Source organism: Halorubrum ejinorense (assembly GCF_039522565.1).
Classification (GTDB): Archaea; Halobacteriota; Halobacteria; order Halobacteriales; family Haloferacaceae; genus Halorubrum; species Halorubrum ejinorense.
Genome location: NZ_BAAADQ010000007.1, coordinates 1 through 55763 on the forward strand (window position 1 = coordinate 1; position 55763 = coordinate 55763).

The 55763-nt window shown below is 68.9% G+C and carries 53 protein-coding genes and 1 tRNA gene; 26 read left to right on the top strand and 28 right to left on the bottom strand.

Annotated elements, in window-relative coordinates; translation table 11 throughout:
* The first annotated feature begins 344 nt into the window (after positions 1–344).
* Both ABDZ89_RS08020 and ABDZ89_RS08025 read left to right on the top strand, forming a co-directional pair.
* A complete protein-coding gene (locus tag ABDZ89_RS08020; protein WP_343778100.1) occupies positions 345–944 on the top strand; it encodes an RAD55 family ATPase in 600 nt (199 codons plus the stop codon).
* A 72-nt stretch (positions 945–1016) separates the two neighbouring features.
* The gene (locus tag ABDZ89_RS08025; protein ID WP_343778102.1) at positions 1017–1439 is read left to right on the top strand and encodes a CoA-binding protein; all 423 of its coding nucleotides are present in this window, start codon (positions 1017–1019) and stop codon (positions 1437–1439) included.
* Positions 1440–1461: 22 nt separating this feature from the next.
* On the opposite strand, the gene ABDZ89_RS08030 is transcribed toward ABDZ89_RS08025, so the two are convergent.
* The gene (locus ABDZ89_RS08030; RefSeq protein WP_343778104.1) at positions 1462–2442 is read right to left on the bottom strand and encodes a PLP-dependent cysteine synthase family protein; all 981 of its coding nucleotides are present in this window, start codon (positions 2440–2442) and stop codon (positions 1462–1464) included.
* A gap of 233 nt (positions 2443–2675) precedes the next feature.
* Between ABDZ89_RS08030 and thrS the strand changes: the two genes are divergently transcribed.
* On the top strand, positions 2676–4649 hold the full coding sequence (gene thrS / locus ABDZ89_RS08035; protein ID WP_343778106.1) for a threonine--tRNA ligase: 1974 nt from the start codon (positions 2676–2678) through the stop codon (positions 4647–4649).
* Between the two features lie 30 nt (positions 4650–4679).
* On the opposite strand, the gene ABDZ89_RS08040 is transcribed toward thrS, so the two are convergent.
* Positions 4680–6209, bottom strand: coding sequence for an ATP-binding protein (locus ABDZ89_RS08040; protein ID WP_343778108.1), 1530 nt, complete (start codon positions 6207–6209; stop codon positions 4680–4682).
* Positions 6210–6359: 150 nt separating this feature from the next.
* Here ABDZ89_RS08040 and ABDZ89_RS08045 point away from each other — a divergent pair, with 150 nt between their 5' ends.
* From ABDZ89_RS08045 to ABDZ89_RS08055, 3 genes are all read left to right on the top strand, one after another.
* The gene (locus ABDZ89_RS08045; protein WP_343778110.1) at positions 6360–7526 is read left to right on the top strand and encodes a pyridoxal-phosphate-dependent aminotransferase family protein; all 1167 of its coding nucleotides are present in this window, start codon (positions 6360–6362) and stop codon (positions 7524–7526) included.
* 91 nt (positions 7527–7617) lie between these two features.
* Positions 7618–8727, top strand: a complete 1110-nt coding sequence (locus ABDZ89_RS08050) for a guanosine monophosphate reductase (RefSeq protein WP_343778112.1) — start codon at positions 7618–7620, stop codon at positions 8725–8727.
* 190 nt (positions 8728–8917) lie between these two features.
* Positions 8918–9637, top strand: a complete 720-nt coding sequence (locus ABDZ89_RS08055; RefSeq protein WP_343778114.1) for a class I SAM-dependent methyltransferase — start codon at positions 8918–8920, stop codon at positions 9635–9637.
* Positions 9638–9665: 28 nt separating this feature from the next.
* On the opposite strand, the gene ABDZ89_RS08060 is transcribed toward ABDZ89_RS08055, so the two are convergent.
* The 3 genes from ABDZ89_RS08060 to ABDZ89_RS08070 all read right to left on the bottom strand — a co-directional run bounded on the left by ABDZ89_RS08060 (position 9666) and on the right by ABDZ89_RS08070 (position 12100).
* On the bottom strand, positions 9666–10949 hold the full coding sequence (locus tag ABDZ89_RS08060) for an MFS transporter (protein WP_343778116.1): 1284 nt from the start codon (positions 10947–10949) through the stop codon (positions 9666–9668).
* A gap of 109 nt (positions 10950–11058) precedes the next feature.
* The gene (locus tag ABDZ89_RS08065; RefSeq protein WP_343778117.1) at positions 11059–11793 is read right to left on the bottom strand and encodes an SDR family oxidoreductase; all 735 of its coding nucleotides are present in this window, start codon (positions 11791–11793) and stop codon (positions 11059–11061) included.
* Positions 11794–11869: 76 nt separating this feature from the next.
* Positions 11870–12100: a DUF7860 family protein gene (locus ABDZ89_RS08070; RefSeq protein WP_343778119.1), complete on the bottom strand. Its 231-nt coding sequence runs from the start codon at positions 12098–12100 to the stop codon at positions 11870–11872.
* 147 nt (positions 12101–12247) lie between these two features.
* Between ABDZ89_RS08070 and ABDZ89_RS08075 the strand changes: the two genes are divergently transcribed.
* The 3 genes from ABDZ89_RS08075 (at position 12248) to ABDZ89_RS08085 (ending at position 15168) form a co-directional block, all read left to right on the top strand.
* Entirely contained in the window at positions 12248–12688 is a 441-nt protein-coding gene (locus ABDZ89_RS08075) for a hypothetical protein (protein WP_343778121.1), read from the top strand.
* A 92-nt stretch (positions 12689–12780) separates the two neighbouring features.
* Complete coding sequence (locus ABDZ89_RS08080; protein WP_343778124.1) at positions 12781–13836, top strand: M42 family metallopeptidase; 1056 nt, start codon at positions 12781–12783, stop codon at positions 13834–13836.
* Between the two features lie 111 nt (positions 13837–13947).
* A complete protein-coding gene (locus ABDZ89_RS08085; protein ID WP_371153039.1) occupies positions 13948–15168 on the top strand; it encodes an MFS transporter in 1221 nt (406 codons plus the stop codon).
* A gap of 281 nt (positions 15169–15449) precedes the next feature.
* Here ABDZ89_RS08085 and ABDZ89_RS08090 read toward each other — a convergent pair whose 3' ends face one another.
* Positions 15450–15869 carry a DUF7539 family protein gene (locus ABDZ89_RS08090; RefSeq protein WP_343778126.1) on the bottom strand — a complete coding sequence of 140 codons (420 nt, stop codon included), beginning with the start codon at positions 15867–15869 and terminating at the stop codon, positions 15450–15452.
* 234 nt (positions 15870–16103) lie between these two features.
* Positions 16104–16177: transfer RNA gene (locus ABDZ89_RS08095), tRNA-Lys, on the bottom strand.
* A gap of 212 nt (positions 16178–16389) precedes the next feature.
* Between ABDZ89_RS08095 and ABDZ89_RS08100 the strand changes: the two genes are divergently transcribed.
* Together ABDZ89_RS08100 and ABDZ89_RS08105 are read left to right on the top strand one after the other, a co-directional pair.
* Entirely contained in the window at positions 16390–17856 is a 1467-nt protein-coding gene (locus tag ABDZ89_RS08100) for a DHH family phosphoesterase (RefSeq protein WP_343778127.1), read from the top strand.
* Positions 17857–17941: 85 nt separating this feature from the next.
* Positions 17942–18181 carry a DUF8145 family protein gene (locus ABDZ89_RS08105; protein ID WP_343778129.1) on the top strand — a complete coding sequence of 80 codons (240 nt, stop codon included), beginning with the start codon at positions 17942–17944 and terminating at the stop codon, positions 18179–18181.
* Between the two features lie 26 nt (positions 18182–18207).
* Here the strand turns inward: ABDZ89_RS08105 and ABDZ89_RS08110 are convergent, their stop codons facing one another.
* Positions 18208–19182, bottom strand: coding sequence for a nucleotidyltransferase family protein (locus tag ABDZ89_RS08110; protein WP_343778131.1), 975 nt, complete (start codon positions 19180–19182; stop codon positions 18208–18210).
* A 157-nt stretch (positions 19183–19339) separates the two neighbouring features.
* Between ABDZ89_RS08110 and ABDZ89_RS08115 the strand changes: the two genes are divergently transcribed.
* Complete coding sequence (locus ABDZ89_RS08115; RefSeq protein WP_343778132.1) at positions 19340–19630, top strand: transcriptional regulator; 291 nt, start codon at positions 19340–19342, stop codon at positions 19628–19630.
* 25 nt (positions 19631–19655) lie between these two features.
* Here ABDZ89_RS08115 and ABDZ89_RS08120 read toward each other — a convergent pair whose 3' ends face one another.
* The 3 genes from ABDZ89_RS08120 to hpt form a co-directional block, all read right to left on the bottom strand.
* A complete protein-coding gene (locus ABDZ89_RS08120; protein ID WP_343778134.1) occupies positions 19656–20333 on the bottom strand; it encodes a type 1 glutamine amidotransferase domain-containing protein in 678 nt (225 codons plus the stop codon).
* 126 nt (positions 20334–20459) lie between these two features.
* Complete coding sequence (locus ABDZ89_RS08125; RefSeq protein WP_343778135.1) at positions 20460–22364, bottom strand: ABC transporter ATP-binding protein; 1905 nt, start codon at positions 22362–22364, stop codon at positions 20460–20462.
* Between the two features lie 123 nt (positions 22365–22487).
* Positions 22488–23057 carry a hypoxanthine/guanine phosphoribosyltransferase gene (gene hpt / locus ABDZ89_RS08130; protein WP_343778137.1) on the bottom strand — a complete coding sequence of 190 codons (570 nt, stop codon included), beginning with the start codon at positions 23055–23057 and terminating at the stop codon, positions 22488–22490.
* 360 nt (positions 23058–23417) lie between these two features.
* Here hpt and ABDZ89_RS08135 point away from each other — a divergent pair, with 360 nt between their 5' ends.
* Positions 23418–24014 (top strand): DUF8215 family protein, encoded by a 597-nt coding sequence (locus ABDZ89_RS08135; protein ID WP_343778139.1) that lies wholly within the window; start codon positions 23418–23420, stop codon positions 24012–24014.
* 19 nt (positions 24015–24033) lie between these two features.
* Here ABDZ89_RS08135 and ABDZ89_RS08140 read toward each other — a convergent pair whose 3' ends face one another.
* Together ABDZ89_RS08140 and ABDZ89_RS08145 are read right to left on the bottom strand one after the other, a co-directional pair.
* Positions 24034–24810, bottom strand: a complete 777-nt coding sequence (locus tag ABDZ89_RS08140) for an enoyl-CoA hydratase/isomerase family protein (RefSeq protein ID WP_343778141.1) — start codon at positions 24808–24810, stop codon at positions 24034–24036.
* 70 nt (positions 24811–24880) lie between these two features.
* Positions 24881–25102, bottom strand: a complete 222-nt coding sequence (locus tag ABDZ89_RS08145) for a hypothetical protein (protein WP_343778143.1) — start codon at positions 25100–25102, stop codon at positions 24881–24883.
* 113 nt (positions 25103–25215) lie between these two features.
* Between ABDZ89_RS08145 and aroC the strand changes: the two genes are divergently transcribed.
* Entirely contained in the window at positions 25216–26403 is a 1188-nt protein-coding gene (gene aroC / locus ABDZ89_RS08150) for a chorismate synthase (protein WP_343778144.1), read from the top strand.
* A gap of 42 nt (positions 26404–26445) precedes the next feature.
* Here aroC and ABDZ89_RS08155 read toward each other — a convergent pair whose 3' ends face one another.
* Positions 26446–27447 carry a DUF7544 domain-containing protein gene (locus ABDZ89_RS08155; protein ID WP_343778146.1) on the bottom strand — a complete coding sequence of 334 codons (1002 nt, stop codon included), beginning with the start codon at positions 27445–27447 and terminating at the stop codon, positions 26446–26448.
* 260 nt (positions 27448–27707) lie between these two features.
* The gene (locus ABDZ89_RS08160) at positions 27708–28268 is read right to left on the bottom strand and encodes a TIGR04206 family protein (RefSeq protein WP_343778147.1); all 561 of its coding nucleotides are present in this window, start codon (positions 28266–28268) and stop codon (positions 27708–27710) included.
* A 110-nt stretch (positions 28269–28378) separates the two neighbouring features.
* On the opposite strand from ABDZ89_RS08160, the gene ABDZ89_RS08165 reads away from it, so the two are divergent.
* Complete coding sequence (locus ABDZ89_RS08165) at positions 28379–29146, top strand: hypothetical protein (protein ID WP_343778149.1); 768 nt, start codon at positions 28379–28381, stop codon at positions 29144–29146.
* 45 nt (positions 29147–29191) lie between these two features.
* Positions 29192–29335, top strand: coding sequence for a hypothetical protein (locus ABDZ89_RS08170; RefSeq protein WP_343778151.1), 144 nt, complete (start codon positions 29192–29194; stop codon positions 29333–29335).
* A 149-nt stretch (positions 29336–29484) separates the two neighbouring features.
* On the opposite strand, the gene ABDZ89_RS08175 is transcribed toward ABDZ89_RS08170, so the two are convergent.
* A complete protein-coding gene (locus ABDZ89_RS08175) occupies positions 29485–30393 on the bottom strand; it encodes a glycosyltransferase family 2 protein (protein WP_343778152.1) in 909 nt (302 codons plus the stop codon).
* Positions 30394–30591: 198 nt separating this feature from the next.
* Positions 30592–31938, bottom strand: coding sequence for an alkaline phosphatase family protein (locus ABDZ89_RS08180; protein WP_343778154.1), 1347 nt, complete (start codon positions 31936–31938; stop codon positions 30592–30594).
* A 172-nt stretch (positions 31939–32110) separates the two neighbouring features.
* Here ABDZ89_RS08180 and ABDZ89_RS08185 point away from each other — a divergent pair, with 172 nt between their 5' ends.
* On the top strand, positions 32111–33082 hold the full coding sequence (locus tag ABDZ89_RS08185; protein ID WP_343778156.1) for a phosphoadenosine phosphosulfate reductase family protein: 972 nt from the start codon (positions 32111–32113) through the stop codon (positions 33080–33082).
* A gap of 91 nt (positions 33083–33173) precedes the next feature.
* Here ABDZ89_RS08185 and ABDZ89_RS08190 read toward each other — a convergent pair whose 3' ends face one another.
* Positions 33174–34442: a saccharopine dehydrogenase family protein gene (locus ABDZ89_RS08190; protein WP_343778158.1), complete on the bottom strand. Its 1269-nt coding sequence runs from the start codon at positions 34440–34442 to the stop codon at positions 33174–33176.
* 87 nt (positions 34443–34529) lie between these two features.
* Here ABDZ89_RS08190 and ABDZ89_RS08195 point away from each other — a divergent pair, with 87 nt between their 5' ends.
* On the top strand, positions 34530–34793 hold the full coding sequence (locus ABDZ89_RS08195) for a hypothetical protein (protein ID WP_343778160.1): 264 nt from the start codon (positions 34530–34532) through the stop codon (positions 34791–34793).
* Positions 34786–34995 carry a hypothetical protein gene (locus ABDZ89_RS08200; RefSeq protein ID WP_343778161.1) on the top strand — a complete coding sequence of 70 codons (210 nt, stop codon included), beginning with the start codon at positions 34786–34788 and terminating at the stop codon, positions 34993–34995. Before ABDZ89_RS08195 ends, ABDZ89_RS08200 begins: the two co-directional genes overlap by 8 nt.
* On the opposite strand, the gene ABDZ89_RS08205 is transcribed toward ABDZ89_RS08200, so the two are convergent.
* Positions 34992–35927: an NAD-dependent epimerase/dehydratase family protein gene (locus tag ABDZ89_RS08205; RefSeq protein WP_343778162.1), complete on the bottom strand. Its 936-nt coding sequence runs from the start codon at positions 35925–35927 to the stop codon at positions 34992–34994. The two genes, ABDZ89_RS08200 and ABDZ89_RS08205, sit on opposite strands and share 4 nt — an antisense overlap.
* A gap of 114 nt (positions 35928–36041) precedes the next feature.
* Between ABDZ89_RS08205 and ABDZ89_RS08210 the strand changes: the two genes are divergently transcribed.
* Positions 36042–36404 (top strand): hypothetical protein, encoded by a 363-nt coding sequence (locus ABDZ89_RS08210; protein ID WP_343778164.1) that lies wholly within the window; start codon positions 36042–36044, stop codon positions 36402–36404.
* Positions 36405–36465: 61 nt separating this feature from the next.
* On the opposite strand, the gene ABDZ89_RS08215 is transcribed toward ABDZ89_RS08210, so the two are convergent.
* Positions 36466–37110 (bottom strand): ribonuclease HI family protein, encoded by a 645-nt coding sequence (locus ABDZ89_RS08215; RefSeq protein WP_343778166.1) that lies wholly within the window; start codon positions 37108–37110, stop codon positions 36466–36468.
* A gap of 200 nt (positions 37111–37310) precedes the next feature.
* Here ABDZ89_RS08215 and glmM point away from each other — a divergent pair, with 200 nt between their 5' ends.
* Positions 37311–38648: a phosphoglucosamine mutase gene (glmM, locus tag ABDZ89_RS08220; RefSeq protein WP_343778168.1), complete on the top strand. Its 1338-nt coding sequence runs from the start codon at positions 37311–37313 to the stop codon at positions 38646–38648.
* Positions 38649–38729: 81 nt separating this feature from the next.
* Positions 38730–39938: a bifunctional sugar-1-phosphate nucleotidylyltransferase/acetyltransferase gene (gene glmU, locus ABDZ89_RS08225; RefSeq protein ID WP_343778170.1), complete on the top strand. Its 1209-nt coding sequence runs from the start codon at positions 38730–38732 to the stop codon at positions 39936–39938.
* A gap of 23 nt (positions 39939–39961) precedes the next feature.
* Here glmU and ABDZ89_RS08230 read toward each other — a convergent pair whose 3' ends face one another.
* Positions 39962–42178 (bottom strand): hypothetical protein, encoded by a 2217-nt coding sequence (locus ABDZ89_RS08230; RefSeq protein ID WP_343778259.1) that lies wholly within the window; start codon positions 42176–42178, stop codon positions 39962–39964.
* A 151-nt stretch (positions 42179–42329) separates the two neighbouring features.
* Between ABDZ89_RS08230 and ABDZ89_RS08235 the strand changes: the two genes are divergently transcribed.
* Entirely contained in the window at positions 42330–43493 is a 1164-nt protein-coding gene (locus ABDZ89_RS08235) for a sensor histidine kinase (protein WP_343778172.1), read from the top strand.
* 11 nt (positions 43494–43504) lie between these two features.
* On the opposite strand, the gene ABDZ89_RS08240 is transcribed toward ABDZ89_RS08235, so the two are convergent.
* From ABDZ89_RS08240 to ABDZ89_RS08250, 3 genes are all read right to left on the bottom strand, one after another.
* Positions 43505–45520 carry a glycosyltransferase family 2 protein gene (locus ABDZ89_RS08240; RefSeq protein WP_343778174.1) on the bottom strand — a complete coding sequence of 672 codons (2016 nt, stop codon included), beginning with the start codon at positions 45518–45520 and terminating at the stop codon, positions 43505–43507.
* Positions 45517–46611: a HEAT repeat domain-containing protein gene (locus ABDZ89_RS08245; RefSeq protein ID WP_371153041.1), complete on the bottom strand. Its 1095-nt coding sequence runs from the start codon at positions 46609–46611 to the stop codon at positions 45517–45519. The genes ABDZ89_RS08240 and ABDZ89_RS08245 overlap by 4 nt, the downstream gene beginning before the upstream one ends.
* Before the next feature lie 176 nt (positions 46612–46787).
* On the bottom strand, positions 46788–47165 hold the full coding sequence (locus tag ABDZ89_RS08250; RefSeq protein ID WP_343778178.1) for a response regulator transcription factor: 378 nt from the start codon (positions 47163–47165) through the stop codon (positions 46788–46790).
* 92 nt (positions 47166–47257) lie between these two features.
* On the opposite strand from ABDZ89_RS08250, the gene ABDZ89_RS08255 reads away from it, so the two are divergent.
* Together ABDZ89_RS08255 and glmS are read left to right on the top strand one after the other, a co-directional pair.
* Entirely contained in the window at positions 47258–48433 is a 1176-nt protein-coding gene (locus ABDZ89_RS08255) for a sugar phosphate nucleotidyltransferase (RefSeq protein ID WP_343778180.1), read from the top strand.
* A gap of 2 nt (positions 48434–48435) precedes the next feature.
* Positions 48436–50328: a glutamine--fructose-6-phosphate transaminase (isomerizing) gene (glmS, locus tag ABDZ89_RS08260; protein ID WP_343778182.1), complete on the top strand. Its 1893-nt coding sequence runs from the start codon at positions 48436–48438 to the stop codon at positions 50326–50328.
* A 19-nt stretch (positions 50329–50347) separates the two neighbouring features.
* Here glmS and aglM read toward each other — a convergent pair whose 3' ends face one another.
* A complete protein-coding gene (gene aglM / locus ABDZ89_RS08265) occupies positions 50348–51658 on the bottom strand; it encodes a UDP-glucose 6-dehydrogenase AglM (protein ID WP_343778184.1) in 1311 nt (436 codons plus the stop codon).
* Between the two features lie 391 nt (positions 51659–52049).
* Here aglM and ABDZ89_RS08270 point away from each other — a divergent pair, with 391 nt between their 5' ends.
* On the top strand, positions 52050–52355 hold the full coding sequence (locus ABDZ89_RS08270) for a serine O-acetyltransferase (RefSeq protein ID WP_343778260.1): 306 nt from the start codon (positions 52050–52052) through the stop codon (positions 52353–52355).
* On the opposite strand, the gene ABDZ89_RS08275 is transcribed toward ABDZ89_RS08270, so the two are convergent.
* The 3 genes from ABDZ89_RS08275 to aglG all read right to left on the bottom strand — a co-directional run bounded on the left by ABDZ89_RS08275 (position 52356) and on the right by aglG (position 55657).
* Positions 52356–53315, bottom strand: coding sequence for a glycosyltransferase family protein (locus ABDZ89_RS08275; protein ID WP_343778186.1), 960 nt, complete (start codon positions 53313–53315; stop codon positions 52356–52358).
* 110 nt (positions 53316–53425) lie between these two features.
* Positions 53426–54694: a nucleotide sugar dehydrogenase gene (locus ABDZ89_RS08280; protein ID WP_343778188.1), complete on the bottom strand. Its 1269-nt coding sequence runs from the start codon at positions 54692–54694 to the stop codon at positions 53426–53428.
* 15 nt (positions 54695–54709) lie between these two features.
* Positions 54710–55657 (bottom strand): glucosyl-dolichyl phosphate glucuronosyltransferase, encoded by a 948-nt coding sequence (gene aglG, locus ABDZ89_RS08285; protein WP_343778190.1) that lies wholly within the window; start codon positions 55655–55657, stop codon positions 54710–54712.
* Positions 55658–55763: the final 106 nt, after the last annotated feature.

Consider the following 55763-nt stretch of genomic DNA (forward strand, 5'->3'; position numbering starts at 1 on the left):
TAAGCGCCCGTACTCTCACTGTTCGCCGTGAGCGTGTTAAGTCCCGCGATCCGAAATCGACGTCGCGCGGTCGCCCGATCCGCGTCGCCTCGACGGGTCCTCGGTCGATTCGCGAACGTGACACGTCAGCCGTCTCGGGAGCGATCGGCACCGATCGAGAGAGCGGACACCGCGACCTGTGGGAACTTCACACGGACTGAGAGGGGGACCGCGGGCTGACAGGGGCCGATCAAAAAGAATATTATTCGGAGCGGGCATGTTTCGGTAGTAGATGTGTCCTGGTCGTACGGCCTCGCCGCCGAACGAGTGGCCCGCGCCGACGTCGTCGCCCTCGAGGTGCGTCCATGTATGAGTTGACGCCGCACTTCGACGCCGAGGTCGATCCCGGGACCAACATCCTGTTGACCGGCCCGCCGCTCAGCGGAAAGCGGTCGATAATGATGGACATCCTCGCCGCCGGGACCGAACGCGACGAGGGCGCCATCGTCGTCACCACCAAGGACGGCGCCGACCGAGTCCTTCGCGACTACGAGAAGCGAGTCGCCTACGAGGGCAAGCCCGTCGCGGTCGTGGACTGCGTCACCCGCCAGCAGGGCGGCGACACGCGCGAGTCCGACCGGATCAAGTACGCCTCCTCGCCGGTCGATATGACCGGTATCGGGATCAAGCTCTCGGAGTTCCTCCAGGCGTTCGGCGACCGCGGCATCGAACGGAACCGCGTGATGGTCCACTCGCTGTCGACGCTGCTGATGTACTCCGACCTCCAGACCGTGTTCCGCTTCCTCCACGTGTTCACCGGCCGGGTCCAGAGCGTCAACGGGCTCGGCCTGTTCAGCATCGACTCGACGGCCCACGAAGACCAGGCGATGAACACGATCAAACAGCTGTTCGACGGGATCATCACCGTCCCCGAGGACGGCGAACCCGAGATCCGGCTCGCCTGACGAGTCCCCCGGCCGCCGGCCGGCGCACGACCGGGGGATCGACTTAATCGGATCGCGACCGAACGGACGGGCATGCCTATCACTGACGACGCCGGACTCGACCGTCTGCTCGACGCGGAGACGATCGCCGTCGTCGGCTGCTCGACGACGCCCGGAAAGGCCGCTCACGACGTGCCAGCGTACCTCCAGCGACGGGGATACCGGGTTATCCCGGTGAACCCGTACGCCGACGAGGTGCTGGGCGAGCCCGCGTACGACGCCGTCGGCGACGTCGAAGAGGCGATCGACCTGGTCGACGTGTTCCGGCCGAGCGACGAGGTGCCGGACATCGTCGAGGCCGTCCGCGAGCGCCACGCGGCGCGCGGCGACGCCGGAGCGGTGTGGCTCCAGCTCGGGATCAGCCACGACGAGGCGGCCGCGAGCGCCGAGGCCGACGGGATCGACGTGGTCCAAGACCGGTGTCTCAAGGTCGAGCACGGACGGCTGCGCGGGTAGCTGGGAGGGAAACCGGTCTGAGCTACCCTTCCCACTCCTCGAAGCTGCGGTAGACGCCCTTCGAGAGGTAGCGCTCGGAGGAGTCACAGAACACGGTGACGACGGCGTCGTGCGGGGCGTCGATCTCGCCGTCGCGGATGTGGCGGGCGACGCGCTTGGCGGCGAGCGAGTTCGCGGCCGCCGACGAGGCGACCAGCTGCCCCTCCTCGGCCGCGAGCCGCCCCATCTCCTCGTGGACCTCGCGGTCGGGTATCGCCTGGACCTCGTCGACGAGCGCGGGGTCGAACAGCTCGTTCGTGTCGATGTCGTGAGTGCCGATCCCCTCGGTCTTGTACTCCTCGTGTTCGACCTCCTCGCCGAAGAACTCCCGGTACGCGGAGCCGGCGGGTTCGACCGCGGTGACGTGCGTCTCCGCGTCTCGCTCGCGGAAGTAGCGGGCCATGCCCATCAGCGTCCCGGCGGTGCCGCAGCCGGCGACGACCGCGCCGACCGCGCCGTCGAGCGCCTCGTCGATCTCGGGGGCGGTCGTCTCGTAGTGCGCCTCGGCGTTGAGGGGGTTCGAGAACTGCTGGGGGACGACGGCGTCGTCGAGCTCGTCGGCGATCTCGTGGGCGCGCTCGATGGCGAGCTCCATCCCGTCCTTGCTCGGGGTGTTCACGACCTCGGCGCCGAGCGCGCGCATGAGCTGCTGTTTCTCCACCGAGAAGCGCTCGGGAACGACGAAGATAGCGTCCAGTCCGAGCTGTCCCGCCGCGACCGCGATCCCGATGCCGGTGTTGCCCGCGGTCGGCTCGATCACGGTGCCGCCCTCGCTCACGTCGCCGCGCTCCAGCATCCGTTCGAGCATGTACTTCCCGATGCGGTCCTTGATGCTCGCGCCGGGGTTGAACGACTCCAGCTTGGCGTACACCGGCACGCCGTCCGGGGAATCGTGGACGCGGACGAGCGGCGTCTCCCCGACCGTCTCCAACACCGACGAGAGGGGCTCCGCGTGAGTGGTCATAGCCCGGCAAAGGTTGCCGCCTGATTTGTGTGTTGTCATCGCTCCGTCCGGCTCCGGAACTCCCCGGCAGCGGCGTGGCTTGCCGGGATCGGGTCGCCCTGACCGCCGTGGCCCGCTCTCGATGACCGCCACAGCCTGCTCGGCGACCGTCACGGCATGCTTCCAGCGACCGCCGCGACAGGGCCCCGAAGCCGGTCGGGCGTGTGATCCGACGCCGCGGATCGAACACACTTATGACCGTCGTCCGGCTGCGACACTGTATGAGCGAGACCGATGCGGAGGCCGAGGTGACGGTCGTCCTGCCGGACGGATCAGAGCTGAGCGTTCCGGCAGGGTCGACAGTCGAAGACGTCGCCTTCGAGATCGGCCCCGGGCTCGGTCGCGACACCGTCGCGGGGAAGATCGACGGCGAACTCGTCGAGAAACACGCCGCGGTCCACGACGGCGCGCGGATCGAGATCGTCACCGATCAGTCGGACGAGTACCTCACGGTGTTGCGCCACTCCGCGGCGCACGTGTTCGCGCAGGCCCTTCAGCGGCTCCACCCCGAGGCGACGCTGACGATCGGTCCGCCGACCGACGACGGCTTCTACTACGACGTGACCGACGTCGACGTCGACGAGGACGATCTGGCCGCCATCGAAGAGGAGATGGACGCGATCATCGCGGCCGACTACGACATCGAGCGCGAGGTCCGGTCGCGCGAGGAGGCGAAAGAGATCTACGCCGACAACGAGTACAAACGGCAGATCTTAGACGAGGAGGCCGACGACGAGGAAGTCACCTTCTACGTTCAAGACGGCTGGCGCGACCTCTGTCAGGGACCGCACGTCGAGTCGACCGGCGAGGTCGGCGCCGCGACGCTGCTCGAGGTGTCGGCCGCCTACTGGCGCGGCGACGAGGACAACGACACGCTCACGCGCGTCTACGGCACGGCGTTCGCCTCGGAGTCCGACCTCGAAGAACACCTCGAACTCCGCGAGGAGGCCTTAGAGCGCGACCACCGGAAGATCGGTCAGGAGATGAACCTCTTCTCGATCCCGACGGTGACCGGGCCGGGCCTCCCGCTGTACCACCCGCCGGGCAAGACCGTGCTCCGCGAGCTGTCGGACTTCGCGAACGAGCTCAACCGCGACCACGGCTACGAGGAGGTGGAGACGCCCCACGTGTTCCGGACGGAGCTGTGGAAGCAGTCCGGCCACTACGAGAACTACAAAGACGACATGTTCCTCCTCGACGTCAACGACGAGGAGTACGGCCTGAAGCCGATGAACTGCCCGGGCCACGCGACTATCTTCGACCAGCAGTCGTGGTCGTACCGCGACCTCCCGCAGCGCTACTTCGAGAACGGGAAGGTGTACCGCAAGGAGCAGCGCGGCGAGCTCTCCGGGCTCTCGCGCGTCTGGTCGTTCACCATCGACGACGGCCACCTGTTCGCTCGCCCCGACCAGATCCGGCAGGAGATCGAGTCGGTGATCGAGATGATCTTCGAGGTCGTCGAGACGCTCGACCTGGAGGTCGAGGTCGCGCTGGCGACCCGCCCCGACAAGTCCGTCGGCAGCGACGAGATCTGGGAGTCCGCCGAGGAACAGCTCCGCGACGTCCTCGACTCCGGCGGCTACGACTACGACGTCGAGCCCGGCGACGGCGCCTTCTACGGCCCGAAGATCGACTTCGGCTTCGAGGACGCCCTCGGTCGCGTCTGGGACGGCCCGACGGTCCAACTCGACTTCAACATGCCCGAGCGGTTCGATCTCACCTACACGGGCGAGGACAACGAGGACCACCAGCCCGTGATGATCCACCGCGCGCTGTACGGCAGCTACGAGCGCTTCTTCATGGTGCTCATCGAGCACTTCGACGGGAACTTCCCGCTGTGGCTCGCGCCGGAGCAGGTCCGGATCCTGCCGGTCTCCGACGAGACGCTCGGCTACGCCCACCGCGTGAAGAACGCCTTAGAAGAGGAGGGGTTCCGCGTCGAGGTCGAGGACCGCGACTGGACGGTCGGCCGGAAGATCCGCGCCGGCCACGACGACCGGCTCCCCTACATGGTGATCGTCGGCGACGACGAGCAGGAGGCCGGCACCGTCTCCGTGCGCGACCGCTTCGAGAACCAGCGCGGCGACGTCGACCTCGACGACTTCGTCGGCCACCTCGTCGCGGAGCGCGACGAGAAGCGGACGGAGCCGGACTTCGTCGACGAGTAGCCGGTCCGAACGGTCCCCTGTTGGCCGCGTTCAGTCGTCGACGAACTCCACGCCCTCGATCTCGAAGCGGGCCCCGCCCTCCGTCCCCTCGCACACCGCCACCGTCCACTCATGAGCAGATGCTATCTCGTCGACGATGCGCAGGCCGAACCCGGTCCCCTTGTCGCTGGTCGTGAAGCCCGACTCGAACACCTGATCGCGCTCCGAGGCAGGGATTCCGGGTCCGTCGTCCTCCAGGAAGAACCCGTTCCCGTCGGCGAGGGCCCCGACGCGAACCGTCACGTCGGCTCCCCCGTGGTCGACCGCGTTTCGGAACAGATTTTCGAGGAGTTGGCGGAGCCGCGACCTGTCGGCGCGGATCACGGCGCGGTCGACGGTGACGGTGAGGTCGGCGTCCCTCGTCTCGGCGGTCCCCCACGCCTCGCGGCTCAGGTCGGCGAGAGTGACCGCGGTCAGGTCCTCGACCTGCGCGCCGTCCCGGGCCAGCGTCAACAGGTCGTCGATGAGCGTCGCCATCCGCGACAGCGAGTCCTCGGCGGCTTCGAGGTGGTCGTCGTCGTCGCCGTCGACCGCGACGAGGTCGACGTGGCCCATCGCGGTGTTCAGCGGGTTCCGGAGGTCGTGGCTGACGACGCTCGCGAACTCGTCCAGCCGGTCGCGCTCGCGTTGGACCTGCGATTCCGCCCGCTCGCGCTCCAGTTCGTAGCTGACCCAGCGGGTGAGCAGTCGAACGAAGGTCTGCTGGAGTTCGGTGAACGGCTTCGATCTGGCCGCGGTGTCGGCGAAACAGAGCGTTCCGTACAGCTCGCCGTCGACCTCGACTCGGCCGCCGACGTACGTTCCGAGGTTGAACCGGTGGAACGCGGGGTCGTCGCCCCATCCCTCCTCGGCCGCGTCGACGACCGTCAGGAGGTCGTCGACTTGGACGGTTCGCTTACAGTACGCCTCGTCCAGCGGGCAGCTCTCGCCGGCCTGGAGCGCCTCGTGTGTCGCGTGTGACGCCTCGATGTGCTGTGTCCCCTCGTCGATGCGAGTGAGGAACCCGTTGGGCACGTCGAGGTACTCACAGCCCAGTTCGAACAGCGAGCCGAGCTTCTCGTCGAACGGCCGGTTCCGGTCGGAGGAGACGACGTACAGCCGTTGGACCGCATGGAGGGCCCGCTCGCGCTGCCGTTCCAACTCGCGCTGTTCGGTGATGTCGCGGAGGTGGACCGAGAGGCCCGACTCGGAGGGCGAGACGCGCACGTCGAACCACGTGTCGAGCGGTTCGTAGTACGAGTCGAACGACACCGCTTCCTGCGTCTCCATCGCCTCGTGGTACCGGTCGTAGAACTCCGTTTCGACGGCGTCCGGGATCGACTCCCAGAGGTGCGCTCCCTCAACGGAGTCACGGGACTCAATGACGTCGTCGGCCATCGCGTCCCGGAGGATCGCCGCGCCCGTCTCGTTCGTGTAGGTGATCCGCCAGCCGGCGTCGACCGCGAAGAACCCGTCCGCCATCCGATCGAGAACCGCCCGGAGGTCGGCGTCGGGCGCCGAAGCTTCGGGCGCGTCGTTCATACCTACAGGCCGTGTCCCTGCCACTTCACTCCCGGGGATCACCGGTGATAGACCCCCGATCGGGCGAGCGGCCGCAGGGTCGTCTCCGCGCGTCGGCGCGCTCGGTTCGGCTTCCACCGCGTTTTTATTGTCGCCGCGGGAGCGTCAGGTATGAGCGACCGATCGGTGATGGCCACCGCAGACGAGAGAGCACCGGATGTCGGAGAGCTGACGCCGCCGGACCGCACGCTGATGGGGCCCGGTCCGAGCGACGTACACCCGCGCGTCCTGAAGGGGATGAGCACGCCGCTGGTCGGCCACCTCGACCCCTCGTTCGTCGAGATCATGGACGAGGTACAGGAGCTGCTGCGGTACACGTTCCGGACGGACAACCGGTGGACGATTCCGGTCTCCGGGACCGGCTCGGCGTCGATGGAGGCCGCGGTCGGGAACCTCGTCGAGCCGGGCGACACGATGTTGGTGCCGACGAACGGCTACTTCGGCGGCCGGATGAAGTCGATGGCCGAGCGCGCCGGCGGCGAGGTCGTCGAGGTGTCGGCGCCGTGGGGCGAACCCCTCGACCCCGTCGACGTGGAGCGCGCGTTCGACGAACACCAGCCGGACGTGTTCGGGTTCGTCCACGCCGAGACTTCGACGGGCGTCCTCCAGCCGAACGTCTCGGAGCTGACCGACATCGCGCACGCCCACGACGCCCTCGTGATCGCCGACTGCGTCACCTCGCTCGGCGGCGTCGAGATGCGGGTCGACGAGTGGGGCGTCGACGTGGCCTACTCCGGCCCGCAGAAGTGTCTCTCGTGTCCGCCCGGCGCGAGCCCGCTCACCCTCAACGACCGCGCGATGGACAAGGTGCTCGACCGCGAGGAGCGGCCGCGGTCGTGGTACCTCGACCTCTCGCTGTTGGAGGGGTACTGGGGCGACGACCGCTCGTATCACCACACCGCGCCGATCACGAACGTCTACGCGCTACGCGAGGCGCTCCGCTTGGTCGCCGAGGAGGGGATCGAGAGCCGGTGGGAGCGCCACCGCGAGGTCGCCGGCGACCTGAAGGCGGGGCTCCAGGAGCTGGGGCTGGAGATGAACGCCCCCGACGAGTACTGGCTCCCGAGCCTGAACGCGGTGCGGGTGCCCGAGGGGGTCGACGACGGGGCCGTCATCGACCACCTCCTCGCCGAGTACGACCTGGAGATCGCCTCCGGGCTCGGCGACCTGGAGGGCGACGTCTGGCGGATCGGCTGTATGGGGTACTCCGCCCGGCCGAAGAACGTCGAGTACGTCCTCGCGGCGCTGGCGGACGCGCTGGCGGAACAGGGGTTCTGAGCGGCCGCGAGCGCCGCCGGAAACGGCGCAGCCGACCGTCGACCGTCCGGCGCGGGGTTTTTCACCGTGCGTCTCTCTCCTCGGTAAGGGTATGAACGATCTACGAACCGGACTGAGTTACGGGGACGTGCTGTTGGTCCCCCAGCGGTCGCCGGTCGACAGCCGGAGCGACGTCGACCTCTCGACGCCGCTCACGCCGAACGTCGAACTGGAGACGCCGCTCGTCTCGGCCGCGATGGACACCGTCACGGAGGCGGCGTTGGCGATCGGCCTCTCCCGGGCCGGCGGGATCGGCGTCCTCCACCGGTTCCTCACCGTCGACGAGCAGGCGGCGCAGGTCGAGCGCGTGGTCGCGGCCGGCGAGCGGGTCGCCGCCGCGGTCGGCATCAACGAGGACTACATCGCTCGGAGCGCGGCGCTGGTCGAGGCCGACGTGGACGCGCTCGTGGTCGACGTCGCGCACGGGCACTTGGACCGGGCCGTCGCGGCGGTCGAGGAGATCGCCGGGGCGTTCCCGGAGACGGACCTGATCGCCGGCAACGTCGCCACGCCCGCCGGCGTCGAGGACCTCGCGGCCGCGGGCGCCGACTGCGTGAAGGTCGGCATCGGCCCGGGGTCGCACTGTACCACCCGGAAGGTCGCCGGGGCGGGCGTCCCGCAGCTGACCGCGGTCGACGACTGCGCGGCCGCGGCCGAGGACCTGGACGCCACGATCTGTGCCGACGGCGGGATCCGCACCTCCGGGGACGCGGTGAAGGCGCTGATGGCGGGCGCCGACAGCGTGATGCTCGGGAGCCTCTTCGCCGGGACTGAGGAGGCGCCGGGCGCCGTCGTCGAGGTCGACGGGACGCGATACAAGCGGTCGCGCGGGATGGCGACGACCGCGGCCGCCGAGGCCCGCGGCGACAAGGGCGCGGACGTGGGCGCAGACGAGGGCGTCGAGGCGCTGACGCCGTACAAGGGTCCGGTCGCGACGGTCGCCGAGGAGTTCTGTCAGGGGATCCGCTCCGGGCTCTCCTACTGTGGCGGGCACACGATCGAGGGCGCCCGCGAGAAGGCGGAGTTCATCCGCGTCGCCCCCGGGGCGAAGGAGCGCGAGGGGTTCCACACCGACGACGACTGGGAGGGGATCAGCGTGGACAGCGAGACGAAGCGCGTCGCCAACTCGTCAGCAGGACCGGCGGCCGAGGGCGACGACTGAACGGCCGATTCGGGACCGATTTCGACGGGTGAACGACAGGCTCGGCGGCGTGTTCGACGGAACACGTCCCGGCCGGATGCGGCGTCCCGCCCGAATGCGGCGTCCCGCCCGGATGCGGCGTCCGATCCGGTGTGTCACTGCGAGGCGAACTCACGGACAGCTTTTGTCGTCCGGCGGACGGGGTCGGCACATGGCCGACGCCTTCGGACGCGCGATCCGCGACCACCACCGCGGCGAGCGAACGGAGCCGCTCGCTCAGGGAGACGGCGAGGAGACGCGAGCGCACCCGATCGAGTCGTTCTACTTCGACGAGTTCGATCCGGAGAGCGACGCCGGATCGTGGCTCGCGTCGCGGCTCCGAGGGCCGCTCGTCGACCTCGGCGCCGGCGCGGGGCGCCACGCGCTCCGGTTTCAAGAGCGGTTCGAGACGGTCGCCGTCGAGACGAGTTCCGCCCTCGTCGAGACGATGCGCGACCGCGGGGTCGAAGACGCAGTGGAGGGAGACATGTTCGCGCTCCGGGACGCGTTCGGGCGCGACCGGTTCGAGTCGGTGCTCGCGATCGGGACGCAGGTCGGCCTGACGGGGTCGATGCGAGGGCTCTCGGCGTTCCTCGGCGACCTCGCGTTCGTGACGACCCCCGACGCGACCGCCGTGATCGACTGTTACGACCCGGACCATCCCGGGGCCGCCGACCTCCTCGGGTACCGCGACGACCCGACGCCGGGGCTCGCGGGCCGCGTCGTGTGGTTCGCCTACGAGGGCGAGCGGGACCCGACGCTCCGGTTTCGACTATTCTCTCCCGATCGACTCCGGGAGGCGACGATCGGAACCGGATGGTCGGTCGAAGCGGTCGACCGCGAGGGAACCGGGGACGGGCCGCACTACCGCGCGGCCCTCGAAAAGCGGTGAGGTCGCCTCGCCTCCGGACTTAGCCGCGCTACCACGCCGTCAGCGCCGCCCGACCGTGGTCGTTCGCGAGGATCGCGAGGAAGGAGGCGACGCCCGTGATCGCGAACGCGCCGCCGACGTAGAAGACGGAGGCCATGCTCACTTCCACCATCAGCCAGCCGGCGATCAGGGGGCCGGCGACGGAGCCCGGCCGCCAGACCAGTTCGCGGATCCCGAAGCTGGACGCGACGCCGCCGTCGTCGGTGCCCTCGTCAGCGAACAGCGCCATGCTGGCCGGCTCGCGGAAGGAGTCGGCGACGCCGAGTAGCCCGGAGAAGGCGACGAGGGGCAGGTACGCGGCGGGGAGGTCACCGAGCAGCGGCAGGGTCACGTCGGCGCCGAGCGCGGTCCCGATCGCCGCGGAGAACGGGATCGCCATCGCGATCGCGCCGTAGGCGCCGCCCCCCGCGAAGACGAACAGCGACCGGCCGTAGGCGTCCGAGAGCCGGCCGGTGAACAGCTGTCCGACCATGTTCGTCGCCTTCTCGGCGGTGACGGTGACGCCGATGGCGATCCCGGTGACGCCGAGGCCGCCGGTGGCCATCGTCGTGCTGGCGTAGATCGGGACCCACGTCCGCACCATCGTCACGGCGAAGGCGTACTGGGCGCGGAAGCTGGTCATCGTGAGGATCCGTCGGTTCACGGCGAGATCGGAGAACGGGAACCCCTCGATCCGGGTGTCGTCGTCGTCGAGGAAGAGCCACGTGACGACCCACGCGGCGACCATCAGCAGCGCGATGACGGTGAAGATAGGGTCGAAGCCGACCGCGTCGTATATCGCCCCGGCCGACAGCGACCCGAGGATCGAGGCCGCGAAGGAGGCGGCGTTCGCCTTGCCGATCTTGTCGGCGCGCGTCCCGACGTCGGCTATCTGTCCGACCAGCGACAGCGTCATCAGCCCCGCGCCGGTGACCACGAGCCCTTGGAGGGCGCGGACGAGGATGAACGAGGCGGAGGAATCGACGAGCGGGAACAGCGCGTAGACGCCGGCACCGACCGCGAGCACGCCCAACAGGACGGTCCGCTTGTCGAACCGGTCGCCGGCCCACGCCAGCGGGACCACGGCGACGGTCTGGGCGAGCGTGAACCCCGTGGTGTACATCCCGATGATGAACCCGGCCGAGACGGTGACGCCGAGCACCGTCGTCGCCTGCGGGTCGAGCGTGTTGATGTACGTCCCCAACAGGGTGATCAGGGTGATGAACCCGAACCCCTCGGCGAAGCGCGTGAGGTAGAGCGCCCAGAACTGCGTGCGGCGGTCGGCGTTGCTCACACGGAGACGCGGTCGGTCGGTTCAAAAGCAGTTACGATTCGACGGACGGGCGCGGCGTCGCCGGAACCTACCGCGGCTGTTCGACTCCGCCCTATCGTGGGAGGCGACCTCAGAACGACTCGGCGTACTTGTCGCGCCGGAAGAGGTCGATCTCCTGTGCCGACGACCCGGGTCGTTCCGCCGCGAAGGCGATCGCTTCCGCGACCTCCTCCGGCTCGGTGACCGTCCCCGGCTCGAACCGCTCCTCGAAGGGCTCGCCCTCCTCGCTGCCGAACTCGGTGCGGACCTCCGAGGGGTTGATCACGCTCACGGCGACGCCGTCGTCGCCGACCTGCGCCGCGACGCTGTGCGCGAACCCGCGCACCCACCACTTCGTCGCGGCGTAGACGGGGTTGAACGAGCGCGGGAACCGCCCGGCGAAGCTCCCGACGACGACGAGGGTCCCCTCGCTCTCCCTGAGGCGCGGGAGCGCCGCGCGGGTGAGGAAGAACGTTCCGTCGACGTTCGTCCCCTGCATCGCGGCGTACTCCTCGTCCGTCATCGCCTCGACGTCGCCGCCGCGCCCGATCCCGGCGTTGGCGACGACAACGTCCAGCCCGCCGAGCCGGTCGACGGCGGCCTCCACCGCCGCCTCCGAGGTCGCCCGGTCGCGGACGTCGCCGTCGGCGACGACCGCTTCGACGCCGTGTTCGCGTTCCACGTCGCTCGCGATCGATTCGAGCGCCTCGCGCCGTCTGGCGACGAGGACGAGGTCCGCGCCGCGCGCCGCGAGGGCGTGGACCGTCGCCTCGCCGATTCCGGAGCTCGCACCGGTCACCAACGCAGTCGCGTTTTCGAGTGGCATCCCGGACCGACTGTCGACGACCGCGAGGATAAACGTTGGCTCGCCCGGACCGAGGCCCCGCTCGGAGCGGACTGAGTCACTCGGTGAGCGGGAGGACGACCCCGAACACGAACGGCGCGAGCAGCATCACCAACACGCCGAGCAGCTCGGCGTCGACGAGCAGCGTCTGTTCCCACGCCGGGACCGCGGCGCCCGTGGTCCGCAGGTACAGGTCACCGATCAGCCCGAACGCGAACAACACGGCGCCGACCGCGAAGGCGCGTTTCGTCGCCCGCGAGTAGTCGATGTCGCCGTACCGTCCTGTCATACTCGACGCTTTGCCTCTCGCATGTACAAGTATTCGTCGGACGTTCGGTGGGAGTTCGACCGGGCGGTACCGGCCCGCCGTCCCGACGGTGTGGCGCGTGACACCCTCTCAACCGACCTTTTTATCGACCGGTCCGAATCGAGGGCCATGCCCTCCCGACGGCGGTTTCTGACGACGGTCGGTGCCAGTGCCCTCGGCGTGACCGGCGGCTGTCTCGACGCTCCGATGTCCGGCAAGGACGGCGTTCCCGGCCCGGAGTATCCGGCCGGGACGCTCTGGGTTTACAACACGGCAAGGTCTGACCTCTCTGTAACGGTCGAAACCGTCGACCGCTCGCCCGCGGCGAGCTTCGAGCGCGTGGTGGAGTCGGGACAGACCGCGATCCGACGGGAGTTCGCGCCGGCCCCGGCCGGAACGACCGTGACGCTGCGGGCGTCCGTCGAGTCGTTCGCCGATGGGTGGCTGTCGTTCTCGTTCACCCCGGGTGGCGGCGGTCCCGAGAGCGACGCGCCGCCGCAGTACGCGCGGCTACACATTCCCGGTGCCGACGGCGAAGTGGGCTGGCAGGCGCGGGAAGCGGTCGAGTGACTCTCGGGCGGGGAGTTAGAGCGGCCGACCGCACTCGCACCCGTTCTGCCGGAACCCCCGCGCTTTCAGGCGCGACCCGCCAGCGTCCGAACGTGACCGCGAACGCGACGTTCGACTTCGACCTGCTGGCACGCCTGGCGGACGCACCCGGTCCGGTCGGCCACGAGGACCGCGTGCGCGACGTGATTCGCGACGAACTCCCGCCCGTCGACGCCGTGCGGACCGACGCGATGGGGAACCTCGTCGCGACCGTCGAGGGCTCCGCGAACCCGGACTACGAGGTGCTCGTCGCCGCGCACATGGACGAGATCGGGCTCGTCGTGAGCGACGTCGACGACGACGGCTTCTGCTCCGTGGAGCCCCTCGGCGGCTGGAACCCGGACGCGCTCCGCGGACACCCGGTCACCGTCCACACCGACGACGGCGACTACGACGGGGTGGTCGAGATCACCGCCGCGCACACGGCCGCCGAGGAGGCCCCCGAGGAGTGGACCCTCGACGACGCGCACGTGTTCACCGGCCTCGACCCGACGCACGCGGCCGAGGCGTTCGGCGTCGGTGACGTGGTGACGCTCGACAGCGACCTCCGCGAGCTCAGCGAGTGCGTCGCCGGCTCCTCGCTAGACGACCGCGCGGGGGTCTACGTGCTGCTGGAGGCCGCCCGCCTCGCGGATCCCGCGGTGACCGTCCACTACGCCGCGACGGTCCAAGAGGAGGTCGGACTGCGGGGCGCGACCGCCCTCGGCGCGGACGTCGACCCGGACCTCGTCGTCGCGCTCGACGGGACGCTCGAACAGTCCTACCCCGGCGTCGACCCGTCTGACGCGATCTCGAAACTCGGCGACGGCGTCGGTATCAAACGGAAGGACGCGAGCGTCATCCCGACCCCCGGTGTCGCGGAACGGTTCGAGTGCCTCGCCGAAACTCACGGCGTCCCCTTCCAGCGCGAGGTGTCTTGGAACATCGGGACCGACACCGGCGGTCTCCAGCACGCCGGCGGCGCGCGACCGGTCGGCGCGCTCTCGATCCCCGTCCGCTACCACCACTCCGCGGTCGAAACGGCCGATTCGCGCGATATCGAAGCCGCCGTCGACCTCCTCGCGGCCTTCCTCGACGCCGAGGAGGGGGCGGACTACGCGCCGGATTGAGGGGAGGGCACTCGGACTGTCGTTCGTCCAGTTCCACACTCTACCATGGATCACAGGGGTCGTCGCTCGAATGCGGAACGGTATTGACGCAATCGTTTGAATGCCACCACAATGACGGGGAGCTATGGGCTGTCACGGCGGCCGTCCGTCCCCGCCAGCATCCTCAAATACTATCTCTACAAGGGAACGAAAGCGGTCGAGTTCTATCGGCCGATAATGTATCTCTTCTTTCTCGCTCAGGACCTCTCATTCACGCAGATCGTCGTTCTCGAATCGATATACAATCTCACGACGGTTCTCGGCGAGATTCCGACGGGATACGTGGGGGACCGGCTCGGGCGCAGAAACAGTCTCCTCATCGGGACCGCGCTCATCGCGGTAACGCTGCTCGGGATCGGACTCGCCGGGTCCTTTCTCGCCTTCGCCGGACTGTACGTCTGCTGGTCGATGGGCTACAACTTCCGATCCGGGAGCGAGGACGCGTGGTTGTACGACACGCTCACCGACGACCTCTCTGCGGATCAGTTCGCGCACGTTCGCGGACGCGGCGACGCCGTCGCGCTCGCAATTGGGGCGGGTGCCGCCGTCACGGGCGGGTACCTCGGGAGCCTCGACCTCTCGCTCCCGTGGTTCGTCGCGGCCGGCGTGACCGCGCTCGGTGTTCCGGTCTTGCTCACCGTCGAGGATCCAGAGACGTACGAGGGAAGCGACACCACGCTCGGCTTCCGGCAGTCACTCGGAATCATCCGTGACGTCCTCTCTCGGTCCCATATCCGGGCACTCGTTCTCTACTACTACGTGCTGTACGCGGCCGTCACGTACCTCGTGTTCGTCTTTCTTCAGCCGGTGTTCGAGACGGTAGTCACTGACATCGGCGTTCCTCCGACGGCGATCGAGTCCCTTCTGGGCGTGTTCTACGCCGCGTACAGTCTCGTCGGCGCGGCACTGAGCTACTACACTGGTGTTATCAAAGAACGCGTCGGGATGCGAGTATGGTTCCTCCTCCTCCCGTTTCTCGTCGGGGGAGCACTGGTCGGGATGTATTTCGTCCCGCTGCTCGCGTTGCCGACGTTCCTCCTCGCCCGGGGACTTGCCGACGTGACACAGACCTTCGCGGGTCAGTACGTAAACGACCGCATCGAGACGGTCGGGCGGGCGACGGTCCTGAGCGCGATGGCGATGGTTAGTGGTCTGACCGTCATCCCATTCCAGCTCGGGAGTGGGGTCATCTCGGATCTCGTCTCTCCGCTCTTCGCGCTAGCTGTTGCGGGCATAGTCCTGATCGGTGGGTCGGGAGCGATTCTGCTCTGGGAACACCCGATTTCGGAGTGATACCCGTGGCCGGCCGTAGGTGCTCTGTCCGTGCGTTCGGGCGGCTCGCTTCGTGAGTGCCACACAGGCCCCGTACCTCGCTGGCCCCCGCCGACGGCGCCCCGGTCGCTCGGCGCGTCCCTCCTGTGGGGGAGCGACGTCGTACGGTCGAGTACGAGCACATCCCCTCCTCCCGACCGGTCAGGGAACCGGGCGGCGTTAGCGAGATTCTTTCGCGACTTCGGTGACGGGTGCCGGACGGAGCGCAACCGGGTCGAACCCGGTCTCAGTGGCGACGTCTACTACCGACGGACGAACTCGTTGAGTTCGGCTTCGATGAGCGTTGCGACGCGCTCGCTGTACGTCCAGAGGGCTGCGTTGAGCCGCTCTTCGGTCGCGTCGTCGAGATCGTCGATCCCGCGGAAGACCGAGTCGCTGGTGATCTGTGGGTGGTACACGCAGACCACGCCGAGCGACGCGTCGGAATTCGAGGCCCCCGCCGCGTGGACGCCGTACTGATCGGTTCCCCAGACGCCATCGCCACCCTCTCGCTCCAGTTCGGAATCGAGTGCGTCAAGCAGTTGTACTTCTTCGGCGGAAAGGATCGGATCGTCGCCTTCGAACAGTTCGACGTACGCTTCCCTCCGGGCGCTTTTCGTCCACTGGTCTAACTGGGAACGCGCCTCGAGCACGAGCTGTCGTTCGTCTGAAACTTCCACCATGGCTCTCGTACGGTGGCTAGGTGAATCAACGTTCGGACACCACCTCCGAGAGATCCCCGAATCGAGCGAAAATGTGTCCGTGAGGCCTCTAAAGTTTATTAAGGGAGCGGGCCGGGCGCGATTTTGAACGACGAGAAGACGGTCGCTCGCTTCGCTCGCGCTGCGACTTCTCTCCTTCAAATCGCTTCCGTCCGGGTCCCTCGCCGCATCGCTGTCGCTCTGCGGTTCAGTGTACGGGCCGGGCGCGATTTGAACACGCGACCGACGGATTAAGAGTCCGTCGCTCTCCCTAACTGAGCTACCGGCCCTCACAAGTCCGTATCGGGGTGACGGTAAAAGGCCTTTTCATTCGCCCCCGTCGCCGCGCCGCTCGTCGGCGGCGAATCGCCCGAAAGCGGAGGGCCACGAGTCACGTCGACCGGGACGTACCGGGACGACTCGGACGGCCGCGACGGCGGCCGCGACGCCCCGCGACCGGGAGAGCGCACTCGTTAAGTGTCGTGCCGCGGAAATCCCTCTAATGAGTAGTGGGGCATCCGGATCCGCGCGGACCCGATACGCCATCCTCGGCTGTGGAAGCGTCGGTCACGCCGTCGCGGAGGAACTGACCGGACGCGGCAAGGACGTCCTCATCCTCGACCGCGACGAGAGCCGAGTCGAGGCGCTCCGCGACCAGGACCTCAACGCGCGCGTCCAGGACATCGCCGATCCCGATCTCGTCGACGAACTCGCCGACCGCGACATCGTCTTGATCCTCGCAAGCGACGTGGAGGCGAACAAGGCGGCCGTCTCCGCGGTCAGGGAGACGGGCGGCGACCACTACGTCGTCGTCCGGGCCTCCGACCCCGTCAGCGAAGACGAACTGCGCGATCGGGGCGCCGACGTGGTGATCAACCCCTCGACCGTGATCGCCGACAGCGCGCTCCAGTCGCTGGAGACGGGCGAACTGGAGTACATGGCCCGCCAGCTCGCGGAGATCATCGAGGAGGGCGGCGGCCGGATGGCCATCCTCACGCACGACAACCCGGAGCCCGACTCGATCGCGTCCGCGACCGCGCTTCAGGCCATCGCGGAGGCGTTCGGCGTCGACGCCGACATCGTCTACTCCGGCGACGTCGGCCACCAGGAGAACCGGGCGTTCGTCAACCTGCTCGGGATCGACCTCCTCGAACGGAGCGAGGCGCCGCCCCTGAGCGAGTACGAGACGATCGCGGCCGTCGACCTCGCGAAGGCGGCCGCCGAGGACCTCGCGCTCGACGTTCCGATCGACATTTACCTCGACCACTTGGAGGCCGAGGTGCCGTTCGACGCCCGGTTCGTCGACGTGCGGACGAACGTCTCCTCGACGTCGACGATCCTCACGAAGTACCTCCAGGAGTTCGACCAGTCGCCCTCGGAGGCGGTCGCGACCGCGCTCCTCTACGGGATCCGCGCCGAGACGCTCGACTTCAAGCGGGACACGACGCCCGCTGACTTGACCGCGGCGGCGTACCTCCACCCGTTCGCGAACCACGACACGCTCGAACAGGTGGAGTCGCCGTCGATGAGCCCGGAGACGCTCGACGTGCTCGCGGAGGCGATCCAGAACCGCGAGGTCCAGGGGAGCCACCTCTTCTCGACGGCCGGGTTCATCCGCGACCGCGAGGCGCTCGCGCAGGCCGCACAACACCTCCTCAACCTGGAGGGAATCACGACGACGGCGGTGTTGGGCATCGCCGACGAGAAGATCTACCTCGCGGCCCGCTCGAAGGACATCCGGCTGAACATCGGCAACGTCCTCGACGAGGCGTTCTCCGAGATGGGCGACGCGGCCGGCCACTCGACGCAGGGGTCGCTCGAAATTCCGCTCGGCATCTTCACCGGCATCGAGGCGAGCGGCGAGAACCGCGACACGCTCCTCCACCTCACCGAGGAGGCGGTCCGGCGGAAGCTCTTCGACGCGCTCGGCGTCGAGGGCGGCAGCGGTGACGGTTCGAACGGGTCTTGAACTCTCCCGCGCCCGACCCTCCGATCGCCGCGTCTCGGCGGGGTCGTTTTCCGGCTCGGGGCCGTACACTCGGACGCCACGCCGCATGTACGTTCCCGAGGACGCGCCGCCGGACTGCCCCGCCTGCGGCGCCCCGTACGACTCGGTCTCCCGGCACACCGACGGGTTCGTGGCGAACCTGATCGACAACGAGCGCTACCAGCGGGTGTGTTTCTACCCCGCGAGCGACGGCGGCGAACCCGCGTTCGACTGTTATCACCACACGCACGCGCAGGCCGGAACCGGCGGGCGGACCGACGCCGAGGGAACGGGAAGCAGCGACTGAGAGCGGCCGCGCTCTGTGGGTCGCAGTCAGAACTCGTCGCCGTCGGTGATCGAGGTGTACGATCCGATCAGCGCGCCCGAGAGGTCGACGCCCTCCAGGGTGGCGCCCGTGTCGATCACGGAGTTCCGGATCTCGGAGTCGGTGATAGTCGCGTCCTCGAAGACCACGGTTCGGTCGAGCGTCGAGTCCGTCACCGTCGCGCCGCTCATCACGTGGACCACGTCGCCGAAGTCGCTGCCCTCGACGGCCGCGTCGTCGGCGACGAGCGTGCCGCCGTCGAGCGCGTACTCGACCGCGTCGAGGTAGCTCTCCGCGGTACCGATGTCGAACCACGCGCCGTCGAAGGTGTACGCGTGGACGGACCCGCGCTGCTGGAGCCACTGGAGGAACCAGCCCGGCTCGTCCGGGTTGTTGTCGTCTTCGAGGTACGTCGTGAGCTTCGGAAGCGTCTCGGCCGGGAAGGCGTAACAGGCGATGGAGACGAGCGTGGACTGCGGGTCCTCGGGTTTCTCCTGGAAGTCGATCACCTCGTCGCCCTCCAACTGGACGAGCCCGTACGACTTCGCGCGCTCGCGGTCGCCAACGTCGTAGGCGGCCAGCGTCGGCGTCCCCTTGTCTTGGAAGAAGTCGGCGAAGTCGGCCAGATCGAAGCTGATCATGTTGTCGCCGGCGACGACGATCAGGTCGTCCTCGACGCCCTCGCGCTCGACGAGCTGTTCGAGCGCCCCCACGACGCCGAACTTCTCGTCTTCCTCGACGGTCTCCTCGACGGAGAGCGTCGGCTTCTCGAAGGGACTGTCGGCGAGGTACTCCGCGAACGTGTCGGCGAAGCGCTCGTTCGTCGAGACGAACACCTCGTCGACGCGGTCGTCCGCCTCCAAGTCCTCGAATATCTCGTCGATGACGGTGTTCTCGCCGACCGGGAGGAACATCTTCGGCCGGTGTTCGGTGATCGGCCAGAGTCTGGTCGCGTAGCCACCCGCGAGTACGACGGCTTTCATACCGACCCTCTCTCACCCCGGTGACATACCTTTTGTGCCCGGCAGCGGTGAGCGCGCGACCCCCGGACCGAACGACAGCCGAGACCGGAGGTCGACGCGACGCGGACCCGCGGCGGAACCCCGGACGGTTTTACTCGCCGCACCGCGAACCGGTGGTATGGAGACGACTCGCCAGCGCATCGCCGACGCCCTCCGCGAAGGGCCGCGGACCGCGAGCGACCTCGCGGCGACGCTGTCGCTGCCGACGCCGACAGTCTACGAACACCTCGAACACGTCTCGCAGTCGATCACCGAGGCCGACGGGGGCGGCGGCGAGGAGTTCCTCGTCGCGCCGCCGACCTGCCCGGAGTGCGGGTTCGACAGGTTCGACGACCCGGTCAACGAGCCGTCGCGGTGTCCGAAGTGTAAGTGTGAGCGGATCGAGGAACCCGCGTTCGTGATCCGGTGAGAAGGCCCGAAAGCCGGTCGGGCGCCTACAGCTCGTCCAGCAGCGTCGCCGCCGCGTCGGCCGAGGAGCCCGGGCCGCGCGCGGTGATCAGGTCGCCGTCGACCGTGACGCTCGTGTCGGCGTCGAGTTCGGCGTCCCAGTCGGCGCCCGCGAGGACGACCTCGTCTTCGACCCAGTACGGGAGCTTCCGACCGTCCGGCATCACGTCGTGGTCGTCGACGATGTCTTCCTCCCACGCGTTCGGGAACCCGGTCACCGATCGGCCTTCGACGAGCGGCGTCCCGTCCGCCTCGCGAGTGAACCCGAGGATGCCGACCGCGTGACAGACGACGAGGGCGACGCTCTCCTCGCCCGCCACCGCGTCGAGCAGCAGCTGGCGGGCGTGGCGGTCCTGGTTCACGTCCCAGACGGTGCCGTGGCCGCCGGGGAAGACGACCGCGTCGTAGCCGTCGGCCTCGACCGTCGCGATCGGTTCCGGGTCGTTGAGTTCGGGGTGCGTCTCGTCGACCTCGCGGAGCTCCGCGACTCGCTCCTCGCCGCCCGCGGCCTCCGGGTCGAGCGACCGCTCGTCGACGACCGGCGGCGACCCGGACGGCGTCGCGACCGTCACGTCGACGCCCTCGCTTTCGAGCGTCGTCAGCGGCTCGATACACTCCTCGGCCCAGTACCCTTCCTCGCTCACGACGAATAACGCGCTAGTCATGTGTACGCTCCCGTTCACGCCCCCGACACAAAAGGCGCCCGCGCCCGGCAGCGACGCGGGGTGGGCGCGGGGTTTATAAACTGCGGTGACTCGGACGGCCCTCGGGTTCGAACCGAGGCCGACCGCCTACCCGTCCTCGTCGTCCCGGGCGATCACCGACTGACGCTCCAAGGCCCGTTCGAGGAAGGCCGCGGGCAGCGAGCCGATGTCGCCGACCTGAACGCGCCACAGGTTCGCGTAGAGCCCGTCTTCGGCGAGCAGGCCCCGATGCGTGCCGTCCTCCACGACTCGGCCGTCGTCCAGCACGAGGACGCGGTCGGCGTTGCGGATCGTCGACAGCCGGTGAGCGATCACGAAGGTGGTACGGTCGGCGGCGAACGCCTGGAGGCTCGCCTGTATCAGCGCCTCCGTCTCCGTGTCGACGGCGCTCGTGGCCTCGTCGAGGATCAGGATCTCGGGGTCTTTGAGCATCGTGCGAGCGATCGCGAGCCGCTGGCGCTGACCGCCGGAGAGCTTCACGCCGCGCTCGCCAACCAGCGTGTCGTAGCCGTCGGGGAGGTTCCGGATGAACTCGCCGGCCTGGGCGCGCTCGGCGGCCGCCCGGACCTCAGCGTCGGTGGCGTCGAAGGTGCCGTAGCGGATGTTCTCCGCGACCGTCCCGTAGAACAGGAACGGGTCCTGACTGACGTACCCGATCGCGGTCCGGAGGCTCCGCAGGGTCACGTCGCGGACGTCTCGCCCGTCAACGCGGACCGCGCCCTCGTCGGCGTCGTACAGCCGCGGGAGCAGCTTCAACAGCGTAGACTTGCCCGCGCCGGTCGGCCCGACGACGCCCACGGTCGCGCCCCCATCGACCGCGACGTCGACGTCGCGGATCACGGCGTCGTCGCCGTAGGCGAACGTGACGCTCTCGAAGTCGACGGTCCCGTCGGTGACAGTCAGCGCCGTCGCATCGGGGCTGTCGGCGACGGCCGGTTCCCGCGAGAGGAGCTCGTCGACGCGGAGGCCCGCGGTCTTCGCGCGCTCGTAGTCGTCGACGACGTCGCCGAGCCTGATGATCGGCCAGATGAACTGCTGCGCGTAGATGACGAACGTGACGAACGCCCCGGGCGTGAGCGACCCGGCCAGCCCCAGCGGGGTCGCGCCGAGCACCCACAGCCCGCCGAGCAGGAACGTCGCCGCGAAGCCGAGCCCCGAGATGAGGTTCAGCCCCGGGAAGTACGTGATCCGGACCCGGATCGCGGCCAGGCTGGCACGGAGGTAGCTGTCGGAGGCCGCCCGTACGCGATCCGTCTCGAAGCGCTCGGCGCCCTGCGTCTTGATCACCTCGATGCCGGAGACGCTGTTCTCCAGCCGGGCGTTCAGGTCGCCGATCTCCTCGCGGACGGCGAGGTAGCGCGGCTCGACGACCCGAGTGAACAACAGCGTAAACAGCGCTAGCGCGGGGATCGGCAGCAGCGCGACCGCGGTCAGCGTCGGGTTGAGCCCGACGAGGATGAGGCCGATACCCCCGACGGTCGCGAGGATCCACACCGTCGCGCTCAGGCCGTCCTCTAAGAACGTCTGGAGAGCGTTGACGTCGTTGTTCAGCACGGACATCAGGTCGCCCGTGCGCCGTCGGGTGAAGTAAGCCAGTTCCTGGTCTTGAAGCGCGGCGTAGGCGTCGACGCGAAGCGACCGCTGGACCCGCTGCGCGAACACGCTCCACCCCCAGTCCTCGATCCACGAGAGGACCGCGCCGCCGACCGTCGCTGCGAGCAGCACCGTGATAGAGAAGTAGAGCTGCCCGGTCGGCGTGGACGGAATCAGCTCGGCGGGAACGAGCGGGAGCGCGTACGCCCGCTCACCGAGGAACACCGCGTCGACCGCGAGGCCGATCACCAGCGCCGGTAACAGGCCCAGCGCCCGCCCGATCAGCGTCGCGACCGTTCCCAAGACGGCGTAGCGGCGGCTCCCGTCGGCGTAGTCGGTGTACAGCCGCCAGACGACGTTGCCCGTACGGAGGGCGCCGTCCGGCCCCCGGTCGCTCATGCCACAGGTCTGGGCGCCACGGGTATCAGGGTGTGGACCGGGACGGGTCGTAACTCGCGTTCGGGGAGGATCTGAGACCCGCGGACCGGGTGAACCGAGACACCCGAGCGGGCCGCTCGGTCCCTATTCGTCGCCCTGCGCGTCGACGATCACGACCTCGCCGTCCTCGACGGTGACGTTGATCAGCGTCTTCACGTTGTAGTCGGTCTCGTCGAGCTCGTTGGGGCCGGCCTTCTTGATCACGGCGACGACGTCGACGACGTCCGCGCCGACCTCGTCGGTGAGCGCGTCGAGGATGGCCTTCATCGTGCCGCCCGTCGAGAGCACGTCGTCGAGGACGAGGACGCGGTCGCCCTCCTCGACGTCGTTGATGTACATCTCCGACTCGGAGTAGCCGGTCTCCTGGAACAGCGGGACCTCGCCGTCGAGGCCGTACTGGCGCTTGCGGATGACGACGAGCGGGATGTCGGTCATCAGGGAGAGCGCGGTGGAGATGTGGATCCCCATCGCGGCGGGCGTGACGATCTTGTCGACGTTCTCCAGCTCCGCCTTCCGGATGATCCGGATGACTATCTCCCGGAGCAGCTCCGGTTCGAGCATGGGAACGCCGTCGCTGATCGGGTGGACGAAGTACTGGTACTCGCCTTTCTCGATGATCGGCGCGTCGAGGAGCGACTGCCGCAACTGGTCCATGTCGCGGGTACTCGGGCGGATTAATAAAGCGTGGCGATCCCCGGGTTCCGTGAACCGCACTGACACGGTCGAGTTCGCTCGCCGCCCGAAGCGGCGTGACGGGAGCTACCGGCCGGCCACGTGTCGCTCCGGGGCGTCCGCCGCGGGACCGAGCATCTCGGGGAGCCCCCGCTCCGTCGGCCACGGCGCCGCCGACTCCATACACCGCGACGCGACGCCCTCGTCGCGGACGGCGTCGGTCGGGAGGCCCGCCGCGACGACGTTCTCCGCGACGGCGTCTACAGCACCCTCGCGACGCCGCGGAACGCCCGTCGGAACCCACCCGAAAACGTATGTTCCTCGTGTCTCGTTGTTGAACGGATGAGCGACTCGACGCAGCCGGGCACGGGCGACGGGCTGCCGAACAGGACCCGGGCGCACCGGGGCCAGGCGCGCAGCCCGCGACACGGCCCGCCGGGCCGAGAGACGCGTGCGGCCACGTCGACGTACCGCAACGAGTTCCTGGCCATCGGGAACCGGAGCGGGACCGAGAAGGACCGGCTCGGGGCCCTCCTCACCGACTTCGGACGGATCGCCGGCGAAGTCGGGCTCCTTACCCTGCCGGTGATGCTGGTCCTGCCCTTCGTCGGGGCTCGGGCGTCGCCGGCGCTCTTCGAGACGTGGCTCGTGGGCCTGGCGACGATGGTCGCCGTCGGCACGCTGGTCAGGAACGGCCTGATCGCGTCGCCGCCGTTCACGGACGCGCCGGGGTGGGCGCGCCTGTTCCCGACGTTGGTCCTCCTCAGACTCGTCTACTTCAACGGGACGCTCCTCGCGGCGATCCTCGGCGGCGGTGCCGTGGTCGTCGCCGCGACGGGCTCGGTCGCCGCCGGCCTGCTGGGAGCGTCCGTCGTCAGCGCGGCAGCGACGGTGCTGTTCCCGGCGGCGGTCGACGCGTGGATGACCAGGCTGGCGTGACGCGAACGGACCGCCTCGCCTACTCGAACTCCGGCTCGCGCTTCTCTAAGAACGCCGCCATCCCCTCTCGCTGGTCGCGGGTGCCGAACAGGCCGGCCCACGCCCGTCGTTCGAGGGCGAGCCCGGTCGCCGCCGAGCCGTCGCCGGCCGCGTTCAACGCCTCCTTCGCGGCCCGGAGCGCGGTCGCCGGCTTCGCGGCCAGTTCGCCGGCCAGCTCGTCGATCCTGTCGTCGAACTCCTCGTCCGCGACGACCTCGCCGACGAATCCGACCTCGGCCGCCTCGGCCGCGTCGATCCGCTCGCCGAGGAAGATCAGCCGCCGCGCGACCTCGTCGCCGACGAGCGCCGGGAGCCGCTGCGTCCCGCCCCACCCGGGGATGATCCCCAGATCGATCTCCGTCTGGCCGAGCACCGCGCTCTCGGCGGCGACCCGCAGGTCACAGGCCAAAGCGAGCTCGCAGCCGCCGCCGAAGGCGTACCCGTCGACGGCGGCGACCGTCGGCGCGGGGAACGTCTCGATGGCCTCCGCGACGCGGTGGCCGAGCTCGGCGTACGCCTGCGCCTCGGGCGTCGACAGGTCGACCATGTGGCTGATGTCCGCCCCGGCGACGAACGCGTCGTCGCCCGCGCCGGCGATGACGAGAGCCCGCGCGTCGCGGTCGGCGGCCTCGTCGAGCGCGTCCTCGATCGCTTCGAGCGTCTCGGCGGTGAGCGCGTTGAGCTGTTCCGGTCGGTCGACGGTGATCGTCGCGACGCCGCGGTCGTCGACGTCGAAGGTGATCGTCTCTCTGCTCATGGTCCACCCTCACGGGGCACGCTGAAAACGATTCGGCAGGCGGAACCCCTCTCGTCGACCGTCTCGACCGTCAGACCTTCTCGCGGCTGTCGATCCCGGTGTAAATGAACCAGGCCGTCGTGTAGACGCCGACGAACAGCAGGTAGCCGACGACGAGCCCGCCCAGCTGTCGGCTCGCGAGCCCGCCGGGGACCGTCCGCGAGAGGAGCCAGAGGGCGAACACGAAGACGACGAGCGAGAACAGCCCGGAGAGAGCGTACACGCCGAGGTCCGAGGTAAGGCGTTCGCGCACGCCCCCACTAACTCGGTCCGGTTACATACCCCCATCGGTTGCTCACCGCCGATCGGGCGCGGAGCGGTTGCGCGGATTGCAACCCCTATATGCCCGCGGCCACACGTTCGGGTATGAACGGGAACCGGTTCGGCCGACTCTTCCAGCTGACGACCTACGGCGAGAGCCACGGCGACGCGATGGGCGTCACCGTCTCGGGCGTGCCCGCGGGCGTCGAGCTCGACGAGGAGGCCATCCAGGCGCAGCTCGACCGGCGCAAGCCGGGGCAGTCGATGATCACCACCTCCCGGGGCGAGCCCGACGAGGTCGTCCTCAACTCCGGCGTCCAGGACGGCTACACCACCGGCACCCCGATCGGCATGGTGATCCAGAACAAGGACGCCCGCTCGGGGAAGTACGAGCCGTACGTCACGGCGCCGCGCCCCTCGCACGGCGACTACACCTACTCGGCGAAGTTCGGCACGCGCAACTGGGGCGGCGGCGGGCGCTCCTCGGCGCGCGAGACGGTGAACTGGGTCGCGGCCGGCGCGGTCGCCGAGCAGGTCCTCGACGCCTCCGACCACGACGTCGAGATCAAAGCCCACGTCAACCGCATCGGCGACGTCGAGGCCGACCCGGTGAGCTTCGAACAGCTGCTCGACCACAGCGAGGAGAACGACGTGCGCTGTGCCGACCCCGAGGCGGCCGCCGAGATGCAGGAGCTGATCGAGGAGTACCAGGAGCGCGGCGACTCCATCGGCGGCTCCATCTACTTCGAGTGCCGCGGCGTCCCCCGCGGGCTCGGCGCCCCGCGCTTCGACAGCTTCCCCGCCCGGCTCGGGCAGGCGATGTTCGCCATCCCGGCGACGACCGGCGTCGAGTACGGGCTCGGAAAGGACGCCACCGACGTCGCCGGCAGCGACCGCAACGAGGACTGGACGTTCGACGACGGCGAGTCGTTCGACCACGTCGAAAGCGACGAGGGCGACCCCGTCCCCGTCGGCAACGACCACGGCGGGCTCCAGGGCGGGATCACCACCGGCGAGCCCATCTACGGCGAGGCGACGTGGCACGCGCCGACTTCGATCCCCAAGAAGCAGCGCTCGGCCGACTGGGAGACGAGCGAGGAGAAGGACGTTCAGGTCGTCGGCCGCCACGACCCCGTCCTCCCGCCGCGGGCCGTGCCCGTCGTCGAGGCGATGCTGTACTGTACCGTCCTCGACTTCATGCTGCTCGGCGGCCGGATCAATCCCGACCGCGTGGACGGTCAGCCGGGCGAGTACGACACCGAGTACCACCCGAGCAGCCCGGACAACGAGTAGCCTGAGCGGCCGCCCGACTCGTCCGCCGGGCAGCTCGCGGAATCACTCCCTGACCGCGCGTCGCCGCTCGGCGATGAGGTCGAGCCCGGCGTCGGTGTCGCCCAACACGAACAGCGCGTAGTACCGGAGGTAGGTCCGGATCGGCACCGAGACGAGCAGGGCGACCGCCGCGACCGCGAGCACGAACAGCAGGACCGAGACGGCGATCAGGGCCGCGCCGACGGGGGTGGCGACCGAGAGGAGCGCGACGCCGACGATCCCGGTGATCCCGAACGGGACCGCGGCCACGATCACGCCGAAGACGACCGCGACGCCCGAGACGACCCCGGTCGCGATCCGGATCACGAACGCGAGGGCGACGTACGCGGCGTACTGCTTCCACTGCCCCGTCAGCACGGGCCAGAACCGTCGCCACGCGGAGAGCAGCGACCCCCCCTCGACCAGCATCACGGGCACGACGAAGTTCGTGGTGAGGCCTCCGACGAGGCCGCTGACGGCGGCGAGGCCGACCAACACGGGAACCGCGAGAAGCAACACCCCGACGGCGACGGACGCGTCGCCGGAGAGCGCCGGCAACAGGGCTGGCGCGAGGGCCGCGGCGACGAGCGTCAGCGTGACGACGCCGAGGACGAGTCGGAAGCCGAAGAGGCGGACGCCGGCCCGCCAGCGGTCGCGCCAGTACCGCCGGATCGAGACCGCCTCGCGGCGAAGCGACTCGACGAAGACGAACTCCATGACAGACCCGACGAACAGGAGCCCGATCACGACCGCGGCGACGGCCCCGAGGACGACACCGATCACGAGCAGCTCGCCGCCGCTCGGGAGGACCGTTTCCGGGGCGGGCAGCTGCGGGAACGACCCCGGCTGAGAGCCGGTTCCGGTGGAGGCGCTCCCCCCGAGCTGCGACGGCGCGGAGCCCCCGGCGCCGCCGACGAAGAAGACGACGACCATCAGCCGGAGCCACCGCCCCGCGTCGAACGGCCAGAGCAGCGATCGCGTCGCCTCGACCGCGTCGTCGATCGCGTCGACGGCGTACAGCGTCATCGTCCAGCCTCGCGCGCGGCGGTGGTCACGCCGGTGTGCTCCCTCGGACCGGACCGGCGCGTCGCGTCGGTGCCTCGTGTCGGCGGTCGCGAGCCGCTCGGCCCGCGGGCACGTCCGCGTCGGTTCGACCGGGAGCGGCCGCCGTCGGAGGGTGAGCGCGGGGACCGGATTCGTGTCATCGCGCCCCTCAACGCCGCCGGGCCAATTAATCCTTGGTGGAAACCGGCGTCGACGCGCGCTCGTGAACCCCGTCCCGCCGGTCACCGGACGACGACTCGCCGGAGGTCGCCTCCGTACGCGAGGACGGCGACGCCGGCCGTCGCGACCGCGCCAATCGGGAGGACCGCCAGCCAGCCCGCGGTCGCGCCGACGCCGAAGCGCACGCCCAGCCCCGCGGCGACCCACAGCGTCGCGGCCGACGCGAGCAGGAGCAGTCCGCCCGTGACCCGACGGTCCTCGCGGCCGACTGCGATCCCGCACGTGGCGCTGCCGGCCGCGAGCAGGTGGAACCCGACCGCGAGCGGCCACGCTCGGATCGACGGTGGCAGGCTCGCGAACGGGCGGGGCTGGTCGAGGAAGTACGCCCACACCGGGTACCCCCCGAGGGCGCCGCCGTCGCCGCCGAGCGTCACGAACCCCCAGAGACTCACCAGCGTCGGGTCGCCCCCGCCGGGGACGACCGCCATCGGTACCGCGAGCAGCGTGACGACGAGGAGCCACTCGACGCGGCCGCTGGTCCGCGGCGACCGTGACTCCGCCGCCGAGCGCGATTCGGTTCCGGGCGGCGACGCCGGTCCCGAAGCGCCCTCCGGTTTCTCCATGCCCTCGGTTCGATCCCCGAAAGTAAGTATCGTCGGGGGACGCGGTCGAACGAGTGCCCGACCCCCCTCCCCCGTCAGGCGTAAGCGGTCGCCGCCCGTACCGTTCACGCGTGAACACGAACGACGGCGGCCATCACGACGCGGCGGTCGACGCGCTGGCGGCTCGCGAGTACGAGCGGGCGGGGAACCGGTACACGCGGGGCGGGCGGCGCGTGCTCGCCGACCCGCGCGACGGACTCGACCCCTTCGATCCGGACGAGAAGGGGTGGATCGGCCAGGGGCTCCAGCAGCTGCTCGCGGCGACCGTCGCGTACCGCGTCGCGGGCACGGACCGCCGAGCCACGCAGCGCGCGGTCGAGGGGATCGCCGCGGCGCGCGACTTCGAGACGGTGTTGGAGACGCCGGGACAGGCGGCCTGTCTCGCGGAGTTCGTCGCCGACTTCCGGGTGGCGGGCGACCTCGGCGACGCCGGAGCGGCCTACGACGTGGCGGCGGACCGATACGAGGCCGCGAGCGACGCGGTCGATTCCCCGCAGGCGCTGGCGACGACCCCGCTCTTCGAGGCCGCGGCCGCGACGGTCAAACAGGTCGCCCGCGGGCAGGCGGACGGCGAGATCGCGATCAAGTGGGAGGACCTCCACGGATCCGACCCGAGCCGCGCCGGCGACTTCCTCGCGCACCGGGCCCGGTTCAAGAAGCAGCGGTTCCCGAGCCTGCTCGAGCGTGCGGTCGCGGACGGCCACCTCGCGGCGCCGCGGGGGACCACTGAGTACAACAACGAGACCCACGAGTGTCCGAGCTGCGGGTCGAGCCACGTCAACTGGGCCGGCACCGGGATCCTCTGTCTGCGGTGTTCGACGCCGACCGAACAGGGTTGATCCGACGCCGACCGGAGGCGTCCGGCGAAAGCGACGTCGCCCCCGGTGACCGTCGTCGTCCGCTCGATCCGCGCGCCCCGTCGAACCGACTCGACGACGACCGGCGGCCTCGCCCCGGACGGCGATGACAACGGGCAGTACACGCCGGCGGCGAGCCGACTCGTCAGCGCGGGCGTGCGACCGCACTGACCCGGCTCCGATCGCCGGACGCGGAACCGGCCCCGACGGAAGACGAGCGTCCCCCGGCCGCCGCCTTCCGAACGGCGGGAGAGCCGTTGAGAACGGGCGCGTACCGGTCGGGGTTCCGTCGGTCTTCGAGGCGACGTCGACGGACGCGTTCAGTCGATCGGCAGCTTTTCGAGGGCTCTAAACGCGAAGCCGTACGCTCTCGGACCGAGTATACTGACGCCGAATCCGAGGAGGTAGAGCAACCGCGGATTGCGCTTACACGCCGCCAGCAGCTCCGCCCGGCCTCTCCGCGGCTGACCGTTGAGCAGGCACGTCTGTCCCAGTTGCCACTGGTGTCTGGACAGCAGTTCGGACCGGCTCCGGAACTTCTCCGCGTGCTTCTCTAACACGTGTTCGATGGCGTCGATCTGAGCCTCCTCGTCGGAGCTGATGCTGACTTCGTCGTGGTCCATCGATTTGACGACCAGCGGCTCCGGATCGTGTCCGAACTCGAACTGCTGGGAGATACGTAGCCACATCTCCCAGTCCTGTTGGCGCGGGAGCCCCTCGTCGAACAGACCGACCTCCTCGAAACACGCTCGTCTGACGAGCGCGGTCGACGTCGGGATGAAGCGGCCGTTCCCCTTCAGCAACTCCTCATGGATACTCCCCTCGTGCGCGTCCCGGTCAGGGTCGGGGCCGTACTGGCGACCGGAAGGGTACTCGAGCCAGTAGCCCGTGTAAACCACGCCGGTGCGGTCGGACGCGTTCCGCATAGCGCGCACCTGTCGTTCGAGCTTCTCCGGGTGCCACCTGTCGTCGCTGTCGACGAAGGCGAGGAAATCACCGTCCGCGTGCCGGATACCCGCGTTCCGCGCGACGTTGGCTCCCCTGTTTCGCCGGAACCGAACGTACCGTATCCGGCGGTCGTCGAAGTCCTCGACGACGGCGGGGGTGTCGTCCGTCGACCCGTCGTCGACGACGAGCAGTTCGAACCGGTCGTACGTCTGTCGGAGGACGCTTTCGACGACCGCGTCGATGGTGTGTGCCCTGTTATACGTGGGGAGGACCACGCTCACGACTGAACCACTCGTGTCCCGTTCGGCCATTTGTCATCAGAGGCGACAGTGAACGTTGTTCGCTGACTCGGTTAAATGTCGTATATGGTAAACGATGAGGTTCGATAAAATTGTTTCGGGAAAGGCGGCCTCGAGGGACCGTTACGTCCGCGTTCGATCGGCACGCCGCCGCCTCGGTCGGCGCTCAGGCGACGACGCTCACTCCGCGAGGAGGCTCTCGCCGTCGAAGTCGACGTCGACGTCGACGTCCAGCAGGTCGAGGACCGTCGGCGTCACGTCGAAGAGGTTCGCGTCGGACAGGTCGAGGTCCGCCTCGGTCGAGTACAGAAGCGAGTTCTCGAACTTGTGCATCCCGTTGCGGGGGCCCTGCGTGAACACCGCGTCCTTGCCGCCGAAGCCGGACTTGAGGTCGAACCCGTCCGCGGGGATGACGACCAAGTCGGGGGCTATCTCGTCGTGGGCGCCGTCGAAGACGGTCTCGCCTTTCACGATCCGCCGGCACACCTGCCGGCCGTCGGGGCCGGTGAGCGACTCGAGGTCCGAGATGAGCTCCTCGCGGACCGCCTCGTACTCGGACTCGGAGACGACGCCGTTCGGCTCGCGGCCCTCCACGTTGAGGTAGAATCGGCCCGGAATGAGCGAGTACGCGCGGGCGTCGTCGTCGATGTCGGAAAGCGAGTCGTGGTCGTCGTCCTCGTAGGAGAGCCACCCCTCCTCGGCGAGGAACTCGTTACAGTTCACCTCGTGGGTCAGCTCCGTGAACCCGTGGTCGGAGGCGACGATCAGCGTCGTGTCCTCGTCGAGTGAGTCGCGAATCTCGCCGACGTACTCGTCGAGCGTGCGGTAGAACTCCAGGAACTCCTCGGCGTACTCGCCGTCGTTCGCGTAGTCGCCGAACAGGAAGTGGTTCACCCGGTCGGTGCTCATGAAGACGCCGAAAAAGAGGTCCCAGTCGTCCTGTGCGAGGTAGTGCGAGAACGCGTCGTACCGCGCGTCGAGCGTCGCGTGGGCGTTCTCGATGAAGTCGGTCTTGTCGTCGTCGTGGCCGAGTTTGGCGTTGACGTCGATCCGGTAGTCGAAGTCGTCGAGCGTCGCGCGCAGCGACTCGTCGCTCGCGGCCGACTCCAGATCGGGCGAGAGGAATCCGGAGACCATCCGCTGGACGCGCGTCGACGGCGGGAACGTGACCGGGACGTTGAGGACGGTCGCGTCGCGGCCGGCGTCGGTGACGCGGTCCCACAGCCGGGTCGCCTTCACGTGGCGCCCGAGCGGGACGTACGTCTCGTAGGAGTCGACCTCGCGGTCCTGGAAGCCGTACACGCCGGTCTCGCCGGGGTTCACGCCGGTCGTGAGACTCGGCCAGCAGGCGCTCGACTCCGGCGGGACGATGCTCTCCAAGCGCCCGCCGGAGCCCGTCTCCGCGATGTCGGTCAGGTTCTCGAAGACGTCGGGGTGGTCCTCGACGAGGTCGAGCGGTACGCCGTCGATTCCGAGGAAGACGACGCGCCCGGCGTCGTCGCCGCGGAGCCGGTCGAACAGACCCATGTCGTGTGGTTCCGAGGCGGCCGGCATATCCCTTGTGTTCCGCGAGACGCGACTGCGCGATCGGTCAGTGCGAGACGCCGTGTCACAGTCGTCTGAGCGGCCGGAGCGCGCGGCCCGGCCGTCGGACGCGAGTCAGAAAGCCTATTTTCTTTCGCGCGGACGTATCTGGCGTATGAGCGACGACTTCCCGGCGAGCGTCGACGTCGACTACACCGACGGCGAGGGTGAGGACCCGGCGGACTACCCGTCGATCCAGCACAAAGTCGAGAAAGCGGTGGAGGTCACCCGCCGCGGACTCGAACAGTACGACAACCCCGCGGTGATGTGGACCGGAGGCAAAGACTCCACGCTGACGCTGTACTTCATCAACCAGGTGGCCGAGGAGTTCGGCTACGAGAAGCCGACCGCCGTCTTCATCGACCACTTCCAGCACTTCGATTCGATCACCGACTTCGTCGAGCACTGGGCCGACGAGTGGGACATCGAGCTGGTGTACGCCCGCAACGACGACGTCGGCGCGTACGTCGACGAACACGGGCTGGAGCCGGGCGACGACATCCCGGTCGACGCGCTCTCGGAGCACAATCAGCACCACATCCGGGAGATCTTAGAGTACGAGGAGGAGACGTTCCCGTTCCTCCTCGACACCTACGTCGGGAACCACCTGCTGAAGACGGTCGCGCTCAACGACGCCCTCGAAGAGTACGACATCGACGGCGTCATCTCCGGCGTCCGGTGGGACGAACAGGAGGCGCGCGCCGACGAGACGTTCTTCTCGCCGCGTCACGATCCGGACCTCTTCCCGCCGCACGACCGCATCCAGCCCATCCTCCAGTTCGCCGAGGCCGACGTGTGGGAGACGTTCTGGAACTACGTCGTGCCCGACTCCGTCGAGGCGTTCCCCGACGAGGGGTACGTCCCGCAGGCCGACGACGACCTGCCGGAGGGTGTCACGCAGGAGGACATCCCCATCTCGCCGAAGTACTTCGCCGGGTTCCGCTCGCTCGGCAGCGAGGTCTCGACGGACAAGACGACCGAGGAGCCCGCGTGGCTTCAGGACCTCGAGGGAACGACCGAGCGCGCCGGCCGCGCCCAGGACAAGGAGGACCTGATGGAGCGCCTGCGCGACCTCGGCTATATGTGATAGCCGCCGGGAACTGACTTTTCACCGCCGCGTTCTTTTCGCGATCCGCTCCCGAACGGCGCCCGCCCTCGGCCGCCTCGCCGACCGACGCTCAGCGCCCGCCCTCGGCCGCCTCGCCGACCGACGCGGTGAACCCCACCTCGCGGAGCCGCTCCGCGAGCGGGAGCCCGATGCCCGACGCGGGCGTCAACACGCCGCCGTCGAGCGGGGAGTCGACGTCGTCGCGCGCCAGACACACCGCCGACTCGCCGAGCATCCGCGCGGTCGCGCCGTAGCCGGGGTCGCGGTCGGCGCCGAACTCGGCCTCGACGGTGAACGAGCCGTCCGGCGCCGTGCCCCGCCCGATGACCCGTATCTCGAAGCTGCCGGCCTCGGCCTCGGCTCTGGTGGGCCCCTCGCCGGGCTCGGGGAAGACGTAGCGGCTGAGCGCCGACCGCACCGGCCCGACGGACATGGCCGTCTTGAACAGTCCGAGCCCGCCGGCGACGAGGCCGGCGGCGGCCGCACCTCTGGGGCCCGTCCCCGTCGTGACGACCTCGCTACACCGGAACTCGCGGCTCCACGGGTAGCCGAGCAGCGCGTTGCTCCGCCGGATGACCCGTTCGTTCACCGACGCCATCGGCGACGGGGCGGTCCACGCCGAGCGGAGCGCGTCCCTGCGGGGGAACCGCTGTTCGCCCGGGTCGACGCCGCTCCGCTCGCCGGCGGGAGCGAGCGAGTAGGGGTTCCGGATCGCCTCGCGGGCGAGCGGGTCGTCCGCGGCCGCGTCGAACAGCGCGACGAAGCTCGCCAGCGTGCCGCCGCTGACGCTCCCGCTCCCGCCTTCGAGGTAGATCCGGACCGTTTCGCAGTGCGCGTCGAACGTCTCCGCCGCGAACGACTGGACGAGAAGGGTGCCGATATCCGCCGGCACCGAGTCGAACCCGCAGCTGTGGACGATCCGGGCCTCGGCGTCGACCGCGGCCTCGTGGAACCGGTCGACCGTCTCCCGCACCCAGTTCACCTCGCCGGTGAGGTCGCAGTAGTCCGTGCCGGCCTCGACGCAGGCCTCGACGAGGGGCGAGCCGTACGTCGTGTACGGGCCGACCGTCGTACAGACGACCCGCGCGTCGCGAGCGATCGCGCGGAGGCTCTCGGGGTCCGTCGCGTCGCCGACCACGACGGGGACGTCGTCCCACGCGTCGCTGCGGCGGGTGAGTTCGTCGACGAGCGAGTCGAGTCGGTCGGGGCTCCGGCCGCCGACGGCCAGCGAGAGGTCCTCGGGCGCGTACCGCTCGGTGAGGTACTCCGCGACGAACCGGCCGGCGACCCCCGTGGCTCCCCAGAGGACGACGTCGTGTGTTCGATCGGTGTCCGTCATCTGCGCGGACGTACGGGCCGACGGCGGTAAACTGACGGGGGTCTCGGCACGCGCTAACTCTTTACCTCGCCAGCCGTTACTCGCACCATGGCCGTTGGCACCCGGTTGTCATTACAGCTCGCCGACTTCGGCACCCGCTCGCTCGTCACGCACAGCCTCATGGCGCTGGGGTTCGTCGGGGCCGTCGTCTCGGGACTGTTCGTCGAAGGACAGATAGGCACCATTTCGATGGCGGCGTTCATCAACTTCACCGCCGGGCTGTGGATCTCGCAGTCGATCCACTCGCTCGGCAACGCCGCCACCGAAGACGACTACCAGGGCGTTCTCAAAGAGCTGTTAGATCGTGTCTAGCGAGCCGGGGATCGACGGCGGCCGACTCGGGCGAACGCTCGTCCTGATCGGGTTCGTGACGACGGTGTTCCTGTTCCTCATCGCGAACCGGCTGTCCGGCGACACGTTCCGAATCGGCGCCGTGGCGATCGGGACCGTCGCGCTGATCACCGCGATCATCGGCTTCATCATCGCGGCCGGCAGCGCGGTCGAAGGGCACTAACGCGCCGTCTCGGCGCCGTCGGCGACGTACGGCGCACAGACCAGTTCGACCCCCTCCTCGAAGCTGACTTCCGGCTCCCAGCCGGTGGCCTCGTGGAATTTCGAGTAGTCCGCCATCGTGTCGTGGACGTAGCCGTCGAAGGGGCACTCGATGTACTCGGGGTCGACGTCCGTGCCGAGCGCGTCGTTGATCAGCCCGACCATCTCGTTGAACGTGTACGCCTCCTGGGTGCCGACGTTGTACACGCCCGTCAGCTCGTGGTCGGCGGCGAGCTCGCAGGCGCGGGCCACGTCGGAGACGTGCGTGAAGTCGCGCGTCTGCGACCCGTCGCCGAAGAGTTCGGGCGCCTCGCCCGACGCGATGGCGTCGGCGAACTGCGCGACCGTGTTCGCGTACTCGCCTTTGTGTTCCTCGTTGCCGCCGAAGCCCTGGTACACGGAGAAGAAGCGGAGTCCGGCCACGTTCATCTCGTGGTGGTTCGCGTAGTACTCGGCGTAGCGCTCGCGCGCGAGCTTCGACGCCTCGTAGGCGGTGCGGGCCTCGACGTCCATGTCGACCGGCGAGGGCTCGGTTCGGCTCCCGTAAATCGATGAGGTCGAGGCGTAGACGACGGTGTCACAGCCGTGCTGCCGGGCGCGCTCGACGGTGTTGACGAACCCCTCGACGTTGACGCGGCAGCCGCGCTGGGGGTCTGACTCGTGCATGTTCCGCGAGGAGAGCGCGGCGAGGTGGAAGACGACGTCGACGTCGGCGGGGAAGTCGCCGTCGACGACCGAGGCCTCGACGAACTCGACCGAGTCGTCGAGGTTCTCCGGGGTGCCGAGGTAGGTGTCGTCGACCGCGATCACGTCGTTGTCGGCCGCGAGGCGGTTCGCGAGGTTCGAGCCGATGAAGCCCGCGCCGCCCGTGACGAGGACGCGTTTGTCCTGCATGGATACGCCTTCTCCGAGGCGGGTGTTTAGCGCTTCGGTCGCGTCGGCTCGGCGGGGACAGCGGACGGCCCGACGAAAGCCATTTGCTCGCGGTCCCGCTACGAAGCGTACGAAATGTCGCCCCGTGACGCGGAACTGGTGATCGAGACGTGGCGCGTCCGCGAGCGGGACCTCCCGCGCGTCCCGCCGTCGGGATGGGGGAGCGTCGACCGGCTCCGTGAGGCCGTCTGTCTCGCGGTGGCGTGCGGCGTCGACGGGGTCGAGCGCGTCGAGCCGTTCGAGGGGCCGGCCTCCGAGCGCGAACGCTTCGCGGCGACGGTAACGAAGGAGTCGGTCGACGACGAGCTCGTTCGGGTGCGGCCGTCGTCGGACTCGTCGGACGGGGACGCCACGCCCGACGCGACGAGCGGACGGGACGAGGCGTTCGAGGACACGACGGAGCAGTTCGACCTCGACGAGGCGCTCGACCGGCTCTGACGCGGCCGCTCCGGAGGCGTGGCCTCGATCGCCCCCGTCGCGCTCCGAACTCTCGGACCGGTCACGGCCCGAGCGCGGCGATGTCCGCGCCGACGGCGGCGCGGGCGTCCGCCGGGTTCGGGTCGCTGTCGGCGAGGTGGGTCCACTCGCAGGCCGGAAGCGCCGCGAGCCGGTCGCGGATTCCGGGCTTGTAGGGAGCCGCCGCGGCGAGCCCCTCCGCGTCCCCCCAGACGTCGTCGATGACCGTCCGCGAGTCGATGCGAACCTCGACGGTCGCCGGCTCACACCGCGCCGCCAGCGCTTCGAGGCCGAGATGGAGGGCCGCGTACTCCGCGGTGTTGTTCTCGGAGCGCGCGCCGACCGGTCGACCGAGACGGACGGTCGGTCCGTCGGCGACTTCGAGCACCGCGCCCGCGCCGGCCGGTCCGGGGTTCCCCCGCGAACTCCCGTCGACGTAGAGGACCACGGCGTCGTCGGTCGGAGTCGTCCGGCGCTCGGGCGGGGCCGGCGGGTCGCCGGCGAGCACGTCCTCGGCGGCGCTTCGGATCTCCCCGTCGGTGGTCTCCGGGTCGAACAGTCCCCCGTACCCCGGGACGGCACCGTCGATGGCCGCTATCGCGGGGCCGATCTCGTAGTCGTACCGCGCGAGGACCTCGTCGACGCGAGTGGCGAGCGGGGAGAGCGTGCCCGTGGGAAGTCGGTCCACGCTACGCCTCTGGCGAGCGTCGATTTTCGTGCCGGTTCATCACTCTCGACAGGGCCAGCAGGCAGAAAAAGACGACGGCGGTGAGCGGCGCCGCGAGAGGGCGGTGGAGAGAACGCGGCCGGGTCGTCGACGGCGACGGTGACGTCGTCCGCCGCCGCCCAGCCAGAACCGTCTTTTCGATGGCCGGCGAACGGCGGGATATGTTCGGGACAAGCGGCGTCCGCGGCCCGGTCGGCGACGAGATCACGGCCGCCCTCGCGCTCGACGTGGGGCGCGCGCTCGCGACCGACGGCGCGGAGACCGTCGTGATCGGCCGCGACGCACGCGACAGCGGCGCGATGCTCGTGCGTGCGCTCACCGCGGGGCTCACCGAGTGCGGGACCGACGTCGTCGACGTCGGCGTCGAGGCGACGCCCACGGTCGCCCGCGCGGTCGTCCGCGAGGAGGCGGACGCTGGAGTGGTCGTCACCGCGTCGCACAATCCGGCGCCCGATAACGGGATCAAGCTCTGGACCGAGTCGGGGCGCGCGTTCGACGACGCGGGCAACGATCGGATCGCCGAAATCGTCGAGGCGGAGTCGTTCGACCTCGCGGCGGCCGACGCGATCGGTGCGGTCGAAGCCCGGGACGTGGTCGCTGGTGGCGACGCCCGACGGCTCCACGAGCGCGCCCTCCGCGAGAGCGTCTCCCTGCCCGACGACCTCTCGGTCGTCGTCGACCTCGGAAACGGGGTCGGCCGCGTCACGGCCGACGCGCTCCACGCGGCCGGCTGCGACGTGGAGACGCTCAACGGCCAGCGAGACGGGCGGTTCCCCGGCCGTCCGAGCGAGCCGACCGCGGCGAACTGCGAGACCGCCTGCGAGGTCGTGGCGGCGACCGACGCGGACCTCGGCCTCGTCCACGACGGCGACGCCGACCGGCTGATGGCCATCGACGAGCGCGGCCGGTTCGTCGGCGGCGACGCGCTGCTGGCGCTGTTCGCGCGGCGCGAGGCCGGCGCGGACGACCGCGTGGCGGTCCCGGTCGACACGAGCCTCCTCGTGGCCGACGCGCTCGCGGCGGTCGACGCGGAGGTGACGTACACGCCCGTCGGCGACGCGTACGTCGCCGCGGAAGCGGAGCAGCCGGGCGTCGTCTTCGGCGGCGAGCCGAGCGGCGCGTGGATCTGGCCCGACCGGACGCCGTGCCCCGACGGCCCGCTCGCGGCGTGTATTCTCACCGCGCTCGTCGGCGCCGAGGGCCCGCTCGCCGCGCTCGTCGACGACCTCCCCGAGTATCCGATCCGCCGCGACTCGGTGCGGACGGACGCCAAGTCGGCGATCGTCGAGCGCGTCGGCGAGGTCGCCGACGAGGAGTACGACGACGTCTCGACGCTCGACGGGATCCGCGTGGAGACGGAGACCGGGTGGTTCCTCGTCCGCGCGAGCGGGACCGAGCCCCTGGTGCGGATCACGGCCGAAGCGCGCGAGGCGGACGACGCCGACGCGCTCTTCGAGACCGCGCGAGGCCTCGTCGACCGCGCCGCCGAGGGCGCGTGACGAGACGGAACAGCGGCGTCCGGTGGGGGGCGGGAAGACCGACCGCAGCCCATAAACCGTCCCCCCGCGTCGGGCGCGTACATGTACGGAGTCGTGCTCGCGGCCGGCCGAGGGACTCGGATGCGACCGCTGACTGACCGCCGTCCGAAACCGCTCCTCCCGGTCGGGGACCGCTCGCTGCTCGAACGAGTGTTCGACACCGCCCGCGACGTCGTCGACGAGTTCGTCGTCGTGACGGGGTATCGCGGCGAGGCGATCCGCGACGGCGTCGGCGAGTCGTACCGCGGCCGACCGGTCCACTACGTTGAGCAGGCGGAGGCGCTCGGGACCGCCCACGCCGTGGCGCAGGCCGAGCAGGTCGTCGACGACGACTTCCTCGTGCTCAACGGCGACGTGGTCGTGGACGCGTCGCTCCCCCGGGCCCTCTCCGACGCGGGCGCTCCGGCGATCGCCGCCACCGAGGTTCCGGACCCGCGGGCGTACGGCGTGCTCTCGACCGCCGAGGACGGGTCGCTCGCGGGGATCGTCGAGAAGCCCGAGGACCCGCCGACGACCCTCGCGAACGTCGGCTGTTACGCGTTCGAGCCGGAGGTGTTCGACTACATCGAACGCACGCCCGAAAGCGAGCGCGGCGAGTACGAGATCACGACGACGATCGATCTCCTGCTCGGCGACGGCCGTCGGATCGACGTGGCGGCGTACGACGGCGCGTGGCTCGACGTGGGTCGCCCGTGGGAGCTCCTCGAAGCGAACGAGCTGGCGCTCGCCGAACTCGAAGACGAGCGCGCGATTTCCGGCACCGTCGAGGAGGACGTCCACCTCCACGGCCCCGTCGTCGTCGAGGACGGCGCGCGGGTCCGCTCGGGCGCCTACGTCGAGGGGCCGGCGCTGATCCGCGAGGGCGCCGACGTGGGACCGAACGCCTACGTCCGCGGCGCGACCGTGGTGGGGCCCGGTGCCCACGTCGGCCACTCGGTCGAGGTGAAGAACTCGGTGCTGATGGCCGACGCCTCGGTCGGGCACCTCTCGTACGTCGGCGACTCGGTGCTGGGCCGCGGGGTCAACTTCGGCGCGGGGACGAACGTCGCGAACCTCCGTCACGACGGCGAGAACGTCCGGATGACGGTCAAGGGAGACCGCGTCGACACCGGCCGACGGAAGCTGGGCGCGATCGTCGGCGACGGCGCGAAGACGGGGATCAACACCGCGCTGAACGCGGGCGTCGTGCTGGGCGCCGGCGAGACGACCGGGCCCGGCGAGGCGCTGACGCGCGACCGCCAGTCGGAGTAGCGCCGGGTCGACGCGAGGCCGGCTCACTCCCCTCTCCGCGCGTACCGACCGAAGACGTCGCCGACCGCGGTGGCCGACTCCTTGAGCCGCTCGGTGTACGCCGGGCGGTCCCACGTCGGCGGCGCGAACGAGACGGAGCGTAAGGTGCCGTCCGCGACGCCCGGGGCCGCGTGCGTGAGGTTCGTGTCGGCGTCGAGCGGCCGCGCCGTCCCGTCGGCGCCGGCGGGGACGTACGAGGCCGCGGCGACGTCGATCGACTCGAACGTCTCGTAGGCGTCGAGCCCGTCGGTCCAGAGGTCTCCGAGGCGTCGCCGCCGGCTTGGGTCGGCGACGTTGAGCAGTTGCCACGGGAGCCGGAGCTCGATCGCGTCGGCCGACGGGGCGACGTGAACGTCCGCCAACGAGTCGTACTCGGGCGACTCCGGGTTGCCGTTCCCGTAGCGCAGCCGCCCCGTCTCCACGGACCGGAAGGGGACGCGCTCGTCGGTCACCGGGACGGTGTAGCCGCGGTTGATAACCAGCCGCAGCGGCGTGAAATCGCCGGGATCGGGGTCCCGGTACCGGTCGAGGTCGAGGCCGGCTTCGGCCCCGTACTCGTACGCGAAGGCGTCGTAGCGGGGGTAGACCGTCATCCGGGAGGCGTCGGGGCCGCCGAGCCGGACGACGAAGTCGGCGGGCGCCGTCGCGTCCGCCCCGTACGGGAGCGCCCGCGCGCCGGTGTCGGTGGTCCCGAGCGCGATGAGGTAGTTGGTCGCGTCCCAGTCCGGCCCCCCGTCGAGTCCCGCGAGCTCGAGCCGCACGTTGAGGTACGCCGCGTCGCTCGCGACGCGGACCGCCGTCAGTTCGCGCGCCGCGTCGGCGCCGTCATCGATCCGGACGGGCTCGCGCTCCGGCGTCGCGGCCGTCGCGTCCGCCCACGCCTCGAGCGAGCCGTCGAGCGGGACGGCGTCGGCCGGGTCGAAGGCGAGCAGCCCGAACCGCTGTTCCGGCGTCTGGACGTTCGACCAGAACGGCCGGCGGTTCGGGTCCGAGAAGGGCGCGAGGTTCCACGTCCGCTTGAACCACTCGTCGTGCCAGCTGAACACGACCCCGCCGGCGGTCCCGGCCTCGCGGATGTCCGCGTACATCGCGGCGAGTATCTCGCCCTGTTCGCTCTCGGTGAGGCGTCCCTGATCGCGGCCGTGGACGTCTCGCTGGGCGATCCCGCGCGAGGAGGGGACGCCGAACTCCGCGACGAGCAGCGGGTGGTCGGTGGCGCCGACGAGGTCGTTCAGGTAGCCCGCGTAGCTGTTCGGCTCGCCGCGGTGGTCGACGTAGTCGGCGTACGCGGGCGTCTCGTTCAGCAGCGGCGGGTAGTACGGGTAGACGTGGTAGGCGGCGAACGTCCCGGCGTCGTACGCGTCCGTCGCGGCGAGCGCGTCGGGGTCGACGGAGACGGCGTCCTCGTTGACGAACGGCTCGTACGGGTGTTCGAGCGGGTCGGTCGTCACCCAGTTCGTGAACGCCGCGGGGCGACGCGCGCCGTACGCGCGGTCCTCGTACGCGACCGCGGCGTCGAGGCGGGCGGCAAGCCACGCCTCGAACGGGGACCCGTCGGGCGCGGTGACGAACTCGCCGTCGTAGCCGGTCGCCTCGTTCACTCGGTTCGTCTCGCGGACGACCGCGGGCGGCCACTCGATGCCGGCGACGTAGCCGAGGACGGCGTCGCTCACGTCGACGTCGTAGGTGCCGCTCGCGTACCCCGGCTCGGGCTCGACCGTCGTCGCGCCGTGGACGGCGTCGACGACCTGCCGCATCGAGCGGTCGAACGAGGCCGACAGCGACGTCGCGTCGCCGGCCTCCCGGAGCGTCTCCTCGCCGATCCAGTTCCCGTGGAGGACGTAGACGGGGTCGGCGTGCGAGCGGTTGTACGCGGCGAGCGCCCGGTAGAACGCCGGGGGATGGACGGTGTACACGCGGACGACGTTGACGTTCAGCTCGCCCATCATCTCGAGCCAGCGGTCGTACTCCGCACGGGTGATCGCCGCTTCTCCGGGGAACCGCCCGGGCTTCGCCATCCCGAGGTTCACGCCGCGGACGGACACGGGCCCGAAGGGCCCGCCGTCGACTGCGACCTCGAAGCCGTCGTCGCCGACACGAAACCGGCGGGAGGGGCCCTTGCCCGCGCCGGAACCGTCGCCCTCCGACGCGTCGGCGTCGCCGCGGAAGCCGCAGCCGGCGGTCCCGACCGCTCCCGCCACCCCGACGCGACCGAGAAACCGGCGTCTGCGCACACACGTCAGTACGGGTGGCGAATGTTAAGCCTACCTGCCGGACTGAGCGACGGGCGGGCGGAACTCGCGCTTTTATCAAATCCCGCCCCGTAGCGTCGGTAAGGACCGCTTACTCAGCATGTCATCCAACACGATACGCCGGGATCCGTTCAGGAGCCTGCTACAGCTTACCGCGGCCGACCTCACGACCGAAGAGCGAATCCGGAAGGCGCTCGACGTCGGCCGTGAGTACCTCGGCGTCGACAACGGCGTCCTCTCGTACACGGGCGGGGGCCGGTACGAGGTCGTCGAGACCAACATCGAGAGCGGCCCGTACGCGAAGGGCGGGTCGGTCGACCTCGAGGGCACGTGGTGCCGCCACGTGGTCGACGGCGGGCGGACGCTCGGGTTCGCCGACGCCCGGAAGACGTCCTACCGCGGCGACGACGCGCTCGACACGACGGGGCTTCACTGTTACGTGGGCGCCGCGGTAGAGGTCGACGGCGAGACGTACGGAACCCTGTGTTTCTCCGACGAGGAGCCGCGCTCGGACCCGATCTCCGATCGCGAGCGAGACTTCATTTCCGTCCTCGCCGAGTGGGTGAGCTCCGAGCTGGAACGGCAGAAACACTACGCGGAGCTGCGGGAGCAGAACGAGCGCCTCGACGAGTTCGCGGGCATCGTCGCTCACGACCTCCGGAACCCGCTCGCGGGCGCGATCGGGTTCACCGAGCTCGCACAGGATCACGTCAGCGGCCAGGCGGCCGAGTTCCTCGACCGCGTCCGGGGCGCGCTCGACCGCATGGAGACGATGATCGCCGAGTGTCTCATGTTGGCGAAGGAGGGAACGGACGTCGGCGAGCGGACGCGGGTCGACCTCGAAGGGGTCGTCCGCGACGCGTGGGACTCGGTGCGGACGCGAAACGCGACGCTGTCGGTCGAGGTCGCCGCCGGCACGACCGTCAGCGCCGACGAGATGCGGCTCCGGCGGCTTCTCGAGAATCTGTTTCGCAACTGCGTCGAACACGGCGGGCCGGACGTCGCGGTGACGGTCACCGGCGACGACGACGGCTTCACCGTCAGCGACGACGGCCCGGGGCTCCCCGCGGACGTCGAACGCGCGCTCACCGCGGCCGACGCGGAGAACATCAGGTCGTTCGGGCTCGGGCTGTTGGTCGTCCAGCGCGTGGTCTCGGGGCACGGCTGGGACCTCGCCGTCGACAGCGACGGCGGCGGGACGCGCTTCGCCGTGACCAACCTCAACACCGCGGAGCCGGTTCACGAGGGCCTGACCGCGGGCTGATCGGTCGCGGACTACTCGCGCACGTCGACCGCGTCGACCACCCAGACGAACCCCTCGTCGCCGGCGCCGACCGCGGCGTCGCGAACCCACACGAAGCCGCCGTCGCCCGCGCCGAGCGCCGGGTCGGTCGTCCAGACGAAGCCGCCGTCGCCGAGGCCCTCGGAGAAGTCCGTCGTCGCGGCGAGCCGCACGCTCCCGGCGTCGTCGACCGCGAGGACGTAGCCGCCCTCACCCGCACCGAGCGTCGGGTCGGTCGTCCAGACGAACCCACCGTCGCCGGCCGAGAAGTCGGAGGTCCAGACGAACCCGCCCTCGCCGACGCCGACGGTCAGGTCCACGACGGACGCGAACGCGCCGGGATGACCGTCGCTCGCGATGCGGTCGAGCCACCGGAGCCCGTCGGTACCGGACTCGTCGGCAAGCCGGGTCGCCCAGACGGACTCGCCGTCGTCCGAGGCGGGCGTCGGCTCCGCGGTCGCGGTCTCGTCTCCGGCGTCGCCGTCCGCGACATCGTCGTTCACTGCCGCGGGCTCGCCGCTGTCGGCCGCCGCGACGCCACCGGCAGCGGCGGCTCCCGCGACGGTTCCGGCCGCCGCGCCGCCGGCCTCCTCACCGCCGAAGCCCCTCCGCTCCATCACGCCCCACGACTGCTCGCCGCGGAGGAACTCGATCAGGCCGTGCCAGGCGACGACCGTCTTCCACTGACGGTAGCCGAAATTCTCCAAGACGCCGTACCAGAGCAGCCGGGCTGCGTCCCACGGCGACTCGTAGCGGTTGTAGCTCCACACCTCGCTGAACACGCCGAACCACGAGAGGAACACGCCCGCGCCGACGGTGAGCAGCAGGAAGGTGAGGAAGAACTCGACGTTGAGGATGCCGAGATACCAGCCGAGCGGGAGCAGCACGTAGCCGAACCCCTCGATGAGCGGGCCGATCGCCTCCGCGGCGGTGAAGAAGGGGAGGACGACCGTCCCGACGCGACCGTAGCGGCGGCGGAAGAAGAGCCCGCGGCTGGCGACGACCGTCTCTAACATCCCGCGGTACCAGCGGCGCCGCTGACGGCCCAGCGACCGGAGCGACTCCGGCACCTCCGTCCACGCGACTGGCTCGGGGACGAACTCGATCCGGTAGTCGACGTCGTTGTCCGAGAGGTGTTCGTGGAGGCGGACGACCACGTCGAAGTCCTCCGTGATCGTGTCGTGGCGGTAGCCGCCGATCTCGCGCACGCGGTCCGTCCGGAACACGCCGAACGCGCCGGAGATGAGGATCAGCCCCTTGAGCCGGGCGAGCCCGAGCCGCCCGGAGTAGAAGGCCCGCAAGTACTCCATCACCTGGACCCCGGCGAGTCCGGTCTTCGGGAGGTTGGTTTCTTTCACCTGGCCGTCCTGAACGACGCAGTTGTTGGCCACTCGGATGGTGCCGCCGCTGGCGACCGTCCGCGAGGGCTCCTCGAGGAACGGCGAGACGACGTCGAGCAGCGCGTCGCGGTCGATCACGGTGTCGGCGTCGACCGCGCAGAACAGCTCCTGGTCGGTGAGCCAGACGCCGGCGTTGAGCGCGTCGCTTTTGCCGCCGTTCTCCTTGTCGACGACCAACAGGTTCTCGTGGGTCGCCGAGCGGTACACACCGCGGATCGGCTCCGAGGGCACGTCGTACGGGACCTCGGCGTCGACGGGCCGCAGCCCGAACGCCTCCTTGAGCCGGTCGAGGGTGGCGTCCGACGAGCCGTCGTTGACGACGACGATCTCTTGGTCGGGGTAGTTGAGCGCGAGCATCGAGCGCACGCTCTCGACGATGTTGGCCGCCTCGTTGTACGCCGGCACGACCATCGCGACGCCCGGGTAAAACGGGCTGTCGAACGCGCGGAACGAGGGCTTCCACTCCGACTCGCGGACGCTGTCGCGGAGTTGGAACAGCGCGAGCACGTGGATCAGCAGGTAGCCGACGTTGATCAGCAGGTAGTACGTGACGATGAACACGCCCGACCCGACGACGAGCGTCGTCCCGATGCTCTCCAAGGTCGTCATCCGCGCACCTCGTCGTAGAGGCGCTCGCGGTCCCGGGAGATGTCGCGCGCAAGCCGGTCGAAGCGGGCGTGTTCGGCCGCCCATATCCACGCGACATCGAACGGAGCCGCGTCGGGAGCGGGCGGCTCGGGCCCGGTCGCGGACGGCTCGGCGCCGGTAGCCGTCGAAGCGTACGTCGCCTCGCCGCCGGGCCGTGGCGATTCGCGCGGCGCGGGCGTTGCGTCCGGGCCCCGCTGGGCGATCAGCGTTGCGGCCGCGGCGACTCGGGAGCGCGGCGCCGGGTCGGCCCTTCCGGCGGCGTCGATCGCCGCGAGCGCAGTCGCATCGCCCCACACCCCGAGCGCCCGGTAGGCGTCGGCGCGGACCGCCGGCGCCGGCTCGTCGGGAATCGCGCCGAGGTCGACCGCGTCGCGAACCCGGGGGTTCCACCCGTAGGCGCCAAGCGCCCGCCACGCGGCCCCGCGTACGCTCGGCTCCGAGCTCGACAGCGCCGCGACGACCCACGAGAGGTCGGCGTCGCCGATCACGGTGGTGAGGTGGCGGACGACGAGCAGCGCCTGTCGCTGGAGCGCAGGCGGCCACGCCGCGAAGTCGGCGGCCGCCCGCTCGAAGAACGGGCTCGGATCGCCCTCGGCGACGCGGTAGAGGGTGTCCACGCCGAACACCGAGAACGAGTCGGGGTCGTCGCGGAGCAGGAGGTCCACGCCGGTCGCCGCGCAGTCGTCCGCCCCGGCGGCGTACAGCACCTTGGCGGCCGCGGCGCGCTCGCGCGCCGTCTCGGTACAGTGCGCCCTGAGCAGGTCGCGGTCAGGGGCGTCACGGAGCAGCGCGAGCCAGACTAAGGCGTGAATACGGTCCCAGTAGTCGCCGTCGGCGATGTGGCGGCGCGACCGCTCTCCGATGCCGAGCGCCCGCCCGAGCCCGGCCAACGACTCGGCGTCGCGGCCGTCGAGTTCGCGGAGGTACACGTCGAGAAGCGACTCCAGCACCGCCTGCTCGGTCGCCGAGAGGCCGGCGACCCACGCGTCCCACGCCGGGTCGTCGCGCCCGTAGAGCCGGTCGAGCAGTTCGGACCGCAGCGCGGCCCGCATCGGCTCCCGGCGCCGGCTTCGACGGGCGGCCACGACCGAGTAGCCGATCGTGACGACCGCCGCCGCGACCAGCAGCGAACCGAGCACGACGACGCCGAACGCGAGCACCCGCGACTGCGAGCCAGCGAGGGGGCCGTAGACGGACGACGCCGTGGTCGGGGCCGCGAACAGCACGCTTACCTCCCGACCAGTCGGTCGATGCGGGCCAGCAGCTCGTTCGGGCTGAACGGCTTCGTGAGGTACTCGTCGGCGCCGGAGTCGAGCCCCTCTAACACGTCGGCCTCCTGACCGCGCGAGGTGAGCATCACGACGGGCACGTCGGGGTCGACGGCGAGCTCGCCGCGTCGGATCGTCCGCAGCACCTGGGTTCCCTTCATTCGGGGCATCATCACGTCGAGGACGACGACGTCGGGCGTGACGCCGCCGTCCAGCGCCTGCCGACACTCCTCGCCGTCGTGACACACCGTCAGGTCGTAGCCCGCGTTCGACAGCTTGTACTGGAGGATCGACCGGATCGTCTCGTCGTCGTCAGCGATGACGGCCGATTTCGACACATAAAGTATAGACACGCTGCTCTACTTGACTCTTCTCCAACGGCCCGCCGTCGCGCGAACGATTTAACACCCGGACGGGCGAGGTGTACGGTATGGCTACCGACTCCGTGACCGCGGTGATCCTCGCCGCGGGTGAGGGACGACGGTTAGCGCCGCTGACGAACCGACGCCCGAAGCCGATGGTCCCCGTGGCGAACCGACCCCTGCTGGAACACGTCGTCGAGGCCGTGACGGCGACCGACGTCGACCGGATCGTCCTCGTCGTCGGCTACGAACAGGAGCGCATCCGGAACCACTTCGGCGACGGCGACGACTGGGGCGTCACGATCGAGTACGTCGAACAGACCACCCAGCTCGGCACCGGCCACGCCGTCCTCCAGGCCGAGCCGGTCGTCGACGGCCCCTTCGTCGTGCTCAACGGCGACCGGATCGTCGACCCCTCGATCGTCTCGCAGATGCGCGACAGGGCACGCGACGGCGACCTCCCCGCGATGGCGGTCACGACCGCGGCGAGTCCCCGAGAGTACGGCGTCGTCACCCTCGACGGCGACCGCGTGACGGCCATCGACGAGAAGCCGGAAGGCCCGGTCGAGACCAATCGGATCAACGCCGGCGTCTACGGGTTCTCGACCGACGTGTTCGACGCGATCCGCGAGACGCACGCGACCGGCGAGCTGGCGATCACGGCGACGCTCAACGACCTCGCCGGGCGCGAGCGGCTGTCGGCGGTCCGCTACGACGGGCGCTGGCTCGACGTGTCGAACCTCTGGGACCTGCTGGCCGTCAACGCGGGGCTGGTCGAGGAGGCCTCGACGCCCGAGTCCGCGGGCGCGAGCCTCGGCGACTCGGTGAGCGTCGCCGACGACGTGGCGCTCGCGGGCAACGTGCGCGTCGGGCCGAACGTCACGCTCGGCGGCAGCACCGCGATCGGCAGCAACGCGACGGTCGAGGCGGGCGCGGTCGTCGAGAACGCGGTGGTCTTCCCCGACGCCGTGATCGGCGCGGGGGCCGTGGTCCGGGACGCGGTCGTCGCCGGTAACGCGCGGGTCGGCCCCAACGCGACGATCGCCGGCGAGCCGGCGACGGTCGTCGTCGGCGACGCGGTCCATCACGGCGTCGAACTCGCCGGCGTGGTCGGGGACAACGCGACCGTGGGCGCCGGCGCGACGCTCACCGACGGCGCGGTCGTCGGCGACGACGTGACGGCCGACGCGGGGGTCGTGATCGACGACCGCGTCGAATCGGGCGCGGTCGTGCGGAGGGGGTAATCATGTGCGGCATCACCGGCTACGTCGGCGACGGGATCGCACTGGACGACGGAGATAGCGACGGCAGCGTACCGGACGGCGACGAGGGCGGCGCCGCGGGCGACGGCGGGTTCGCCGGCGTGGGCGACATCGTCCACGAGGGGCTCCGCAACTTGGAGTACCGCGGCTACGACTCGGCGGGCGTCGCGCTCGTCGGCGAGGCGAGCGGGCTCACCGTCGCGAAGCGGTCGGGCGAGGTCAACAACCTCACCGTGCCCGACGTGCCCGACGCGTCGCTCGGGGTCGGCCACACGCGCTGGAGCACGCACGGGCCGCCGACGGACGCGAACGCCCACCCGCACACCGACTGCGTCGGCGAGGTCGCGGTCGTCCACAACGGGATCGTCGAGAACCACGAGGCGCTCAAACGGGATCTGGCCGACCACGAGTTCACGAGCGACACCGACACCGAGGTCATCCCGCACCTGATCGAGGAGGAACTCGACGCGGATTCTGAAACGACCCTCCTCGACGCGGTCCGGGCCGTCGAGGACCGCTTGGAGGGGAGCTACGCGATCTGTGCGGTCCGCGAAGGGGAGGACGAAATTGTCGTCGCGCGCCGCGGGAGCCCGCTCGTGTTGGGCCGCGGCGACGACGCGACGTTCGTCGCCAGCGACGTGACGGCGTTCCTCGAACACACCCGCGACGTGACCTACCTCGAGGACGGCGACGTGGCGGCCCTGTCAGCCGACGGGGTCGAGGTCTACGCCGACGGCGAGTCGGTCGACCGCGGCGTCGAGACGGTCACCTGGGAGGCCGACGCCGCCGAGAAGGGCGGCTACGACCACTACATGCGCAAGGAGATCCACGAGCAGCCCGAGTCGCTCCGCCAGACCATCGCGGGGCGGCTCGACGTCGACGGCGGCGACGTCGACCTCGACGTCTCGTTCCCGCCGGGCTTTCTCGCCGATCTGGAGGAGATCCAGATCGTCGCCTGCGGTACCTCCAACTACGCGGGGCGATACGCCGCGCAGCTGTTCGAGGAACTCTCAGGGGTACGCGCGACCGTCGAGATCGCCAGCGAGTACGAGTTCGGCGCCGGCCGCAGTCCGGACCGGACGCTCGTGGTGGCGGTGACACAGAGCGGCGAGACCGCCGACACGCTCGGCGCGGTTCGCCGCGCGAACGCCGCCGGCGCACGGACGTTCGCCGTGACGAACACGCTCGGGAGCACCGTCACGCGCGAGGTGGACGACACCGCGTTCATCCGCGCCGGCCCCGAGATCGGCGTCGCGGCGACGAAGACGTTCGCCTCGCAGGTGGCGACGCTGACGATGCTCGCGGTGGCGATCGGCCGCGAGCGCGGCGCACTGGCCGCGGCCGACGCGCGGCCCGTGTTAGAGGGGCTCCGCGACCTCCCTGGCGCGGTCCAGCAGGTGCTCGACGCAGAACCGACGGTGCGGGAGGCCGCGACCGAGTACGGCGACAGCGAGGCGTTCTTCTTCGTCGGGCGGCAGCTCGGCGTGCCGGTGGCGCTGGAGGGCGCGTTGAAGCTCAAGGAGATCTCCTACGACCACGCCGAGGGGTTCGCCGCCGGCGAGCTGAAACACGGCCCGCTCGCGCTGGTGACGCCCGACACGCCGGTGTTAGCCGTCTTGACCGACGGGTCGCGCGCCGACGAGACGATGAACAACGTCACCGAGGCGCAGACGCGCGGCGCGCCCGCCATCGGCTGCGTCTCCGCGGGCGAGGAGTACGCCACGCTGGACGTGTCGCTCCCGGTTCCGGACGTGGGACTCGTCGAGCCGCTCGTCGCGAACGTCTACCTCCAGCTGTTCGCGTACCACGTGGCGAACGACAAGGGCCGGTCGATCGACAAGCCGCGGAACCTCGCGAAGAGCGTGACGGTCGAGTAGTCTGCCCTCCGCTTCGGTCCTACCAGGTCAGCCCTTCGTACGTAATCCCGTCGCGTCGCTCGATGACACGTCGCCCGTCGACGACGATCGGGGTCGCCATCGCGTCGAACTCCGCGTCGAGCGCGGCGAACTCGTCCCAGTCGGTGACGACGACCGCGCCGTCGGCGCCGTCGAGCGCCCCCGCGGCCGAGTCGGCGTACGTCACGTCGTCGACGTAGTTCGGGGCGTTGTCGGCCGCGACCGGGTCGTAGGCGGTGACCGTCGCGCCGCGTTCTTGGAGGTCGTCGATCACCGGAATCGCGCGGGAGTTCCGCATGTCGTCGGTCCCGGGCTTGAACGCGAGGCCGAGGACGGCGATCTCGGCGCCCTCGAACTCGCCCTCGAGATGTTCGGCTAGCAGAGCGACCAGCCGCGCCGGCTGGCGGTCGTTGACCTCGACCGCGGCGTTGAGTACGGCCGGCTCGTAGCCGGTCGCCTCCGCCGCCGAGATAATTGCGCGGGTGTCTTTCGGAAAACATGAGCCTCCCCACCCCACGCCGCTCTGGAGGAACTGTGCGCTGATCCGGTCGTCGAGCCCGATCGCGTCGGCGACCTCGTAGGCGTCGACGCCGAGCTCCTTACAGATGTTTCCGAGGTCGTTGATGAGGCTGACCTTCGCCGCGAGGAAGCCGTTGTTGGCGTACTTGATCATCTCGGCGGTGCGCGTGTCGGTCTCGACGACCGGCGCGTCGGCCGCCTGGACGAGCGGGTCGAACACCGCGCGCATGTCCTCCAGCGCGCGGTCGTCGTCCGCGCCGAGGACGACCTTGTCCGGACTCAGGAAGTCGTGGACCGCCGTCCCTTCTCGGAGAAATTCCGGGTTCATCCCGACGCCGAAGTCCTCCCCGGCGGTCTTGCCGCTCTCCCGTTCTAAGATCGGCGTGATCGTGTCTGCCGTCGAGCCGGGGACGACCGTGCTCTTGACGACGACGGTGTGCCAGCCGGGCGCGTCGGCGAGCGTCTCCCCCAGTTGGCTCGCGCCGGCCTCCATGATCGACAGGTCGATGCTGCCGTCGTCGTTCTGCGGGGTCGGGAGACAGAGGAACGTCACCTCGGTGTCGCGGACGGCCGCGTAGTCGGTTGTCGCCCGGAGCCGGCCGCTGCCGTTCGGACCGGCGTGCTCGGCGATGAGCTCCGAGAGGCCCTCCTCGTGAATCGGCGCGTCGCCGGCGTTGATCGTTTCGACGACGGACTCGTCGATGTCGATGTTGACGACGTCGTGGCCGAGGTCCGCGAAGCAGGCGGCGACCGTCGTGCCGACGTAACCGCTGCCGATGATAGAGAGATTCATTCTGGGTGCCCTTTCGAGAATCTCCGACAAGAAACGTTGGATCGGGAGAACAAACTCCTCCGACAGGCGCACTCATAGCAAAGAGATGTTCAGACGATCTGAACAGTATAGGCTAGTATACTGTGCGCCGATAGCGTGTGTATCTGATATTTTCCTTGTTTCTCTTCCCATCTGAACACCGCCTCTCAGGGCGTCAATAAATATTTATTCTGAAAGACAAGATGCCTATTAAATGAGTCTTACAGACCGATTTGTTAGCCGGTTAAGATCCGAGGGACTACTCTTTTCCCTTCACTTAGTACTACGACATCTGGTAGGAATAAATATCATAAACTTGTACAACGCGATTCGTTTCCGAGAACACCGAATCGTCACTTCGTGCGATATCTCTATGGTCCTTCCCAAGAGTACAGAGATACCACACCCAATTGGAATCGTTATCGGACACGAGGCCAAAGTCGGAGCGAACGTCCGTATTCAACAGCACGTAACGCTGGGGCGCCCCATTCCTGAAAGGTCCGCAGGGTATCCAAAAGTAGGTGACGGCGTGGTCATCGGTACTGGTTCGACAGTCTTAGGTGATGTTTCGGTCGGAGAAGATGCCAGAATTGGTGCGAATTCAGTGGTTCTTAACGATGTTTGCCCCGATACAACCGTAGTTGGTTCGCCGGCTACCGAGATAGATCAATCTCAGTAATCATTTCAACACACTCTCGAACAGCTTAAGATACGACCGCGAGATATCGTGCCAGCTCTCCAACTCGTTTTCGTTTATCATCGCTCTGTGAGCCGCAGGAGAGTTCCCCCCGATCTTGTCAATTTCGGACGCAATCGTTTCTGGTTTCGGTTCTGTGAATATTAGGTTATCGTAGTCGTACCACTGCTTCATCGCGGGAATAACAAGAGTTGAAATTCCTGCGGCCGTGTACTCCTTGAGCTTCAGTGGTTGCTCAGCGTCGATGAGGCACAGACCGAGATCAGCGTGCGCCAAGAATCCCGGAACTAAATCGTAATCGAACGAGCCGAGGAAGTGGGCGTTGGATCTGTTCGATACGATACTGTTGATGTCCGCGCCCCGATCTTTGCCGATGAAAACGAACTCCCAATCAGGGAGCCGTTCCGACGCCTCACCAATTTCCCCAAGATGATATCGTTCGACCATGCTACCGGTGTAGATGGCGATCCGGCTGTCGGGATCGATTCCATGCTCCTCAAGGATGGTTCTACTTTCGTTCACCGCCCACTCCGCTGGCTCCGCGAAACGGTCGTAATCCACGGCGTTCGGGAGTCGAACCGGATCTGAAACCCCTCGATCGATCGCCTCTTGATAAGATGATTCGTAGACGAACACCGATTTGTCCGATCGTCGGAGAACGAACCACTCATACCGCTCCAACATGCTGAATAGAGCCCGTGGAAGGTCCCGTATCTGCGATAGCGGATCCGTAACATCTCCGACGAAGGGCTTCCGAAGTGCGATGGAGAGTGGATACCCGACGTACAGTCCCATCCGTACCGTTCCGACAATTACGTCGTAATCGCCGGTGATAGCCGCATAAGTGGCGGGAAATGCGCTGGTTCCGGTCGCATCAACAAGCGTTACGTCAACGTCCATCTCGGCGAGGTGTTCGGAGATTCGCTCGCGTCTAACGCTCACGTTGTCGCCGGTATCGGGGCGGAGCCAAAGTACATCCATTATACTTCAGTGGGTTGGACCTAGCGGGTTTGAATCAGCGATCTCGGTGACCTTCCCGACTTTCTGTCGCATTATAACTTTCTCACGTTCGGTTCGTCAACTGTCGCGTTCCTCGTGTCGAAGACGAGTTGACTGTTCTCAACGACCGACTCGATGTCGAGATCATCGTGATCGGTTACGATGATCGCACAGTCGTGTCTGCCGAGTTCCTCCGGAGTCAAACTGACCGATTGGAACTGCTCGCCTTGAACCTCGAAATCCGGAACGTGAGGGTCGTGGTAGGAGATGTTCGCGTTCCACTCGTCGAGCAGTCCGATCACGTCGTACGCCGGGGATTCGCGGACATCGGAAACATCGGGTTTGTACGCGACACCGACGACGAGGATCGACGACTTTGAGAGCGCCGTTCCCCGGTCGTTCAAAAGCTTCGTAACACGCTGGACGACGTGCTTGGGCATCTCTCGGTTTACCTCGTCGGCGAGGTCGATGAATTTCGTCTCGATTCCCTGTTGTCCCGCTTTCCAAGAGAGGTACAGCGGATCGATCGGGATACAGTGACCACCGAGACCAGGACCGGGATAAAACGGCATGAATCCGTACGGCTTGGTAGCGGCCGCGTCAACGACGTTCCAAATATCCACCTCAAGTTCGTGGGCGATCATAGCGGTCTCGTTGATGAGACCGATATTTACCGATCGAAACGTGTTTTCCAAGAGCTTCACCAGTTCCGCTTCAGTCGCGGAGTCGACTCGAACGACTTCGTCGAAGACGGTGGTGTATAGCGCTTCGGCGCGATCACCACAAGCAGCGGTTACACCGCCCAAGACTTTCGGAATCTCTGTAAGTCCGATCTCTTCCCGCCCCGGGTCAATCCGCTCCGGAGAGAACGCGACGTATACGTCTTCTCCGACGGAAAGCCCGTTCTCAGCCAAGGTGGGCGCGACCAGTTCTTCCGTCGCACCGGGATATACGGTACTTTCGAGAACGACTACACACTCTAGAGGAATAACGGACGCTAACCGATCGACAGCGTCTGCGACGTATGACAGGTCCGGCTGACCGGTCTTGCGGAGTGGCGTCGGAACACAAACTGAGATACCGGTTACATCGGCCAGCTCGGCGTAGTCCGTCGTTGGAGAGAATCCGGCGTCGATCGCTTCTTGAACCGTACTGTCTGCTATGTCCGTGACGTACGATGTGCCGTCATTGAGTTCGGCGACTCGATTAGCGTCGACGTCAACACCGACAACGTCATACCCAGCTTGTTCGTAAGCGAGCGCTAATGGTAGACCGACGTATCCTAATCCGACGACCCCTACAGTGTCCCGATCGCGATTCATGTGCGCCTTGTAGTCTTATCCCGATGATAAGCCTTCTTGACTACTGTTACGGTACGTAGCGACCCCGTAGAGGTATCCGAATCCGACCGCGGCGGTAAACACGAAAATCGCGAGCAGTTGCGCCAGTTTCGCGCTCGTCGGATCGGCGAGAAAACTCCGAAGCCGACCCGGAACGTACCTCGTCGTGAGGTCGCGCAGGTACTCCCTTTCGTTCCCCTCGTCTTCGGGATACCGCAGGTTCATCACCCGCTTCGAATACCCCTGCCAGAACGCCCGGCCGACGAGCCACCGGAAGTCGGTCCGGTACTCAAATATCTTGTGAAAAACAACCGCCTCCTCGTTGTACACGACACCGCGGCCGGACTGCTCACGGACGCGGATACAAGCGGGCGCTTCGTGTGCCTGAACGTGGCTGTCGCCTTTCCGTCCGGTCTCTTCGTCGTACCCACCGACGTCGAGAAACACCCCTCGGTTGAACGCGATGTTCGATCCGTACGTGTTCCGGACCTCTTCGAGGTGCTCTGCGAAACCCTTTTCTGTACACCCGATGAGCCAGTGGAACTCCTCCGGGAGGAACGACGGCTCGCCTGCGACCCATTGCGGGGCCAAGCGGCCGCCCACCACGTAGGCGTCGGTCGACTCGTAGGTCTCGACCAGCGTTTTGATCCACTCTGGCGTCGCGATCGCGTCGTCGTCGAGGAACGCGATGAGGTCGCCGTCGGCCAGCTCGGCTCCCTTGGTCCGACTGTACGATATTCCGCGGTTCTCATCGTTATTGTGGACGCGGACGTTGGCCCTGTCGCCGAAGTCCTCGCGCATCCGGTCGGCGACGCGCTCGTTCCCGTCGCTCACGAGGACTACCTCGATCGGCTCGTACGTCTGATCTAGCGCACTCCGTACGGCCTCCGCGAAGTCGGAATAGCGATTCATCGCGTACGTACAGACGATAACGGAGACCTTCATCCAAGATGAGGTTCGAAATACGGTCGAATAAGAGTTACTGAGCCGAGCCAACGGCGACCTCGGAACTTGCTACTCATGTCAAGAAAACATATAGTACGAGAGTCCC

Coding starts and splice junctions, on each gene's coding strand:
- ABDZ89_RS08100 (WP_343778127.1), top strand. CDS start 16,390: ATGAGTAGTGGGGCATCCGGATCCGCGCGGACCCGATACGCCATCCTC.
- ABDZ89_RS08270 (WP_343778260.1), top strand. CDS start 52,050: ATGGTCCTTCCCAAGAGTACAGAGATACCACACCCAATTGGAATCGTT.
- ABDZ89_RS08070 (WP_343778119.1), bottom strand. CDS start 12,100: ATGACAGGACGGTACGGCGACATCGACTACTCGCGGGCGACGAAACGC.
- ABDZ89_RS08135 (WP_343778139.1), top strand. CDS start 23,418: ATGAGCGACTCGACGCAGCCGGGCACGGGCGACGGGCTGCCGAACAGG.
- glmU (WP_343778170.1), top strand. CDS start 38,730: ATGTACGGAGTCGTGCTCGCGGCCGGCCGAGGGACTCGGATGCGACCG.
- ABDZ89_RS08240 (WP_343778174.1), bottom strand. CDS start 45,520: ATGACGACCTTGGAGAGCATCGGGACGACGCTCGTCGTCGGGTCGGGC.
- ABDZ89_RS08065 (WP_343778117.1), bottom strand. CDS start 11,793: ATGCCACTCGAAAACGCGACTGCGTTGGTGACCGGTGCGAGCTCCGGA.
- thrS (WP_343778106.1), top strand. CDS start 2,676: ATGACCGTCGTCCGGCTGCGACACTGTATGAGCGAGACCGATGCGGAG.
- ABDZ89_RS08190 (WP_343778158.1), bottom strand. CDS start 34,442: ATGACGGACACCGATCGAACACACGACGTCGTCCTCTGGGGAGCCACG.
- ABDZ89_RS08045 (WP_343778110.1), top strand. CDS start 6,360: ATGAGCGACCGATCGGTGATGGCCACCGCAGACGAGAGAGCACCGGAT.
- glmM (WP_343778168.1), top strand. CDS start 37,311: ATGTTCGGGACAAGCGGCGTCCGCGGCCCGGTCGGCGACGAGATCACG.
- ABDZ89_RS08020 (WP_343778100.1), top strand. CDS start 345: ATGTATGAGTTGACGCCGCACTTCGACGCCGAGGTCGATCCCGGGACC.
- ABDZ89_RS08180 (WP_343778154.1), bottom strand. CDS start 31,938: ATGGGTCTGTTCGACCGGCTCCGCGGCGACGACGCCGGGCGCGTCGTC.
- ABDZ89_RS08140 (WP_343778141.1), bottom strand. CDS start 24,810: ATGAGCAGAGAGACGATCACCTTCGACGTCGACGACCGCGGCGTCGCG.
- ABDZ89_RS08195 (WP_343778160.1), top strand. CDS start 34,530: ATGGCCGTTGGCACCCGGTTGTCATTACAGCTCGCCGACTTCGGCACC.
- ABDZ89_RS08255 (WP_343778180.1), top strand. CDS start 47,258: ATGGCTACCGACTCCGTGACCGCGGTGATCCTCGCCGCGGGTGAGGGA.
- glmS (WP_343778182.1), top strand. CDS start 48,436: ATGTGCGGCATCACCGGCTACGTCGGCGACGGGATCGCACTGGACGAC.
- ABDZ89_RS08105 (WP_343778129.1), top strand. CDS start 17,942: ATGTACGTTCCCGAGGACGCGCCGCCGGACTGCCCCGCCTGCGGCGCC.
- ABDZ89_RS08125 (WP_343778135.1), bottom strand. CDS start 22,364: ATGAGCGACCGGGGGCCGGACGGCGCCCTCCGTACGGGCAACGTCGTC.
- ABDZ89_RS08205 (WP_343778162.1), bottom strand. CDS start 35,927: ATGCAGGACAAACGCGTCCTCGTCACGGGCGGCGCGGGCTTCATCGGC.
- aroC (WP_343778144.1), top strand. CDS start 25,216: ATGAACGGGAACCGGTTCGGCCGACTCTTCCAGCTGACGACCTACGGC.
- ABDZ89_RS08110 (WP_343778131.1), bottom strand. CDS start 19,182: ATGAAAGCCGTCGTACTCGCGGGTGGCTACGCGACCAGACTCTGGCCG.
- aglM (WP_343778184.1), bottom strand. CDS start 51,658: ATGAATCTCTCTATCATCGGCAGCGGTTACGTCGGCACGACGGTCGCC.
- ABDZ89_RS08075 (WP_343778121.1), top strand. CDS start 12,248: ATGCCCTCCCGACGGCGGTTTCTGACGACGGTCGGTGCCAGTGCCCTC.
- ABDZ89_RS08090 (WP_343778126.1), bottom strand. CDS start 15,869: ATGGTGGAAGTTTCAGACGAACGACAGCTCGTGCTCGAGGCGCGTTCC.
- ABDZ89_RS08280 (WP_343778188.1), bottom strand. CDS start 54,694: ATGAATCGCGATCGGGACACTGTAGGGGTCGTCGGATTAGGATACGTC.
- ABDZ89_RS08210 (WP_343778164.1), top strand. CDS start 36,042: ATGTCGCCCCGTGACGCGGAACTGGTGATCGAGACGTGGCGCGTCCGC.
- ABDZ89_RS08245 (WP_371153041.1), bottom strand. CDS start 46,611: ATGCGGGCCGCGCTGCGGTCCGAACTGCTCGACCGGCTCTACGGGCGC.
- ABDZ89_RS08055 (WP_343778114.1), top strand. CDS start 8,918: ATGGCCGACGCCTTCGGACGCGCGATCCGCGACCACCACCGCGGCGAG.
- ABDZ89_RS08160 (WP_343778147.1), bottom strand. CDS start 28,268: ATGGAGAAACCGGAGGGCGCTTCGGGACCGGCGTCGCCGCCCGGAACC.
- ABDZ89_RS08235 (WP_343778172.1), top strand. CDS start 42,330: ATGTCATCCAACACGATACGCCGGGATCCGTTCAGGAGCCTGCTACAG.
- ABDZ89_RS08155 (WP_343778146.1), bottom strand. CDS start 27,447: ATGACGCTGTACGCCGTCGACGCGATCGACGACGCGGTCGAGGCGACG.
- hpt (WP_343778137.1), bottom strand. CDS start 23,057: ATGGACCAGTTGCGGCAGTCGCTCCTCGACGCGCCGATCATCGAGAAA.
- ABDZ89_RS08120 (WP_343778134.1), bottom strand. CDS start 20,333: ATGACTAGCGCGTTATTCGTCGTGAGCGAGGAAGGGTACTGGGCCGAG.
- ABDZ89_RS08040 (WP_343778108.1), bottom strand. CDS start 6,209: ATGAACGACGCGCCCGAAGCTTCGGCGCCCGACGCCGACCTCCGGGCG.
- ABDZ89_RS08085 (WP_371153039.1), top strand. CDS start 13,948: ATGACGGGGAGCTATGGGCTGTCACGGCGGCCGTCCGTCCCCGCCAGC.
- ABDZ89_RS08185 (WP_343778156.1), top strand. CDS start 32,111: ATGAGCGACGACTTCCCGGCGAGCGTCGACGTCGACTACACCGACGGC.
- ABDZ89_RS08025 (WP_343778102.1), top strand. CDS start 1,017: ATGCCTATCACTGACGACGCCGGACTCGACCGTCTGCTCGACGCGGAG.
- ABDZ89_RS08115 (WP_343778132.1), top strand. CDS start 19,340: ATGGAGACGACTCGCCAGCGCATCGCCGACGCCCTCCGCGAAGGGCCG.
- ABDZ89_RS08050 (WP_343778112.1), top strand. CDS start 7,618: ATGAACGATCTACGAACCGGACTGAGTTACGGGGACGTGCTGTTGGTC.
- ABDZ89_RS08030 (WP_343778104.1), bottom strand. CDS start 2,442: ATGACCACTCACGCGGAGCCCCTCTCGTCGGTGTTGGAGACGGTCGGG.
- aglG (WP_343778190.1), bottom strand. CDS start 55,657: ATGAAGGTCTCCGTTATCGTCTGTACGTACGCGATGAATCGCTATTCC.